51 protein-coding genes (2 of these 51 cut by a window edge) are annotated in these 55393 nt (G+C 66.9%); 27 read left to right on the forward strand and 24 right to left on the reverse strand.

What is annotated here, in order from left to right; translation table 11 throughout:
* The 4 genes from KW830_RS15685 to KW830_RS15700 all read right to left on the reverse strand — a co-directional run.
* Nucleotides 1-1041, reverse strand: the 5' portion of a protein-coding gene (locus KW830_RS15685) for an ArgE/DapE family deacylase (RefSeq protein ID WP_066537384.1). Its footprint begins 228 nt before the window's first position; 1041 of the gene's 1269 nt are visible here — the first part of the coding sequence; it begins with the start codon at nt 1039-1041; its stop codon lies off the left edge, out of view.
* A 25-nt stretch (nt 1042-1066) separates the two neighbouring features.
* Nucleotides 1067-2836, reverse strand: a complete 1770-nt coding sequence (uraD, locus tag KW830_RS15690; protein ID WP_218333668.1) for a 2-oxo-4-hydroxy-4-carboxy-5-ureidoimidazoline decarboxylase — start codon at nt 2834-2836, stop codon at nt 1067-1069.
* Nucleotides 2837-2908: 72 nt separating this feature from the next.
* Nucleotides 2909-3868 (reverse strand): allantoinase PuuE, encoded by a 960-nt coding sequence (gene puuE / locus KW830_RS15695; protein WP_192334268.1) that lies wholly within the window; start codon nt 3866-3868, stop codon nt 2909-2911.
* 18 nt (nt 3869-3886) lie between these two features.
* Nucleotides 3887-4564, reverse strand: coding sequence for a GntR family transcriptional regulator (locus KW830_RS15700; RefSeq protein WP_066537380.1), 678 nt, complete (start codon nt 4562-4564; stop codon nt 3887-3889).
* Between the two features lie 95 nt (nt 4565-4659).
* Between KW830_RS15700 and uraH the strand changes: the two genes are divergently transcribed.
* The gene (uraH, locus tag KW830_RS15705) at nt 4660-5010 is read left to right on the forward strand and encodes a hydroxyisourate hydrolase (protein WP_066536681.1); all 351 of its coding nucleotides are present in this window, start codon (nt 4660-4662) and stop codon (nt 5008-5010) included.
* A gap of 53 nt (nt 5011-5063) precedes the next feature.
* Here uraH and KW830_RS15710 read toward each other — a convergent pair whose 3' ends face one another.
* Nucleotides 5064-5552, reverse strand: a complete 489-nt coding sequence (locus KW830_RS15710) for a hypothetical protein (protein ID WP_066537377.1) — start codon at nt 5550-5552, stop codon at nt 5064-5066.
* Between the two features lie 140 nt (nt 5553-5692).
* Between KW830_RS15710 and xdhC the strand changes: the two genes are divergently transcribed.
* The 4 genes from xdhC to KW830_RS15730 all read left to right on the forward strand — a co-directional run bounded on the left by xdhC (nt 5693) and on the right by KW830_RS15730 (nt 11250).
* Nucleotides 5693-6538 carry a xanthine dehydrogenase accessory protein XdhC gene (xdhC, locus tag KW830_RS15715; protein ID WP_218333669.1) on the forward strand — a complete coding sequence of 282 codons (846 nt, stop codon included), beginning with the start codon at nt 5693-5695 and terminating at the stop codon, nt 6536-6538.
* A gap of 253 nt (nt 6539-6791) precedes the next feature.
* Complete coding sequence (locus KW830_RS15720; RefSeq protein ID WP_218333670.1) at nt 6792-8090, forward strand: urate hydroxylase PuuD; 1299 nt, start codon at nt 6792-6794, stop codon at nt 8088-8090.
* Between the two features lie 245 nt (nt 8091-8335).
* On the forward strand, nt 8336-8959 hold the full coding sequence (locus tag KW830_RS15725; RefSeq protein ID WP_066536675.1) for a Crp/Fnr family transcriptional regulator: 624 nt from the start codon (nt 8336-8338) through the stop codon (nt 8957-8959).
* 152 nt (nt 8960-9111) lie between these two features.
* Entirely contained in the window at nt 9112-11250 is a 2139-nt protein-coding gene (locus KW830_RS15730; protein ID WP_066536671.1) for a sensor domain-containing diguanylate cyclase, read from the forward strand.
* 72 nt (nt 11251-11322) lie between these two features.
* Here the strand turns inward: KW830_RS15730 and xdhB are convergent, their stop codons facing one another.
* Nucleotides 11323-13665: a xanthine dehydrogenase molybdopterin binding subunit gene (gene xdhB / locus KW830_RS15735; protein ID WP_218333671.1), complete on the reverse strand. Its 2343-nt coding sequence runs from the start codon at nt 13663-13665 to the stop codon at nt 11323-11325.
* Nucleotides 13662-15185, reverse strand: a complete 1524-nt coding sequence (gene xdhA / locus KW830_RS15740; protein WP_218333672.1) for a xanthine dehydrogenase small subunit — start codon at nt 15183-15185, stop codon at nt 13662-13664. Before xdhA ends, xdhB begins: the two co-directional genes overlap by 4 nt.
* A gap of 248 nt (nt 15186-15433) precedes the next feature.
* Between xdhA and KW830_RS15745 the strand changes: the two genes are divergently transcribed.
* The 9 genes from KW830_RS15745 to KW830_RS15785 all read left to right on the forward strand — a co-directional run bounded on the left by KW830_RS15745 (nt 15434) and on the right by KW830_RS15785 (nt 25983).
* The gene (locus KW830_RS15745; RefSeq protein WP_218333673.1) at nt 15434-16237 is read left to right on the forward strand and encodes a hypothetical protein; all 804 of its coding nucleotides are present in this window, start codon (nt 15434-15436) and stop codon (nt 16235-16237) included.
* Nucleotides 16238-16421: 184 nt separating this feature from the next.
* Nucleotides 16422-17354, forward strand: a complete 933-nt coding sequence (locus KW830_RS15750) for a LysR family transcriptional regulator (RefSeq protein ID WP_066536662.1) — start codon at nt 16422-16424, stop codon at nt 17352-17354.
* Nucleotides 17355-17430: 76 nt separating this feature from the next.
* Nucleotides 17431-19020 carry an ABC transporter ATP-binding protein gene (locus KW830_RS15755; protein WP_218333674.1) on the forward strand — a complete coding sequence of 530 codons (1590 nt, stop codon included), beginning with the start codon at nt 17431-17433 and terminating at the stop codon, nt 19018-19020.
* Entirely contained in the window at nt 19017-20102 is a 1086-nt protein-coding gene (locus KW830_RS15760; protein ID WP_066536651.1) for an ABC transporter permease, read from the forward strand. The genes KW830_RS15755 and KW830_RS15760 overlap by 4 nt, the downstream gene beginning before the upstream one ends.
* On the forward strand, nt 20102-21022 hold the full coding sequence (locus KW830_RS15765; RefSeq protein WP_066536647.1) for an ABC transporter permease: 921 nt from the start codon (nt 20102-20104) through the stop codon (nt 21020-21022). Before KW830_RS15760 ends, KW830_RS15765 begins: the two co-directional genes overlap by 1 nt.
* A 47-nt stretch (nt 21023-21069) precedes the next feature.
* Nucleotides 21070-22221, forward strand: a complete 1152-nt coding sequence (locus tag KW830_RS15770) for a BMP family ABC transporter substrate-binding protein (protein WP_218333675.1) — start codon at nt 21070-21072, stop codon at nt 22219-22221.
* 289 nt (nt 22222-22510) lie between these two features.
* Nucleotides 22511-23659 carry a BMP family ABC transporter substrate-binding protein gene (locus KW830_RS15775; protein ID WP_066536631.1) on the forward strand — a complete coding sequence of 383 codons (1149 nt, stop codon included), beginning with the start codon at nt 22511-22513 and terminating at the stop codon, nt 23657-23659.
* Between the two features lie 106 nt (nt 23660-23765).
* The gene (locus tag KW830_RS15780; RefSeq protein ID WP_218333676.1) at nt 23766-24749 is read left to right on the forward strand and encodes an aromatic ring-hydroxylating dioxygenase subunit alpha; all 984 of its coding nucleotides are present in this window, start codon (nt 23766-23768) and stop codon (nt 24747-24749) included.
* Nucleotides 24750-24933: 184 nt separating this feature from the next.
* Nucleotides 24934-25983: an adenosine deaminase gene (locus KW830_RS15785; RefSeq protein WP_066536625.1), complete on the forward strand. Its 1050-nt coding sequence runs from the start codon at nt 24934-24936 to the stop codon at nt 25981-25983.
* A 98-nt stretch (nt 25984-26081) separates the two neighbouring features.
* On the opposite strand, the gene KW830_RS15790 is transcribed toward KW830_RS15785, so the two are convergent.
* Entirely contained in the window at nt 26082-26537 is a 456-nt protein-coding gene (locus tag KW830_RS15790; RefSeq protein ID WP_218333677.1) for an HIT family protein, read from the reverse strand.
* A 259-nt stretch (nt 26538-26796) separates the two neighbouring features.
* Here KW830_RS15790 and KW830_RS15795 point away from each other — a divergent pair, with 259 nt between their 5' ends.
* From KW830_RS15795 to dcd, 3 genes are all read left to right on the forward strand, one after another.
* The gene (locus KW830_RS15795) at nt 26797-27927 is read left to right on the forward strand and encodes a BMP family ABC transporter substrate-binding protein (protein WP_066536619.1); all 1131 of its coding nucleotides are present in this window, start codon (nt 26797-26799) and stop codon (nt 27925-27927) included.
* 236 nt (nt 27928-28163) lie between these two features.
* Nucleotides 28164-29456, forward strand: a complete 1293-nt coding sequence (guaD, locus tag KW830_RS15800) for a guanine deaminase (protein ID WP_066536616.1) — start codon at nt 28164-28166, stop codon at nt 29454-29456.
* 64 nt (nt 29457-29520) lie between these two features.
* Entirely contained in the window at nt 29521-30087 is a 567-nt protein-coding gene (gene dcd, locus KW830_RS15805; RefSeq protein WP_066536613.1) for a dCTP deaminase, read from the forward strand.
* Between the two features lie 99 nt (nt 30088-30186).
* Here the strand turns inward: dcd and KW830_RS15810 are convergent, their stop codons facing one another.
* Both KW830_RS15810 and KW830_RS15815 read right to left on the reverse strand, forming a co-directional pair.
* Nucleotides 30187-32007, reverse strand: a complete 1821-nt coding sequence (locus tag KW830_RS15810; RefSeq protein ID WP_218333678.1) for a sensor domain-containing diguanylate cyclase — start codon at nt 32005-32007, stop codon at nt 30187-30189.
* Nucleotides 32008-32009: 2 nt separating this feature from the next.
* On the reverse strand, nt 32010-33002 hold the full coding sequence (locus KW830_RS15815) for a delta(1)-pyrroline-2-carboxylate reductase family protein (RefSeq protein WP_370626143.1): 993 nt from the start codon (nt 33000-33002) through the stop codon (nt 32010-32012).
* Nucleotides 33003-33172: 170 nt separating this feature from the next.
* On the opposite strand from KW830_RS15815, the gene KW830_RS15820 reads away from it, so the two are divergent.
* The 3 genes from KW830_RS15820 (at nt 33173) to KW830_RS15830 (ending at nt 36008) form a co-directional block, all read left to right on the forward strand.
* A complete protein-coding gene (locus KW830_RS15820; RefSeq protein ID WP_218333680.1) occupies nt 33173-33403 on the forward strand; it encodes a hypothetical protein in 231 nt (76 codons plus the stop codon).
* A 56-nt stretch (nt 33404-33459) separates the two neighbouring features.
* Nucleotides 33460-34341, forward strand: coding sequence for a neutral zinc metallopeptidase (locus KW830_RS15825; RefSeq protein ID WP_066536605.1), 882 nt, complete (start codon nt 33460-33462; stop codon nt 34339-34341).
* Nucleotides 34342-34523: 182 nt separating this feature from the next.
* Nucleotides 34524-36008, forward strand: coding sequence for a DEAD/DEAH box helicase (locus KW830_RS15830; RefSeq protein ID WP_218333681.1), 1485 nt, complete (start codon nt 34524-34526; stop codon nt 36006-36008).
* 140 nt (nt 36009-36148) lie between these two features.
* On the opposite strand, the gene KW830_RS15835 is transcribed toward KW830_RS15830, so the two are convergent.
* Nucleotides 36149-36994, reverse strand: coding sequence for a symmetrical bis(5'-nucleosyl)-tetraphosphatase (locus tag KW830_RS15835; RefSeq protein ID WP_066536599.1), 846 nt, complete (start codon nt 36992-36994; stop codon nt 36149-36151).
* Nucleotides 36995-37320: 326 nt separating this feature from the next.
* Between KW830_RS15835 and KW830_RS15840 the strand changes: the two genes are divergently transcribed.
* The gene (locus tag KW830_RS15840; RefSeq protein WP_066537369.1) at nt 37321-37611 is read left to right on the forward strand and encodes an H-NS family nucleoid-associated regulatory protein; all 291 of its coding nucleotides are present in this window, start codon (nt 37321-37323) and stop codon (nt 37609-37611) included.
* Nucleotides 37612-37904: 293 nt separating this feature from the next.
* On the forward strand, nt 37905-39113 hold the full coding sequence (locus KW830_RS15845) for an FAD-dependent monooxygenase (RefSeq protein WP_218333682.1): 1209 nt from the start codon (nt 37905-37907) through the stop codon (nt 39111-39113).
* Between the two features lie 196 nt (nt 39114-39309).
* On the opposite strand, the gene KW830_RS15850 is transcribed toward KW830_RS15845, so the two are convergent.
* On the reverse strand, nt 39310-40506 hold the full coding sequence (locus KW830_RS15850) for an MFS transporter (protein ID WP_218333807.1): 1197 nt from the start codon (nt 40504-40506) through the stop codon (nt 39310-39312).
* A 199-nt stretch (nt 40507-40705) separates the two neighbouring features.
* Nucleotides 40706-41590, reverse strand: a complete 885-nt coding sequence (gene kynA, locus KW830_RS15855) for a tryptophan 2,3-dioxygenase (protein WP_066536592.1) — start codon at nt 41588-41590, stop codon at nt 40706-40708.
* Between the two features lie 131 nt (nt 41591-41721).
* Here kynA and KW830_RS15860 point away from each other — a divergent pair, with 131 nt between their 5' ends.
* Nucleotides 41722-42624 (forward strand): methylated-DNA--[protein]-cysteine S-methyltransferase, encoded by a 903-nt coding sequence (locus KW830_RS15860; RefSeq protein ID WP_218333683.1) that lies wholly within the window; start codon nt 41722-41724, stop codon nt 42622-42624.
* A gap of 47 nt (nt 42625-42671) precedes the next feature.
* Complete coding sequence (locus tag KW830_RS15865; RefSeq protein ID WP_218333684.1) at nt 42672-43703, forward strand: DNA repair protein; 1032 nt, start codon at nt 42672-42674, stop codon at nt 43701-43703.
* A 23-nt stretch (nt 43704-43726) separates the two neighbouring features.
* Here KW830_RS15865 and KW830_RS15870 read toward each other — a convergent pair whose 3' ends face one another.
* The 6 genes from KW830_RS15870 to KW830_RS15895 all read right to left on the reverse strand — a co-directional run bounded on the left by KW830_RS15870 (nt 43727) and on the right by KW830_RS15895 (nt 49389).
* Nucleotides 43727-44368 carry a PolC-type DNA polymerase III gene (locus KW830_RS15870; protein ID WP_218333685.1) on the reverse strand — a complete coding sequence of 214 codons (642 nt, stop codon included), beginning with the start codon at nt 44366-44368 and terminating at the stop codon, nt 43727-43729.
* 4 nt (nt 44369-44372) lie between these two features.
* Complete coding sequence (gene kynU / locus KW830_RS15875) at nt 44373-45677, reverse strand: kynureninase (protein WP_218333686.1); 1305 nt, start codon at nt 45675-45677, stop codon at nt 44373-44375.
* An 85-nt stretch (nt 45678-45762) separates the two neighbouring features.
* The gene (kynB, locus tag KW830_RS15880) at nt 45763-46404 is read right to left on the reverse strand and encodes an arylformamidase (protein ID WP_066537366.1); all 642 of its coding nucleotides are present in this window, start codon (nt 46402-46404) and stop codon (nt 45763-45765) included.
* 79 nt (nt 46405-46483) lie between these two features.
* Complete coding sequence (locus KW830_RS15885) at nt 46484-47848, reverse strand: amino acid permease (RefSeq protein WP_218333687.1); 1365 nt, start codon at nt 47846-47848, stop codon at nt 46484-46486.
* A gap of 112 nt (nt 47849-47960) precedes the next feature.
* Nucleotides 47961-48758 carry an AraC family transcriptional regulator gene (locus KW830_RS15890; protein WP_218333688.1) on the reverse strand — a complete coding sequence of 266 codons (798 nt, stop codon included), beginning with the start codon at nt 48756-48758 and terminating at the stop codon, nt 47961-47963.
* 10 nt (nt 48759-48768) lie between these two features.
* Nucleotides 48769-49389, reverse strand: a complete 621-nt coding sequence (locus KW830_RS15895; protein WP_066537357.1) for a LysE family translocator — start codon at nt 49387-49389, stop codon at nt 48769-48771.
* A 243-nt stretch (nt 49390-49632) separates the two neighbouring features.
* Between KW830_RS15895 and KW830_RS15900 the strand changes: the two genes are divergently transcribed.
* Genes KW830_RS15900 through KW830_RS15910 form a run of 3 tightly spaced genes read left to right on the forward strand, consistent with a single transcriptional unit; the run spans nt 49633 to nt 52116 of the window.
* Complete coding sequence (locus KW830_RS15900) at nt 49633-49923, forward strand: FeoA domain-containing protein (RefSeq protein WP_066536565.1); 291 nt, start codon at nt 49633-49635, stop codon at nt 49921-49923.
* Nucleotides 49920-51905, forward strand: coding sequence for a ferrous iron transport protein B (gene feoB, locus KW830_RS15905; RefSeq protein WP_218333689.1), 1986 nt, complete (start codon nt 49920-49922; stop codon nt 51903-51905). Before KW830_RS15900 ends, feoB begins: the two co-directional genes overlap by 4 nt.
* 13 nt (nt 51906-51918) lie before the next feature.
* Nucleotides 51919-52116 (forward strand): hypothetical protein, encoded by a 198-nt coding sequence (locus KW830_RS15910; protein ID WP_218333690.1) that lies wholly within the window; start codon nt 51919-51921, stop codon nt 52114-52116.
* A gap of 66 nt (nt 52117-52182) precedes the next feature.
* On the opposite strand, the gene KW830_RS15915 is transcribed toward KW830_RS15910, so the two are convergent.
* The 5 genes from KW830_RS15915 to KW830_RS15935 form a co-directional block, all read right to left on the reverse strand.
* On the reverse strand, nt 52183-52503 hold the full coding sequence (locus KW830_RS15915; RefSeq protein WP_066536558.1) for a YkgJ family cysteine cluster protein: 321 nt from the start codon (nt 52501-52503) through the stop codon (nt 52183-52185).
* 228 nt (nt 52504-52731) lie between these two features.
* Nucleotides 52732-53097 (reverse strand): YkgJ family cysteine cluster protein, encoded by a 366-nt coding sequence (locus KW830_RS15920; RefSeq protein WP_066536555.1) that lies wholly within the window; start codon nt 53095-53097, stop codon nt 52732-52734.
* A gap of 111 nt (nt 53098-53208) precedes the next feature.
* A complete protein-coding gene (locus tag KW830_RS15925) occupies nt 53209-53469 on the reverse strand; it encodes a hypothetical protein (RefSeq protein ID WP_066536551.1) in 261 nt (86 codons plus the stop codon).
* Between the two features lie 37 nt (nt 53470-53506).
* Nucleotides 53507-54430 carry an ornithine carbamoyltransferase gene (gene argF, locus KW830_RS15930; protein ID WP_066537347.1) on the reverse strand — a complete coding sequence of 308 codons (924 nt, stop codon included), beginning with the start codon at nt 54428-54430 and terminating at the stop codon, nt 53507-53509.
* A gap of 19 nt (nt 54431-54449) precedes the next feature.
* Nucleotides 54450-55393: the 3' portion of an aspartate aminotransferase family protein gene (locus KW830_RS15935; RefSeq protein WP_218333691.1), read on the reverse strand. Its footprint extends 253 nt past the window's final position; the window shows 944 of its 1197 coding nt (coding positions 254-1197); the start codon falls outside the window, past its right edge — the gene reads right to left on this strand; it ends in the stop codon at nt 54450-54452.

Genomic DNA, 55393 nt, shown 5'->3' on the forward strand with positions numbered 1-55393 from the left:
CTGGATGGCATCCACCAGTGGCTGGTTGCCCGCCAGCGGCGTCATGGCGCGGGCCAGCAGCAGGCGCTTGATGTCCACGCGCACGGCGTCTTCACCGGCGTAGCCGCGCTGGCTGTTGAAGCCTTCCACCGCCTGTGCGATCACGGCGCGGATGCTGGCTTCCACCTCGACGGGGTTTTCCTCCGGAATCATGCGGCGGTCGAGCTTGAGCACCACCTTGCCGGGGATCACATTGGTGTTGGTGCCGCCTTCGATGCGGCCGATGTTCAGATAAGGGTGCTTGATGCCCGGCACCAGGGACGTCACATGCTGGTACTTGGTGTTCTCGGCATACAGCGCCTGCATGATGGCCACGGCGGCCTGCAGCGCGTCCACGCCGGTGTGGGGCACGGCGGCGTGGGCCATCTTGCCGTGCACAGTCACTTCCATCTGCAGGCAACCGTTGTGGGCGGTCACCACCTCATAGCTGAAGCCGGCCGCCACCATCAGATCGGGCTGGGTCAGCCCCTTCTTCAGCAGCCAGCCCGGGCCCAGTTCACCGCCAAACTCTTCGTCGTAGGTGAAGTGCAGCTCCACATTGCCCTTGGCGGGCCTGGCCACGGCTTCCAGCGCGCGCACGGCAAAGGTAAAGGTGGAGAAGTCGCTCTTGCTCACGGCCGTGGCACGGCCGTACATCTTGCCGTCTTCGATCTGGGCGCCGTAGGGGTCCTTGCTCCAGCCTTCGCCGGGCGGCACCACATCGCCGTGTGCATTCAGCGCAATGGTCTTGCCGCCGCTGCCGTAGGGACGGCGCACGATCAGGTTGGTGATGGACTCCATGCCGTAGTCCTGCACTTCCTGGGCCGGCACCACATGTTTTTCGGCGGTGAAGCCAAAGGCCTGGATCAGATCGGCCGTGCGCTCGGCGTGGGGCGCGTTGTTGCCAGGCGGCGTATCGGTGGGCACCTGCACCAGGGCCTGCAGAAACTGCACCTGCTCGTCGAAATGCTGGTCGATCCAGGCGTCCAGGGCGGCGTAGGTGGCTTGGCGGTCTTGGGTCATGGTCTTGTCTCTGTGGTCGTGGGCGTTATTCGGAGGCCAGTTGCTGCAGCACATGGCCGAAGGCATCGACGGCCAGTTGCATGTCGTCGCTGGTGGTGGATTCGCGCGGGTTGTGGCTGATGCCGCCGTTCAAGCCGCGCGTGAACAGCATGGCCTGGGGCATGATCTCGTGCAGCTTCATCGCGTCATGGCCGGCGCCGCTGGGCATGCGGAAAACCGGAACGCCCAGCGCTGCCACGGCCTGCTCCCAGCGGGCCTGCCACTCGGGGGCGCTGGGAGCGGCGGCAGCCTGCATGGCCAGCTCGGTCTTGTACTGCAGGCCGCGGCGCCGGGCAATCTCTTCCAGCTTGGCCAGCACATCCTTGGCCATGGCGTCGCGCTGCGGGTCGGTGGGGGCGCGCATGTCCATGCTGAACTGGCAGCGGCCGGGGATCACGTTGATGGAGCCGTTGGGCACCTGCAGCATGCCGATGGTGGCCACGCTGTCGCCGTCCTGCAGTGCACGCTGCTCCATGTACAGGCCCAGCTCGGCCACGCCCAGGGCCGCATCGTGGCGGCGGTCCATCGGCGTGGTGCCGGCATGGCTGGCCGTGCCATACATCTCGCAGGCATAGCGCACGCCGCCGTTGATGGAGGTGACCACGCCCAGCGGAATGTCCAGCTCGTTGAGCACCGGGCCTTGCTCGATGTGCACCTCGATGAAGCCCAGGTAGTCGGCTGCATCGCGCCGGAGCTTGGGGATGTCGTCGATGCACAGGCCGGCGTGCTGCATGGCTTCGCGCATGGTGATGCCGTCGGCATCCTTCTGGTCCAGCCACGCGGGCTGGAAGTCGCCGATCAGGGCGCCAGAGCCCAGGAAGGTGGCCTTGTAGCGCTGGCCTTCTTCCTCGGCAAAGCCCACCACCTCGATACCGAAGGGCAGGCGCTTGCCGGCGCGGTGCAGTGCACGCACGCAGGCCATGGGCACAAAGATGCCCAGGCGCCCGTCGTACTTGCCGCCGTTGCGCACGGTGTCGTAATGGCTGCCGGTGAGCAGGTATTTGCCTTCGGGGGTGGCCGGCTGGTAGCGGCCGACGACATTGCCCACGGCATCGATCTCGACCTCGTCGAACCCGCAGTCGCGCATCCAGTGGCTGATGCGCTGGGCGCAGGCCCGGTGGGCGTCGGTGAGGTAGGTGACGGTGAGCTGGCCTTTTTCGGCGTAGCCCGGCTCGCTGTGCTGGGCCAGCTTTTCCTGCCAGTCCCAGACATCGTTGCCTTCGGTGGGTTCATAGCCGAACTTGTCGTTCAGGCGGATTTCGGCAATGCGGTGGATGTTGCGGATGGCCTCGGCCCGCTCGTAGTCTGGGAGATTGAGGCTGCGGCGCGCGAAGGTGTCGATGATCTCCGTCTTGCTCAGGCCCAGGCCGCGCGGGCCGCGCACGGCCAGAATGAAGGGGAAGCCGAAACGCGCGTTGTAGTCGGCATTGAGCTGCTGGATGCGTGCAAACTCTTCGGGCGTGCAGGCGGTCAGGCCCGCCTTGTTCTGTTCGTTGGTGGATTCGGCGGTGAGCGACTTGGCCACCATGGCCTTGCCGGCCAGCTCCGGGTGGGCGCGGATCAGGTCCAGCTGGGGCTGCACGCCGGCCTGCGCCAGCACCTGCACCATGGCGTGCTTGAGGTGGGCCAGCGAGGTGAAGGGGCGCTGGGCCAGGGCAGCTTCGGCAATCCAGGGCGAATGCTCGTACAGCCCGTCCAGCAGGGCGACGGCTTCGGCAACCGAAGCGGTGTTGAGTTGTTCCAGTGTCAGAGCCATGGTGCTTCTTTCAAAAAAGTGCGCAGCCCGACGCGGGCAGGGCGTTCGGGCGGCAGGACGGCTGCGATCCTCTTACAGGGCGGGCGCGGGAAAGCGCTGCGCCCAGTGGCGGGCCAGGTCGATGCGGCGGCAGACCCAGACGTCGCTGTGGCTCTGGACATGGTCCAGAAAGCGCTGCAGCGCCGTGATGCGGCCGGGGCGGCCGAGCAGGCGGCAGTGCATGCCGATGCTCATCATCTTGGGTGCGTTCTCGCCGGCCGGATCGCCCTCGGCGTACAGGGTGTCGAAGCTGTCTTTCATGTACTGGAAGAACGGATCGGCGTGCGAGTAGCCCTGGGGCAGGGCAAAGCGCATATCGTTCACGTCCAGCGTATAGGGCACGATCAGCTGGTTGTGCTTGGCACCATCGGTCTTCTCGACCGTCATCCAGAACGGCAGGTCGTCGCCGTAGTAGTCGCTGTCGTAGCTGAAGCGGCCGGCGTCGGCCACCAGGCGGTGGCTGTTGGGGCTGTCGCGGCCGGTGTACCAGCCCAGGCCGTGGTCGCCGTCGTGGCCGTAGAGCTCCTCGAAAATCTCCAGGCACTGCACCATGTGGGCGCGCTCGACCTCGTCGGGAACGTTCTGGTAGTGGATCCACTTCAGGCCGTGGCAGGCCACTTCATGGCCCAGATCGGCAAAGGCCTGGGCCAGTTCGCGGTGCTTTTGCAATGCGGTGGCCACGCCGAACACGGTCAGCGGCAGTCCGCGCTTTTCGAACTCGCGCAGGATGCGCCAGACACCGGCACGCGAGCCGTATTCATAGATGCCATCCATGCTCATGTGGCGTGCCGGGTAGGCGGCCGGGTTGAACATCTCGGACAGAAACTGCTCGCTGGCCGGGTCGCCATGCAGCACGTGGTTCTCGCCACCTTCCTCGTAGTTCAGCACGAACTGCACGGCCACGCGCGCCTTGCCGGGCCACTGGGGCTGGGGCAGGTGGCGGCCGTAGCCGACCAGGTCGCGAGGATAGGGGGTGGTGGCGTCGTAAGTCATGGAAGGTTCCTGGATCAATCAGAGGGCAACGGAGGACAGTGCCATCGACAGGTCGCTGGTGGGCAGCTCGCGGTCAAAGGTCAGACCGGCTTCCACGTGCAAAAGATGTTCCTGCATCAGCCGCACGGCCGTGGTTTCGTCTTTTTCAGCCAGGGCGGCGACGATGGCGGCATGCTCCTCGTGCGAATGTTCGGCGGCGCTGGTGCTCTGGTACATCAGCGTGATCAGCGCGCAGCGCGAGATCAAGTCGCCCAGCAGCTGGGCCAGCACCTGGTTGCCCATCAGCTCGGCCATGACCACGTGAAAGTCGCCCAGCAGCTCGGTGCGCTGGCCCACATCGTTGCGGTCCATGGCTTTTTTCTCGGCGCTGATATGGGCTCGCAGCGACTGGATCTGGGCGGGCGTGACCTGCTGCACAAAGGCGCGGGTCATCTCGCTCTCCAGCATGGCGCGCACGGCGAAGACCTGCTTGGCTTCGTCCACCGAAGGGGTGGCCACAAAGGCGCCGCGTGCCGGCTCCAGCGTGACCAGGCGGTTTTGCGACAGCTGGAACAGAGCCTGGCGCACCAGCGTGCGCGAGACGCCGAAGTGGTCGGCCAGCTTCTGCTCGGCCAGCTTGGTGCCTGGCAGCAGCTTGTGTTCGACGATGGCGCGGGTCAGCGCGTCGGCAATGGTGCTGGTGGAAGAGGATTGCATGGGGTTCATCTCGATGCGATCTGGTGCAAAAATTGTATACACTTTTGGTGGACAGGAGATGGCGCGTTGCCACCCGTTTTTAAGGAGTTATCCCTATGGGCCTGAGTACCCACGTTCTGGACACCATGCATGGCGGCCCGGCTGCCGGCATGCAGGTCAAGCTGTTTGCCACGCAGGGCGACAGCGCCACCTTGCTCAAGACGCTGACGCTGAACCACGATGGCCGCACGGATGCGCCGCTGTTCGACAACGCCAGCCTGCAGGTCGGGACCTACCGCCTGACGTTCGATGTGGCCGGCTACTTCAAGGCCAGGGGCGTGCAGCTGCCCGAGCCCAATTTCCTGAACCAGGTCAGCCTGGACTTTGGTGTGGCCCATGCCGACCAGCACTACCACGTGCCGCTGCTGGTCAGCCCCTGGAGCTATTCCACCTACCGCGGCTCCTGATCCGGAGCCTGCGGGGCCTGCACCCGGGGTGGGGGCATGCCACCTTCGGGGAATTATTCTCCCCGCTGGCCTTCACTGAGCGTGTCCAGCTGGAAGCGCCCGGACTTGTCCCACAGCCAGGTGTCGGTGTAGCTGAGCTTGCCGCGCATGCCGGAGGGGTTGGGGAAGGGGGCTGCAGCGCGCACGGTGCGCTCGATCTCGGCCACCACCTCGGGCGCATGGGTGGGCGCACGCAGCCAGTGCAGGCGGCGCACGCCGCCATTGCGGTCCAGCTCGACCTCCAGCACGCCAATCGCATACAGCATCGGGGGCAGCTTGCCCTGGTAGATGCGGTGCTGGTTGCGGGCATAGATATGCCGGGCCGCGTCCTGGCGGTATTCGCGCACCGCCGCAGGGCTGGAGGCCCCCGCGCCCGAAGGCGTGGATGGTGGGGTGGAGCCGCAGGCGGCCAGCAGCGCCGTCACGGCGGCGGCCATGCCGCGCCACAGCCAGTGGCGGCCGGGGCGGGCAGAAGAGGGGTTGGAGGAAGAGGGTTCAGCCATGGTGCCAAGCGTATCCTGAAACCGCAGCCCCTGCTGGCAAGCAATGTGCATGGGTGCAGGGCGCACGAATGGCGCACACGGTGCCGATTCGCTGGCACCATGGCATTCCCATCACACAGGCAGACAAGGGCAGATTCTCTATGACGGTGCGCGATGCATGGACACAGCTGCAGGCCGCAGTGGCCCACGGCCCGGTGTGCCTGGTGCAGGTGCAGCAGGTGCAGGGTTCCGCCCCGCGCGAGGTGGGGGCCTGGATGGCCGTGTCCGTCGGACTGGCGCCGGGCAGTCTGCACGGTCTGGTGGGCAGCATTGGCGGCGGCCACCTGGAATACCAGGCCATGGCCCATGCCCAGCAGGTGCTGGCCGGCCGGCAGCCGCACGGCGTGCAGCGCTATGCGCTGGGCCCCAGCCTGGGCCAGTGCTGTGGGGGTGTGGTGCACCTGGCGTACCGGGTGGTCGGGGTGCAGGATCTGCCGTCGCTGGAGCTGCGCCAGGCCCGGCGCCTGCCGGTGGCGGTGTTCGGTGCCGGCCATGTGGGCCAGGCGCTGGTGGCGGCGCTGCAGCGCCTGCCCTGCAGCATCGTCTGGGTGGACAGCCGTCCCGGTCTGTGGCCAGACAGTGCGGTGGCCGATGCCTGCACCACGCTGGTGCAATCCGACCCGGTGCAGGATGCCGTGGCCGACCTGCCCGCTGGCAGCCGGGTGGTCATTCTCACCCACAGCCATGTGGAAGACTGGGACATCTCTGCCGCCTGCCTGGCACGCCAGCGCGAGGCGGGCGACCTGCCTTTTGTGGGCCTCATCGGCAGTGCCAGCAAATGGGCCAGTTTCCGCCGCCGGCTGCTGGAGCGCGGCTTCGATGCCGCGGCCGTGGACGCCGTGCAGTGCCCGGTGGGCATTCCCGGCATCGCCGGCAAGGAGCCCGAAGTGATTGCCGTGGCGATTGCCGCGCAGCTGATGCAGACCCGCGCCCTGGAGCCGAGCTGAGGCGCGGGCGGGCCGGGCATGGACTGTGCATCGGCAGTGCCGTGCTGCATTCAGGGTATGCACGGGGGGCTGCGGCGGTGTTTTTTCGCAAGGCGGCGCAGAAATTGCATACACTTTGTGTTCACAAAAACTGGTCGCAGCGGTGCTCCGGCGTTCTGCCATGGTGCGCGACCATTTCTTCTGCCCAGAGCCTCCGCAGTGGTGGGCAGGTTGATCACACAAGGCGGCCCCCACGCCGCCAGGGTTGAGAGCTATGGAAAGCTACATTCTCGACTGGGCCAACCTGCTGCTGCGGTGGCTGCACGTCATCACCGCAATTGCCTGGGTCGGTTCCTCGTTTTACTTTGTCTTCCTCGACAGCAGCCTGACGCCGCCGGTCGATGAGGACCTGAAGAAGCAGGGCGTCAGCGGCGAACTCTGGGCCGTGCACGGCGGGGGCTTCTACCACCCGGTGAAGTTCGCGGTGTCCCCGCCCAAGCTGCCCGACCACCTGCACTGGTTCTTCTGGGAAAGCTACACCACCTGGCTTTCGGGCTTTGCCCTGCTGACGGTGTCCTATCTGTGGAACGCCAACATCTACCTGGTGAACCCGGCCAACCCCATCATGTCCAGCAACATGGCCATCGTGGCGGCGCTGGCCTTCCTGGTGGTGTTCTGGCTGCTGTATGACGGCATCTGCCGCATCTTCGGCCAGAAGCCCAACGGCGATGCCATCGTGGGCGGTCTGGTGCTGGTGCTGGTGTGCATCGCGGCCTATCTGGCCTGCCACATCTTCCCCGGCCAGGCGGCCTTCCTGCTGATGGGGGCGATGATTGCCACCTCGATGAGCGCCAACGTGTTCTTCTGGATCATTCCCGGCCAGCGCACCGTGGTGGCCGACCTGAAGGCCGGCAAGTCCGTGGACCCCATCCACGGCAAGCGCGGCAAGCAGCGCAGCGTGCACAACACCTATTTCACGCTGCCGGTGCTGTTTGCCATGCTGTCCAACCACTATGGCTGGCTGCACAGCCACCCGCAGAACTGGCTGGTGCTGATTCTGATGATGTTCGCCGGCGCGGCCATCCGCCAGTTCTTCGTGATGCGCCATGGCTACAAGCTGGGCCGCAACCCCCATCCCTGGAAGTACGCGGCCGTGGGCGTAGCGGTGCTGATCGGCACCGCCATCTGGCTCCAGCCCGCACCGCAGCCTGCGCCCGCCGCCGCCAACATTGCGCCGGTCGGTCAGGTGGTGATGCAGGGCGAGCAGGCGGCGGCCCCCGCCGCAGCGGAGCCGGCCCCGGCGGCCAGCGCCGCGCCCCAGGCCCCGGTGGGCAGCTATGAGAACGTGCACGCCATCATGCAAAAGCACTGCATGGTCTGCCACAGCGTCAACACCATCGCACAGAAGAACGTGAAGTTCGACACGGCCGAAGAGATCAGGAGCCACGCCCAGCAGATCTACACCCAGGTGGTGCAGCTGCGCAAAATGCCGTTCGGCAACCCGGGCGCTCTGAGCGATGAAGAGCGCAGCAGCTTCAAGCAGTGGTTTGAAAGCGGCGCCGCCGTCCGCTGAGCCCCTCGCTTGCCCGCCCAACCCGCAGCCCGCAAGGCCTGCGGGTTTTTTCATGCACCGGCGCTCTGGCACGCGCGGGGCAGTGGAAATGGCCGCAGGATGGTGGCTGGCACCTGCCGGACAGGGACGGGACGCCCAGGCGGGGATAGGGCCGGAATGCCGCCGGGCCGGCATTCCATGCAGGCGCACACATCATTTGACTTTCCTCAACACCCGCAGCAGCCGGCCACGGCACAGTCCGTGCCATGTTCCACATTCCGACTTTCGACCCGTTCGCCCAGGCCGAGGTGGTCTCTGCCGGGCAGCTGCTGCGCCAGCGGCACGAACACCCCAATGAGGTCCTGTACATCGACAGCGGCCGGGTCCTGCTGGGCGTGCGCGATGAGGGACAGATGCGCCACCAGCTCGGTGTGGTCGAAGGCCCGGCCTGGCTGGATGCCGCCTTCGTGCTGACCGGACAACCCTGCTGTGTGGACATGGTGGCCGACTCCCGGGTGCGGCTGCGGCGCGTTTCGTTGCTGGAGTTCCGCCAGGGGATCTCGGCGCTGCCCGGCTCGGTGCAGTCGCTGGTGCGGGACATGGCCCAGGGCTATTGCCAACAGACGGAAACCGCGGTCAGCCGTCTGGCCCAGGATGCCGAAGCCCGCTGCGCCCAGTGGCTGCTGCGCCATGCCCAGCATGCCGACAACGGCACCATGCGCGTCACCTTGCACCAGCGCAAGCGCCTGATCGCCGCACAGCTGGGCATTGCACCCGAGACCTTCTCGCGCGTGCTGCGCCACCTGCGTGAGCATGGCCTGATTGCCGGCACCGGCAATGTGCTGAACCTGCCCCATCCCACGGCCTTGCAGGTGGTGGCGGGCGGCTGAGGTCTGACCCTCTCAGGGTAAACCGATCGCATACCAAGGGTTCCTCCTGCAATCGGGGGCGCCGTGGCTTTCCTATAGTGGGTGCTCTGTTGCAGCGAACGCCCATGTCTACATTGCCACCATCTTCTGGCGGCGGTTGGCGCTGGCCAACTATGCGCCGTACGACAGCGACCGAGCCTCTGGCCTGGTGGCCGGGCCCGCTGGTGCGCTCCTGGGGGCTGGTGGCGGTGGCCAGTCTGCTGCTGGCCTGCATGCTGTGCCTGGGTCTGCTGGCCCATTATTCCGATGCCCAGACCCTGCGCGACGAGCGCCGCCAGCAGGAAATGGTGGCCGGCTTCACCGCGCGCACGCTGGGGGTACGCATCGAGTCCTACCAACGCGTTCTGCAGTCCATGGGCCAGGGCATCCATTCCAGCATGCTCGACACCCCCTATCTGCTGGAGCTGCTGCTGCGGGAAGACGCAGGCTATGCCGGCATTTTCGACACCCTGGTGATGACGGCCAGCGACGGCAGCATGGTGTCCTATGCCCCCTCGGGCGGTACGCCGGCGGGCGGCAGTGCGCTGCGCGATGCGCTGCGCCGGACGCTGTCGGACGGCAAGCCCCAGGTCACCCACATCACCGTGGAAGCGGCGGTCGAAGGCGCCACGCCCCAGCTGGGCCTGGTGCTGACCGTGCCGCTGCGCCAGGCCGGCGGTGCCGTGCGGGGCGCACTGGCCGGCCTGGTGCGCATGGGCCTGCCCAGTCTGCTGCCCCAGCCCGGGGAAGACGCGCCGACGCAGCGCTGGCTGCTGGTGGACCAGGACGGGCTGCTGCTGGCCGATTCCCGGATAGCGCCACCGCAGCGGTCCGAGACTGTGGCTTCCCCGGACGCTGCGGCCGCGCCGGCCGCCGAGCGTGTGCAGACGGCGCTGGGGGTGAGCGACGCACAATGGGCGGCCTTGTCCTCCAGCAGCACCGCCAATGCCGACAGCCAGCAGTGGGGCCACCTGATGGTCACGCGGGTAGGCCTGCCGCTGCCGCGCTGGCAGGTGGTGGCGGTGCGCGACCTGTCCACGCGCCTACTGGGCCTGCAGCGGCTCACGCCGTGGCAGTGGCTGGCGCTGGTGGCCACGGCCGTGGCCGTGGCGCTGGCCTTGCTGGGTGCACTGTGGTGGCTCAGCCGCCCGCTGGTGGGGCTGCTGCGCCAGGGCACGCGCCGGCGGGCCGAGGCACAGGCCCTGCGCCCCCTGGCCGCACCGGTCCAGCCCGGCGGGCGCATGCCGGACAGCGTGGTACCGGTGCCGCCCCTTGCTGTACCGGAAGGGCTGTCACCGCTGGTGCTGGATGAGGCCTCGCACCTGCGGGAACACTGGCAGGCACTGGAGCAGGAGCTGCACCGCAGCCAGCAGCAGGCCGGCAGCCTGGAGGCTGCCGTGGTCCAGTTGCTGGAAGCCATGCCCGGCGGCGCGGTGTGGGAGCAGGGCGAAGTGCTGCTCTATGTCTCGCGCCGTGCGGCGGCGCTGCTGGGGCGCGACGCCAAATCGCTGCAAGGCGTGCACCTGCACCAGCTGCTGCACAACCAGTCGGGGCTGCGGCAGTGGATTGCGCGGGCGACCGGCAGCCTGGCCAGCTTCGGCCATGTGCGGGGGGAGGTTCCGTGGAAGCTCCAGCCCGGCCTCACGCGCTGGCTGCAGGTGCAAGGCCAGGCCATGCAGCTGCCCGCCCTGGGCAATCTGTGGCTGCTGGACGATGCCGAAGTGCTGCGCCAGCAGCGCCGGCTGGCACGCTGGCAGGATGCGCACGACGCGGGCACCGGCCTGCCCAACCAGTACACGCTGCAGATGCAGCTGCAGTCCTGGTGTGCTGCGCCGCCCACCGAGCCGCAGGGCCAGGGGCTGCTGTGGCTGGATGTGGACTATTTCACGGCCCTCAATGCCACGGCCGGGCGGGCGGCAGGCGATGAGGTGCTGCGCCAGGTGGCGTGGCTGCTGCAGCGCGAGCAGGGGGCCCACGGCCTGGCGGCGCGGGTGGGGGCGGATGCCTTTGTGCTGTGGCTGCACGCTGCCGACACCGAAGCGGCCGTGCAGACCCTGGCCTGGCGCCTGTGTGCGGCCGTGCAGGAATGGGCCCCCCACTATGCCGGCCAGCGTTTTGTGCTGGGGCTGAGCGTGGGCTGGCTGTGGACCGATGCCGCCGATCTGGATGCCGACCAGCTGCTGCGCACTGCGGAAGCCGCCTGCCGTGAGGCCAAGCGCAGCGGCCAGGGGCGGGCAGTGCAGGCCCGCCTGCCGGATGTCCTCCGGCAGTGAGGGCGCCGCAGCCCAGCGCTGGACCACCGGCCCGTGCGCGCCAGCAGCGCACAGGCAGTGATCGGGCGGTGATCAGCTGGGGAGTGCCTGCAGGGCGTTCAGCACATGCTCTGCCGTGGCCGGGGCTTCCAGCTGCACCGGCGCATGGGCATGGCCCTGCTTGGCATGGTGGCTGCCGATGGCGTGGCGCAGCGCCTCGTACACGCTGATGGCCAGCATGAAGGGCGGCTCGCCCACGGCCTTGCTGCCGCCCACGTTGTCCTCGTGGTTGGGTTCCTCGAACAGTTCCACCTTGAAATGGGCCGGCACATCGCCGGTGGCCGGAATCTTGTAGGTGCTGGGCGCATGGGTGGTCAGCAGGCCCTTGTCGTTCCACACCAGCTGCTCGGTGGTCAGCCAGCCCATGCCCTGGATGAAGCCGCCTTCCACCTGTCCGATGTCGATGGCCGGGTTGATGCTGCGACCGGCGTCGTACAGCACGTCGATGGCCAGTACCTTGGATTCACCGGTCAGCGTGTCGATGGCCACTTCGGTGCAGGCCGCACCGTAGGCAAAGTAGTAGAAGGGCCGGCCGGTCAGCGTGGTCTTGTCGTAGTGGATCTTGGGTGTGCGGTAGAAGCCGTCGCTCCACAGCTGGATGCGGTTGGCATAGGCGGCCTGCACCACGTCGGTGAAAACGCGCTCGCCCTTGGGCGTGCGGACCACACCGCCGGCAAAGCCGACGGCACCGGCGCCGCAGTGGTCCAGCCCGGCCACAAAGGCGGCCAGGTTGTCGCGCACGCTGCGTGCGGCGTACTGGGCGGCGCGGCCGTTCAGGTCGGTGCCGCTGCTGGCGGCGGTGGCGCTGGCATTGGGCACCTTGCTGGTGTCGCTGGCCGTCACCTTGACCTGGGCCAGCGGCACCCCCAGCTCGTCGGCCACGATCTGGGCGACCTTGGTGTGCAGGCCCTGTCCCATTTCGGTGCCACCATGGTTCACCTGCACCGTGCCGTCGGTGTAGACATGGACCAGGGCGCCGGCCTGGTTGAACAGCGTGGCGGTGAAGCTGATGCCGAACTTGACCGGGGTGATGGCAATGCCGCGCTGGATCACGTCATTGCGGGCATTCCAGTCCGCAATCGCCTTTAGCCTCTGCGGGTAGTTCGCAGACTGTTCCAGCTTCTGCGTGATGGGCAGCAGGATGTTGTCCTCCACGCGCATCTGGTAGTGCGTCACATCGCGGCCGGCAGCGGGGTCGGCTTCGTAGTAATTGCGGCGGCGCACGGCCAGGGCGTCCAGGCCCAGGGTGCGGGCAATGTCGCCGAGGATGGTTTCGATGACGATCACCCCCTGCGGTCCGCCAAACCCGCGAAATGCCGTATGGCTTTGCGTATGGAGCTTGCAGCGGTAGGAGCTGATGGACACGTCCGACAGGAAATAGGCGTTGTCCGCGTGGAAGATGGCGCGGTCGGCCACGGGGCCGGACAGATCGGCGGAAAAGCCGCAGTTTGCCAGCATCTCCAGTTGCAGGCCGGTGATGCGGCCGGTGTCGTCAAAGCCCACATCCCAGTGGTAGGCAAACGGGTGGCGCTTGCCGGTCACCATGAAGTCGTCGTCCCGGTCCAGCCGCAGCTTGACCGGGGCGTTGAACTTGCGTGCCGCCAGCGTGGCCCACACGGCCAGGTGGCCGGACTGGGTTTCCTTGCCGCCAAAGCCGCCGCCCATGCGCCGGCACTGCACGGTGACGGCGTGGTTGCCGATGTCCAGGGCATGGGCCACCCAGTGCTGCACCTCGCCCGGGTGTTGGGTGCTGGAGTAGATCCACCACTGGTCCTGCTCCATCGGCAGGGCGTAGGCAATCTGGCCTTCCAGGTAGAAATGTTCCTGTCCCCCCACTTCCAGCGTACCTTGCAGCCGGTGGCCGGCACGGGCCAGACCGGCCGCCGCATCGCCGCGCTTCACATGCACGGGCGGCAGCACATAGCTTTGGACCCGGTGGGCGTCGTGCACATTCAGCAGGGCGGGCAGGGGCGTGATGTCGCACTGCACCTTGCGCGCGGCGCGGCGGGCGGCCATCACGCTGTCGGCCACGACCAGGCCGATCACCTGGCCGATGTGCTGCACCGTGTCCTGGGCAAAGATGGGCTCGTCGTGCCCAAAGGCCGCCAGGATGGGGTCGCCGGGAATGTCGGCGGCCAGCACCACGCCGCGCACCCCGGGCAGAGCCAGGGCGGCGCTGGCATCCACCCCGTGCAGCTGGCCGTGGGCGACCTGGCTGAGGATGGGGGCGGCGTAGAGCGTGCCGCGCACTTCGGGCACATCGTCCACATACTGGGCTTCGCCCTTGAGCTGGGCGACGGCACTTTCGTGAAAGGCGGACTGGCCCACGGCCTGGGCGGTGGCAGCCGTCAGTGCGGCTTCATGGGGGGCGTTCATGGCAGAACCTCCACGGCAATCTGTTCCAGGGTGGTGGCGCGGTGGCCTTGGCTTTCGTTCCAGAAGCGCGTGGCCAGGCTGGCCAGCAGCTGGCGGCGGTAGGCGCCGCTGGCGCGCATGTCGGAAATCGGGCTGAACTGGGCCTGCAGCGCAGCGGCCGCAGCCTGCGCCGTGGCGGCGTTCCAGGGCTGGCCGCGCAGTGCGGCTTCTGCCTGGGTGGCACGCACCGGGGTGGCGGCCACCCCGCCGGCGCCGATCGTGGCTTCAGTGACGATGCCGCCTTGCACGGCCACACGCAGCACCAGGCAGACCGCGGAAATGTCATCGTCCTGGCGTTTGCTGACCTTGTAGGCGCGCAGCAGGTGTAGATCACCCGCCTGTGCCGTGGCCTGGGTGGCGTGCAGGGGCACGTCAATGCGCACCAGCAGCTCGTCCGCTGCCATCACGTTCTGACGGTAGCCGGTGTAGAGGTTTTCCAGCGGCAGGCGGCGTTCGCCCCGCACGCTGGCCAGCACGATCTGGGCGTTCAGCGCGATCAGCAGCGGCATGGAGTCGCCAATGGGCGAGCCATTGGCCACATTGCCGCCCAGCGTGCCGCTGTTGCGCACCGGCAGGCCGGCAAAGCGGGCCGCAAAGCGGTGCAGCTCGGGGTAGTGCTGTTCCAGGGCGGCAAAGGCCTCGGTCAGCGTGGCGGCGGCGCCAATCTGCAACTGGCCGTCCTGCCGTGTGATCTTGCGCAGGGCGGTCACCCGGGTCAGGTCCAGCACGGCGGGAAAGCGCTTGTGCTGCTTGGTCACCCACAGGCCCACATCGGTACAGCCCGCCACCACCTGGGCGTGCGGCTGGTCTGCGCGCAGCCGCAGCAGTTCCTGCAGATCGGTCGGGGATTGGTAGGCGGACTCACTGTCCACGGACTTTCGCTCGCGCTGCAGCTGTTCCAGCTTTTGCAGCACCGCGGACTGGTTCAGCGGTGCGGGGGGCAGATCCCCCATCTGCTGGGCGGCATCCAGAATGGGGCGGTAGCCGGTGCAGCGGCACAGATTGCCGGACAGCGCCTCCTGCGCCTGGGTGCGGTCCACCGGGACGCCTTGCAGCGTGTGGTTCTCGTACAGGCCAAACAGGCTCATCACGAAGCCGGGGGTGCAAAAGCCGCATTGCGAGCCGTGGCACTGCACCATGGCCTCTTGCGCCGGGTGCAGCGGGTGGCCGGCGGCATGGGCGATCAGCGGGTCGCGGGCCAGGTCTTCCACCGTCCACAGGGCCAGGCCGTCCACGGAGTGCGCCAGGCGGATGCAGCTGTTGATGGCGCGCAGCTGCAGCACCGGGTCTTCTCCGGCCTGCTGCATGCGCTCGCCCAGCACCACGGTGCAGGCACCGCAGTCGCCTTCGCCACAGCCTTCCTTGGTGCCGGTGCAGTGCAGGTCTTCGCGCAGCACTTCCAGCAGCGTGCGGTCGGGCGGGACGTCGTGCAAGGTGACCGGCTGGCCCCTGCGCAGGAATTGGATGGTGCGGGTGGTCATTTTTTGGTGGTCCTCGTGGGCATAGGCCGCATGGAGAAGCAGGGTACGCCAGTGCCAGGGCGCTTGCATATGTCAGAACGTATGTGCGGCATCCAGGCGTACAGATAGCTGCGGCTTCAAACTTGGGAGCAATGCAAGCAATCCTTATGCCGTTTTGGATGCGGCGGCAGGGGATATACGCGAACCGTAGGCCGGCCGCACTTGGTAGACTTGGGTGTGATCACCTGTCTGCGCGTGTCTGCTGCCCCATGAAGCTGCCCTCCTTTTTCCGACGAGCCAAGAACGCCCTGAAGTTCTGGTCCGCCGCTCCTGCTGTGGAGGCTGCAACGTCCCCCATGCCCACATTCGATGTGGAGGAAGCGAAGGAGAGAGTGGCCAAGCTCAAGCTGCCTGAATCCAACACCCCGCTGCGCATGCATGCGGTGGTCAAGCTCGCGCCGATTCCGCTGCCGCGCGCGGTCCGCTATGAAAGTCAGGTCATCTACACCTTGGCGCTGGTGGGTACGGCGCTGCTGGTGTGGGGCGGTTTCCAGGTGCCGGTGGACTGGCTGCTGTGGTACGGCATGGCGGCACTGCTGGTGTTTGCCGGGCTGTTTCGCATCGAAGGGCCGCTGACCCGGGCCGAACACAAGGCCCGCAGCATGGAGGTGCGGCTGCGCCATGAAGACTACCTGCAGGCGGAGTCCCGCCTCAAGCAGGTGCTGAGCGAGCGCTTCAACGAGCGCATGACCGAGTTCCAGACCATGCAGAACCTGTATGAACAGGCCAAGAAGGCGGTCACGGCCATCGAGCAGAACAAGGGCAACAGTTTCCTGAGTGCACTGTCCAACCCTTTTCGCACCGAAAAGACCGAGGCCGAGCTGCTGGCCGACGAGGTGGAGCGGCTGGAGCAGCGCATGGCCGCCCTGGTGTCGGAGCTGGAAGACTTCTCCGACATCCACAAGGAAGAGATCGACGCCGCCATCATGGCCCGCCACAATGCGCGCCTGGCGTACTGGCAGGCCAAGCTGGACGAGGCCGTCATGACCGGGGAGGCGGTGCAGCAGCACTGAGGACCCGGCACAGGCCGCCGCCCCGCGGCGGCCTGGCATTGCAATTGCATGGTGTACTTCCCCGCCAGGGGTAGCGGCCCGTGGGCGGGACTTCCCCGGGGCTGCCGGCCTGCGCGGCCCATGCATACTGCGCAGCAGCTTTTACACATCCGTAACCCATTCCCTTTTCGCCTTTTCTGCTTCCATGCGCGAGCAAACCCTGTTTGACAAGATTGACCTGCACCTGATCCGTGTGCTGCACACGGTGCTGGTGGAGCGCAATGTCTCGCGGGCGGCAGTGCGCCTGGGCATGTCGCAGCCGGCGGTGTCCACCGCGCTGCGCCGGCTGCGGGAGCTGGCGGGCGATCCGCTGCTGGTGCGTTCCGGCGCGGCCATGCAGCCCACCGACGCGGCGCTGCACATGATCGAGCCTGCGGCCGCCATCCTGCGTGCGGCCGAAGGGCTGTTTTCCCAGGCCCGCAGCTTTGACCCGGCCCAGGCCAGCCGCACGTTCCGCATCGCGGCCAGCGACTACCTGGATCCGCTGTTCCTGCCCCAGCTGGTGGCCTATCTGAAGGCCCACGCCCCCGGCTGCCCGGTGGAGGTGATGGCGCTCAGCCACGAGGTGCACTACCAGGCCCAGCTGGCCCAGGGCGAGGTGGATGTGGTGATCGGCAACTGGCCGGCCCCCCCGATGGAGCTGCACCAGAGCCCCCTGTTCGACGACGAGGTGGTGTGCCTGGTCAGCAACCGCCACCCGGCCGTGCGCCGGGGTTGGGACGAGTCGGCCTGGCTGGAGGCCGAGCACATCGCCCCCATGCCCACCTACCCGGGCGCGCGGGGCGTGATCGATCTGCAGCTCGAACAGCTGGGCCTTCAGCGCAACATCACGGCGCGCTGCGCCCATTTCAGCCTGATGCCCGACATCGTGGCCGGCAGCCTGCTGGTGCTGACCACCGGCCGCCAGTTCTGTGAACGCTTTGTGCAGCGGCTGCCGCTGCAGATACTGCCGTGTCCGGTGCCCCTACCACGACTGACGTACTACCAGCTGTGGCATGCCCGCACCCACCATTCGGCAGCGGCCATCTGGCTGCGAGAGGCGGTGAAAGACGTGGCTTTGATGCTCTCTAAACAGTAGCGTATAGCCCAGTAGCAGTCAGCGGTTAACCCCAATTCATCCCAGTGACAGAAACAATCTGAGAGAAAATCCCGGCATGAATCCCCCCGATACAACCCCCACGCCCGGTGTCGCACCACCGCGTTTGCAGCTGGTGGGCATTACCAAACGATACCCGGCCGTGGTGGCCAACAGTGGGGTGTCGCTGACGGTGCAGCCAGGCGAAGTGCATGCTGTGCTGGGTGAAAACGGCGCTGGCAAGTCCACGCTGATGAAGATCATCTATGGCACGGTCAAGCCTGACGAGGGTGCGGTGCACTTCGATGGCAAGCCCGTGTCCATCCGCAACCCGCAGGAAGCGCGGCAGCTGGGCATCGCCATGGTGTTCCAGCATTTCAGCCTGTTCGACACGCTCACCGTGGCCGAAAACGTCTGGCTGGGCCTGGACAAGGGCATGCCGCTGGCCGACGTGACGCGCCGCATCACCGAAGTGGGCAGCGAATACGGCATGGACATCGATCCGCTGCGCCCGGTCCACACCCTGTCGGTGGGCGAGATGCAGCGCGTGGAAATCATCCGCGCCCTGCTGACCAACCCGCGCCTGCTGATTCTGGACGAGCCGACTTCGGTGCTGACGCCCCAGGCGGTGGAAAAGCTGTTTGTGGTGCTGAAAAAACTGGCATCCGAAGGCTGCTCCATTCTCTACATCAGCCACAAGCTGCACGAAATCCGCGAGCTGTGCTCGGCCTGCACGGTGCTGCGCGGTGGTGTGGTCACCGGCGTGTGCAACCCGCAGAACGAGAGCAATGCCTCGCTGTCGCGCCTGATGATCGGCTCGGAGCCGCCGGCGCTGCAACGCCAGGCGCCGAAGACCGGCGACGTGGTGCTGAAGGTGCAAGGGCTGAGCCTGGGCAAGACCGACCAGTTCGGCGTGGACCTGATCGACATCGGGCTGCAGGTGCGCGCCGGTGAAGTGGTGGGCATTGCCGGCGTGTCCGGCAACGGCCAGAAAGAGCTGCTCTACGCGCTGTCCGGCGAAGACACCCGCGCCGCGCCGGCCATGGTGCAGGTGCTGGGCCAGGACGCAGGCCGCATGGGCCCGCGCCAGCGCCGTGCGCTGGGCCTGCATTTCGTGCCGGAAGAACGCCTGGGCCGGGGCGCTGTCCCCACCATGGGGCTGGCGCACAACCTGCTGCTGACCCGCAGTGACGCCGTGGGCTCTGGCGGCTGGTTGCGCATGGGCCAGTTGCAGGCGCATGCGGCCGACATCATCCGCCGTTTCGGCGTGAAGGCCGGCGGCCCGAATGCCGCGGCCAAGTCGCTGTCGGGCGGCAATCTGCAGAAATTCATCGTGGGCCGCGAGATCGATGCCAAGCCCAGGCTGCTCATCGTCTCCCAGCCCACCTGGGGGGTGGACGTGGGCGCGGCAGCGCAGATCCGGGGGGCGATGCTGGCGCTGCGGGACGCGGGCTGCGCCGTGCTGGTGCTCAGCGAGGAGTTGGACGAATTGTTTGAAATCAGCGACCGCCTGCATGTGGTGGCCAAGGGGCGCCTGAGCCCTTCCGTGGACCGGGCCGATGCCTCGGTGCAGAAGATTGGCGAATGGATGAGCGGCCTGTGGCATGCCGAGGTGCAGCAGCACCTGGCGCGCAGCGAGCGCCAGGCCGGGGCAGGGGGGCAGGCATGATCAAGCTGGAACAACGTCCCCAGGCTTCGCGCTGGTGGACCTATGGATCGCCCTTGCTGGCGCTGGCCATCACGGTGCTGATCGGCATCGTCCTGTTCATGCTGCTGGGCAAGGACCCGGTCAAGGGGCTGCAGGCCTTCTTCTGGGAGCCGCTGAAGACCACCTACGCCATGGGCGAGGTGGCCATGAAAGCCACGCCGCTGCTGCTGATCGCACTGGGCCTGGCCGTGTGCTTTCGCTCCAATGTGTGGAACATCGGCGCCGAAGGGCAGTTCGTGATCGGTGCCGTGGCGGCCGGTGGTGTGGCCCTGCTGGCCGACAAGACCACCGGTCCCTGGATCGTGCCGGTGATCCTGCTGGCGGGTGTGCTCGGCGGCATGGTGTGGGCGGGCATCGTGGCTTTGCTGCGCGACAAGTTCAACGCCAACGAGATCCTGGTCAGCCTGATGTTGGTCTATGTCGGCACCCTGGTGCTGGGCTATCTGGTCTATGGTCCCTGGAAGGACCCCATGGGCTACAACTTCCCGCAGAGCAAGATGTTCGAGCGGGTCACGCAGATTCCCAAGCTGATCGAAGGCACGCGCCTGCACATCGGCACGCTGCTGGCCTTGCTCGGCTCGGCCCTGCTGTGGGTCTTCCTGTTCCGCACCAAGCTGGGTTTTGCCCAGCAGGTGGGCGGTCTGGCCCCGGCGGCGGCGCGCTACGCCGGTTTCTCCTCGCGCCGCGCGCTGTGGACGGCGCTGCTGATCTCGGGCGGCTGCGCCGGCCTGGCGGGTGCGCTGGAAGTGGCGGGCCCCATCGGCCAGCTCACCCCCTATGTGCCGGCCGGTTACGGCTTTGCCGCCATCATCGTGGCCTTCGTGGGGCGCCTGCACCCGGTGGGCATGATCTTCTCCGCCATTCTCATGAGCATGTTCTATATCGGTGGTGAGCTGGCGCAGTCGCGTCTGGGCCTGCCCAAGTCTTTGACCGGCGTCTTCCAGGGTCTGCTGCTGTTCACGCTGCTGGCATGCGACACCCTGATCGCCTACCGCCTGCGCTGGGTCTCCGCTCCCAAGGGCGCAGCGAAAGGAGGCCAGTGATGGACGCTTACGCACTGCTACTGGGTTCCACCCTGAGCGCCGGCACCGTGCTGGCGCTGGCGGCCCTGGGTCTGCTGATCAATGAAAAAGCCGGCATCGTCAACCTGGGGGCCGAAGGCATGATGCTGTGCGCCGCCCTGGCGGGCTTTGCCGCGGTGGTACACACCGGCAGCACCTGGATCGGCTTTGCCGCCGGCATGGCGGCGGGCGCGTTGCTGGCCGGCCTGTTCGGGGTGCTGGTGATCTGGTTGAACACCAACCAGTACGCCACCGGTCTGGCGCTGAGCCTGTTCGGCACCGGCTTCTCGGCCTTTGCCGGCCAGGCCTATGTGCAGGCCAAGCTGCCCGAGCTGCCCAAGTACGCCATTCCGCTGCTGTCGGACATCCCGGTCATCGGCCCGGCACTGTTCAAGCTGCATCCGCTGGTCTACATCACCGTGCTGCTGGCGCTGGCGCTGATCGCTTTCCTGTACCGCTCGCGCGCCGGGCTGGTGCTGCGTGCCGTGGGCGAATCGCCCGAATCGGCCCACGCCATTGGCTATGCCGTGCGTCCCATCCGTCTGGCGGCCGTGATGGCCGGCGGCGCGCTGTGCGGTCTGGCAGGGGCCTACATCTCCACGGTCTACACCCCGCTGTGGGTCGAAGGCATGGTGGCGGGCCGTGGCTGGATTGCCCTGGCGCTGACCACCTTCGCCACCTGGCGACCGGCCCGCGTGCTGCTGGGCGCCTACCTGTTCGGCGGCGTGACCATGCTGCAGTTCCACCTGCAGGCCACGGGCGTGCAGGTGGCCAGCCAGCTGCTGTCCATGCTGCCTTACCTGGCCACCATCGTGGTGCTGGTTATCATCTCGCGCAATCCGGCCTGGATCCGCGCGAACATGCCGGCTTCCCTCGGCAAGCCGTTCTATCCCGGCTCCTGAGGCCAGATTCCCCTTTTTCACAGAACTCCCACCAGAGGAACACTCGCATGAACGCACTGCGCAAGCGCACTTTGCTCAAGATGATCGGCCTGTCGGCCGTGTCCGTGGCGGCCCTGACGGCCTGCGGCAAGAAGGAAGAAGCACCGGCTCCGGCCGCTGCCCCTGCTGCCCAGGCACCGGCGGCCGACAAGCTGAAGGTCGGTTTCATGTACGTCAGCCCCATCGGCGATGGCGGCTGGACCTTCCAGCACGAGCTGGCGCGCAAGGCGATTCAGGAGAAGTTCGGCGACAAGATCGAAACCTCCATGGTGGAAAGCGTGCCCGAGTCGGCCGACGCCGAGCGCGTGATGCGTGACATGGCCGGCCAGGGCAACAAGCTGGTCTTCGCGACCAGCTTCGGCTACCAGGAATTCGTGCAGAAGGCCGCCGCCGATCTGAAGGACGTGAAGTTCGAGCACGCCACCGGCTACAAGCAGGCCGACAACGTGGCCGTGTACGACAGCAAGACCTTCGAAGGTGCCTACCTGGCCGGTCTGGTGGCCGGTGCCATGACCAAGACCAAGACCGTGGGTGTGGTGGCTTCGGTGCCCATCCCCGAAGTGGTGCGCAACATCAACAGCTTTGTGCTGGGTGCCCAGGCCATCGATCCCTCGATCAAGGCCAAGGTGGTGTGGGTGAACGAATGGTTCAGCCCCCCCAAGGAATCGGAAGCCGCCACCAGCCTGCTCAACGGCGGTGTGGACGTGATGTACCAGAACACCAATTCGCCCGCCGTGCTCAAGACCGCCGAAGAGCGCGGTGCCTATGCCTTCGGCAAGGACGGCGACATGAGCGCCTTCGCACCCAAGGCCCACCTGGGCTCGGCCGTGATCAACTGGACGCCCTACTACACCAAGGTGGTGGAAGACACGCTGGCCGGCAACTGGCAGGGTGGCAACTACTGGTGGGGTGTCAAGGAAGGCGCCATGGATCTGGTGAAGATCGCCGACCAGGTGCCCCAGGACATCAAGGACAAGGTCGAGAAGGCCAAGGCCGGCATGAAGGACGGCAGCTTCGCCGTCTGGACCGGTCCCATCAAGGACAACACCGGCAAGGAAGTGCTGGCCGCTGGCCAGGTGGCCGATGACGGCTTCCTGCGTAGCATCAACTTCTACGTCAATGGCGTGGAAGGCAAGGTGCCGGGCGCAGGCGGCAAATAAGCACGGACCCGCAAGCCCCTGATGCAGGCCTCCTTCGGGAGGCCTTTTGCATGCGGTGCGCGGTCGCCGCCGCCCGGCACCGCGCCATGGTGCGGTTTTTGCATGTGTAACATGCCCGCCGGACGAACGTCGCCTGCAGCGTTGTGCCACAGGCACAGTGCGGCAAGGCGATGGATCGCAGGCAGAATCTGCGCCGGAACTGTGCAAACATAGTGCACCCCGCCGACCGGCACGGGCACTGTGCGTGCGTGTCGCAAATCACCTCTTTTTTCCTCCAGAAGGAATATCCATGACAGACCTGAAGAAACGCTCTTTGTTCAAGATGGCGGCCATGTCCGCTGTGGCAGCGGCCGTGTTGGCTGGCTGCGGCAAGAAGGAAGAGCCGGCACCGGCCGCTCCCGCAGCCGAACCCGCACCTGCCGCCAAGGCCGAGCCGCTGAAGATCGGCTTCGCCTACGTCGGCCCGGTGGGTGACGGCGGCTGGACGTTCGCGCACGACCAGGCCCGTAAGAAGCTGGAAGCCGAATTCGGCGACAAGATCCAGACCTCCTTCGTGGAAAGCGTGCCCGAAGGTCCGGACGCCGAACGCGTGCTGCGCGACCTGGCTTCCCAGGGCAACAAGGTGGTCTTCGGCACCACCTTCGGCTACATGGACAGCATCCAGAAGCTGGCCGGCGACTTCAAGGACGTGAAGTGGGAACACGCCACCGGCTACAAGACCGCCGAGAACGTGCGCACCTATGACAGCCGCACCTATGAAGGCGCCTACCTGGCCGGCATCATCGCTGGCTCGATGACCAAGTCCAACACCCTGGGCATCGTGGGCTCGGTGCCCATCCCCGAAGTGATCCGCAACATCAACAGCTTCACGCTGGGCGCGCAGAGCGTGAACCCCAAGGTCAAGACCAAGGTGGTCTGGGTCAATGAATGGTTCAGCCCCCCCAAGGAAACCGAAGCTGCCACCAGCCTGATCAACGGCGGCGCCGACATCCTGTTCCAGAACACCGATTCGCCTGCCGTGCTGAAGACCGCCGAAGAAAAGGGCATCCGTGCCTTCGGCTGGGATTCGGACATGACCGCCTACGGTCCCAAGGCCCACCTGGGTTCGTCCATCATCAACTGGGCGCCTTACTACTCCAAGGCCGTCAACGATGTGCTGAACAACACCTGGGCCACGGGCAGCAGCTGGTGGGGAGTGAAGGAAGGCGCCATCGATCTGGTGTCCATCGCCGAAGACGTGCCTGCCGAAGCCAAGGCCAAGGTGGAAGAGGTCAAGAAGGGCCTGAAGGAAGGCACGTACGTGATCTGGAAGGGCCCGATCGCCTCCAACGACGGCAAGGAAGTGCTGGCAGCCGACAAGGCCGCCGACGACGCTTTCCTGCAAGGCGTCAACTTCTACGTCAAGGGCGTGGAAGGCAAGGTGCCCGGCGCCAAGTAAGGCGGTATACGCCTGGCGTTATGACGGGTATCAAGCCCGTCAATACTGCTCGGTTATGCAAAGGCTGCCCTCCGGGCAGCCTTTTTGTTTGGAATGATCGCGCCCCATGATGGAAAAAAACCAGTGGCACCCGCTTGCCCTCTCCCACGATGTGATTGATGCTCCCCTGGCCGTGCGGCTGCTGGAGCAAGACCTGGTGCTCTGGCGCGACACCAGCGGTCGCGCCCAGGCCTTTGTCGACCGCTGCCCGCACCGCGGCGCACGCCTGTCGCTGGGCCGGGTCAACGAAGGCAATCTGGAGTGCCCCTACCATGGCTGGCAGTTCGCAGACAACGGTCAGTGCGTGAAGGTGCCGGCGGTGCCCGGTTTCACGCCGCCGCCGCAGCACTGCGTCAAGTCCTTCAACGTGCAGGAAGCCTATGGCCTGGTCTGGGTGCAGCTGCAAGCACCGGAAGGCGCCGACGTGCCGCTGCCGGTGTTTGAGGCGGAGGCCAACGACCAGCTGCGCAAGCTCAACTGCGGCCCGTACGACGTGGCCGCCAGCGCACCACGCATCATCGAGAACTTCCTGGACATGTCGCACTTCGGCTTTGTGCACGAAGGCTGGCTGGGCAGCCGCGATGCCACGGCCATGGCGCCTTACCAGGTGGAGCCCACGCCCACCGGCGTCAAGGCCACCGGCTGCAAGGCCGTGCAGCCCCAGTCGAACCTGCATTCCACCAAGCCGGCCGAAGTGGAATACACCTACGAAGTGACGGCACCCTACACCGCGCTGCTGACCAAGATCCCGGAAGAGGGCAGCAGCAAGCAGGGCTGGCACGAAGCCATCGGCCTGTTCATCTGCCCGGTCACGCCGGACACCAGCCGCGTCTGGTTCCGCCTGGCGGTGGCCGACTTCGAGTCCACCGACGCCCAGTTGCAGCAGTTCCAGCACACCATCTTCACGCAGGACCAGCCGGTGCTGGAGTCGCAACTGCCCAAGCCGCTGCCGCTGGACCCGCGCGCCGAGCTGCATTCGGCTGCCGACCGCATGTCGTCCGCCTACCGCCGCTATCTGAAAGCCAGTGGCGCCAGTTTTGGCGTGTGCTGACCTCCACCAGGTCCCGGGCCGCTATCGCGGCCTGTGCCATTTCGGGGAGTGAAGGCCAGGATACAGGGCGGCTCCCGGGCATGGCCCGGTGGCGTACGGTTTTTTGCGCACGGTTCTTGCACCTGGGCCTGGGCGTGCCATATTCGCAGTCTGAGAGCGGCGCGCAGCGCCATAGAGGATTGAAATGCATACTGTGCCCGTCGTGGAAACTTCCCGTCTGCCCCTGTTGCTGCGCGCCATGCCCAAGGCGGAGCTGCACATCCACATCGAGGGCTCGCTCGAGCCCGAGCTGATCTTTGCCCTGGCCGAACGCAATGGCGTGGATCTGCCCTATGCCGACGTGGAGGCGCTGCGTGCCGCCTACGCCTTCACCGATCTGCAGAGCTTTCTGGACATCTACTACGCCGGCGCCAGCGTGCTGCTGCAGGAAGAAGACTTCTACGACATGACCATGGCCTACCTGCGCCGCGCGGTGCAGGACAACGTGGTGCGGGCCGAGATCTTCTTTGACCCGCAGACCCACACCGAGCGTGGCGTGGCCATGGGCACCATCATCCACGGCCTGACGCGGGCCTGCCGCGATGCGCATGCGCAATGGGGCATCAGCGCCGAGCTGATCCTCAGTTTCCTGCGCCATCTGAGCGAGGAAGACGCCATTGCCACGCTGGAAGCGGCCCTGCCGTTCCGCGACCAGTTCATCGGCGTCGGCCTGGACAGCAGCGAGCTGGGCCACCCGCCCGAAAAGTTCACCCGCGTGTTCGCCCGTGCCAAGCAGCTGGGTCTGCGGCTGGTGGCCCATGCCGGTGAAGAAGGGCCGCCCGCCTATGTGTGGGGCGCGCTCAATGCGCTGGCGGTGGAGCGTATCGACCACGGCGTGCAATCCGAAAAAGATGCCGCGTTGATGCAGCACCTGGTCGAACGTGGCATTCCACTGACTGTGTGCCCGCTGTCCAACCTGAAGCTGTGCGTGGTGGATGACCTGACCCAGCACAATCTGCCGCGCATGCTGGATGCGGGGCTGAAGGTGATGGTCAACTCCGACGATCCGGCCTATTTCGGCGGCTACGTCAACGACAACTATGTGCAGCTGTTTGCCGCCACCGGCATGGGGGCCGAGCACGCCTACCAGCTGGCGCGCAACAGCCTGGAAGCCACGTTCGCCAGCCCGCAGCAGCAGGCCGCCTGGGTGCAGCAGCTCGATGCCTGCTTTGCCCGCTTTGCGAACCGCAACTGACCGCCTCTGAGGCGCTGCGCAGCGCTTGCGGCGGGCGGCCCCAGCCGCCGCTGCGGGTGCCTGCCGGAAAGGCCAGGGGCGGTCGGCGCCCCGTGTGATCAGCCCGCCTTCTGCGCCGCCAAGGCCGTGCGCAGTTTGTCGGCATAGGCTTGCAGCACGGCCATGCCGGGCTCCTTGCGCGGCCAGGTCAGGTGCATGCCGTCGTCCACATGGCGCGGCAGCATGTGCAGGTGGAAGTGGAACACCGTCTGCCCTCCGGCCGCGCCATTGGCCTGGAACAGGGTGATGCCGTCCGGCCCGAAGGCCTGCTCGGCCGCCTGGGCGACGCGCTGAGCGGTCTGCATCACGGCGGCGCATTCGGCGGGCGTCAGCTCCAGCAAGGTGACCGCGTGGCGCTTGGTGGCCACCAGCACATGGCCGGGGTTGACCTGGCCGATGTCCATGAAGGCAATGGTCAGCGCGTCCTCATAGATGGTGGCTGCGGGAATCTCGCCCGCCACCAGCTTGCAGAAGATGCATTGGCCGGGCGGGGAGGTGTCGACAAACATGGGCATGGAACCGTCTCCGAAGACATGACAGCGGGGCGCCGCGCGGCACCGGTGCAGGCCAGTGTGCGCTGCGGTCTATGCGCCCCATGCTACGCATGAGTGGTGCATTGCACCATCGGGGTGAACCGGGCTTGCCAAGCGCCTGCTTCGGGCAATAGCTGTGCTGCGGCAAGGCTTGGGCGATTGGGCCTACAATCCGCGCCTTCGCCCGCTGGACTGCCCCACCGGCTGGCGTTTTCAACTCCGGGCCATGTAGAGGACTACCATGTATAAAAACCTCGCAGCCGCACTCGCGGCCGCTTGCTGTTTGGCCCCTGTCTGGGCTGCATCCCCCCCGAACCCCGCTTCCACTGCCAGCGCGCCTGCCAAGGCGGTGCCGCTGCAACGCCCGGTCAAGGCCGCCTTTGTCTATGTGACGCCCGTGCTGGATGCCGGCTGGACCACCCAGCACGACGCTGGCCGCCGCCAGCTGCAGACCCAACTGGGCGACCAGGTGCAGACCACGGTGGTGGCCGATGTGGCAGAGGGCCCGGATGCCGAGCGTGTCATCCGCGATCTGGCGGCCAATGGCAACGACATCATCTTCACCACCAGCTTCGGCTATATGGAGCCCACGATGCGCGTGGCGCGCGACTTCCCGCAGGTGAAGTTCGAATCCATCACCGGCTACCAGCGTGCAGCCAATGTGGCCACGGCCAATGCGCGCTATTACGAAGGGCGCTATCTGTCGGGCATTGCCGCGGCGCGCCTGAGCCAGACCGGCGTGGCTGGCTTTGTGGCGGGCTTCCCCATTCCCGAAGTGATCCAGGGCATCAACGCCTTTGTGCTGGGCATGCGCAGCGTCAACCCCAAGGCCCAGGTCAAGGTGGTGTGGCTCAATGCCTGGTTCGACCCACCACGCGAGCGTGAAGCCGCCATGGCACTGATGAACGAAGGCGCCGATGTGCTGTCCTTCCAGGTGGCATCGACCGCGGTGATGGGCGCCGCCCAGGAGCGCGGCAAGATGGCCATCGCTTTCCACAGCGACATGCGCAAGGCCGGGCCCCAGGCCCAGTTGCTGGCCGTGACCCACCAGTGGGGCGGCTACGACACGGCCCGCGTGCGTGCCCTGCAGAAGGGCGAATGGAAAAGCCAGGACACCTGGGGCGGTGTGCGCGAAGGCATGATCCGCGTGGACAGCTTCGGTCCGCGCGTGCCCAAGGACGTGCGCATGGAAGTGCAGCAGCGCCAGGACGAAATGGCCCACGGCAAGCTGCATGCCTTCCGCGCCGGTGCCGCGCCCATTCGCGACAACCTGGGCCAGGTGCGCATTCCGGCCGGCAGCACGCTGCCGGACGCGGACATTCTGCAGATGAACTGGCTGGCCGAAGGCGTGGTCGGACAGCTGCCGCGCTGAGCCCTGCTGCCCCGCACCGCAGGCCCTGCCATCGCAGGGGGCGCGGGGTGACGGCCTGCCAGCAGGCATGGCATATGCTTGGAGCCACTCCCAAACCGGAGCGTGTGCGGCGTGCGCAGCAGGGTCGGCATGGCTGATGGGACCTGCACGGATTGCTGCGTGTGCACCACAGGCTCCGGTGTGGTGATGGGCGACCCGCTGCACAGGGCGGCGGGAGCCCGTTAAGCTCCCAGCCTATGAAGATCTACCGCAGCGCCTTGCTCCGCTTTGCCCCCGACGGCAGCCCCTTGTACGACAGCGATGGCCTGCTGGCCACCGCCCCCGATGCCCAGGGGCAGGAACGTGTGGTGGCTGCCGGCAGCTGGCAGGCACTGCAGGCGCAGTACACCCAGCAAGCCGGCGCGCAGGTGCAGCATCTGCCCGGCCGGCTGATCGCCCCGGGCTTTGTGGACATGCACATCCACTACCCGCAGACCGATGTGATCGGCGCCCCGGCCGATGGTCTGCTGCCCTGGCTGGAACATTACACCTTTCCCCACGAGGCGCGTTTTCACGACCGCGCCTATGCCGACGGCGTGGCGGAATTCTTTCTGGACGAGCTGCTGCGCAACGGCGTGACCACGGCGCTGACGTTTGCCACCTCCCACCCCAACTCGGTGGATGCCATCATGACCGCCGCACAGCAGCGCGGCATGCGCATGATTGCCGGCAAGGTGCTGCAGGACCGTCACAGCCCGGACGGCGTGCGCGACGATACCGAGCAGGGGCTGATCGATACCGAAACGCTGATCCAGCGCTGGCATGGCGTGGACCGGCTGGGCTATGCCATTACCCCGCGCTTCGCCCCCACCAGCACGCCCGCCCAGCTGCGGGGCGCAGGGGAGCTGGCGGCCCGATACCGCGATGTGTGGATCCAGTCCCATGTGTCCGAGAACCTGGACGAGATCCGTTGGGTGCGCGAGCTCTTTCCTGCCGCGCGCAGCTACCTGGGGGTGTACGACGACTTCGGCCTGATGCGCGAACGCGCGGTCTACGCCCACTGCATCTGGCTGGACGACGAAGACCGCGCGCTGCTGCGCGAAAAGCACACGGCGGCGGCCATCAGCCCCACCAGCAATCTGTTCCTGTCCAGCGGTTACTTCGACTACCAGAAGGCCGATGCGGCGGATTTTCGCTACGGCCTGGCCAGCGATGTGGGCGGCGGCATGAGCTTTTCACCGTTTCGCACCATGCAGGCGGCCTATGTGGTGGGGCGCGAAGGCCATGCCAAGCAGGGCTTCAGCCTCAAGCCCGGTGCCCTGTGGTGGCAGCACACGGCCGGTGCCGCGCAGGCGCTGGGCCTGGGCGGGGTGATCGGCAATCTGCAGCCGGGCTGCGAGGCGGACTTTGTGGTCCTCAACCCGGCCTGCACACCGCTGCTGGCGCGCAAGACGGCCCAGGCCGAGACGCTGGACGAGCTGCTGTTTGCCATGATCGTGCTGGGTGATGACCGCCTGATTGAGCAAACCATTGTTTCTCAAGCAAAATAGCGCAATTGCGCTGGTTGTATAGCCGCATGGCGCTATCAAAAAACAAGCGAACAGGATTTTCCCAATGAGCATCAAGAGCGACAAATGGATCCGCACCATGGCGGAGCAGCACGGCATGATCGAGCCCTTCGAGCCCGGCCAAGTGCGCCAGGTCGACGGCAAGAAGATCATCAGCTACGGCACCAGCAGCTACGGTTACGACATCCGCTGCGCGCGTGAATTCAAGGTCTTCACCAACATCCACAGCACCGTGGTGGACCCCAAAAACTTCGACGAAAAGAGCTTTGTCGATTTTGAAGGCGACTACTGCATCATTCCGCCCAACAGCTTTGCGCTGGCCCGCACGGTGGAGTATTTCCGCATTCCCCGTGATGTGCTGACGGTGTGCCTGGGCAAGAGCACGTACGCGCGCTGCGGCATCATCGTCAACGTGACGCCGTTCGAGCCGGAGTGGGAAGGCTATGTGACGCTGGAGTTCTCCAACACCACACCGCTGCCGGCCAAGATCTACGCCGGTGAAGGCTGCGCCCAGGTGCTGTTCTTCCAGGGGGATGAGCAGTGCGAGACCAGCTACAAGGACCGCAACGGCAAGTACCAGGGTCAGCATGGCGTGACCCTGCCCAAGGCCTGAAGCAGCGGCTGCTGCCCCCATCAATAAAGCGCGGACCTCCGCGCTTTTTTTATTTTTCGGAATGCTGCGGTGTGTGCAGCAGGGTGACCCGGCTTCGTATCAGGGGATGTAGTGCACCAGGTTGCGCCCGGCATTCTTGGACTGGTAGAGCGCATCGTCGCTGCGGCGCAGCAAGGCGGTGTCGTTGTCCTCGGTGCCGTTCTGCAGCGTGGGGCGCAGCGCGGTGATGCCGGCGCTCAAGGTGAGCCGGCCCACCAGCGGCCACTGGTGCTGTTCGATGGCCGCCAGGATCTCGCGCGCAATGCGCTGGGCGGCTTCGGGCGGGGTGTCGGGCAGCAGCACCACAAACTCCTCGCCCCCAAAGCGGGCGATCACGTCCGAATCGCGCAGCCGGCTGCGCAGCTGGTTGGCCACGCTTTTGAGCACCAGATCGCCCACTTCGTGGCCGTAGTTGTCGTTGACCTGCTTGAAATGGTCGATATCCAGCGTCGCCAGGCACAGCGGGCGGCCGCTGCGGCGGGCCAGCGCCATCGCAAACTGCACCTGGGCATCGAAGCCGCGGCGGTTGAGCAGGCCGGTCAGGGGGTCGGTGCTGGCCTGGCGGTCCAGCTCGCGGTTGGCGTCATACAGTTCCTGCGTACGCATTTGCACCTCATGCTCCATGGATTCGTTCGCGGCCAGCAGACGCTGTGTCATGGCGTTGAAGGACTGCGACAGCAGCTGGACTTCGCGGTTGCTCTGCAGCTCGGGAATGGGCACCTGGCGTTCCCCGGCGTCGATGCGGCGGGCGGTCTGGGCCAGGGTGTTGAGCTCGCGCACCATGCGGCGGGCCAGCCACCACACCAGCCAGGTGGCCGTGATGGCTGCCAGCAGACCGGCTCCCATCACGTACAGCATCTGCTGCTGGGCATCGGCGTAGGCGCTGGCCACGGGCTGGCGTGCCACCACGTACCAGCCCAGGTCGCTGGGGGCATTGCGGGCGGGCAACTGGGCCACAGCGGTCAGAAAATCGTCGCTCTGGTCGTTCCAGCGCACCACGCCGGCCTGGACGCGGGGGTGGCGGTGGTCCGCCTGCAACTGTTCCGGGCGCAGGGGCAGGGTCTGGTCGACGGCGATGAAAGGCGACAGCTTGCCGCCCGGGGCAAAGATCAGCTTGCCCTGGCGGTCAAAGATGAACAGCGAGATCTGGTCCTCGCGCGAGAAGGTGGGCAGCAGCTCCTGCACCATCTCGCGCGCCCAGTCCCAGCTGGTGTGCATGCCCAGCACGCCGATCAACTGGCCGTCCACCCGGATGGGGGCCGAGAAATCCACCAGCCGCAGCGGCTCGCCCGAGGCGCTGGGGGGCAGCAGCGGCGCCAGCAGCTTGGCGGGCACCACGTCGGACACATAAGGGCCGGAAGCCCCGGCGGTGAACCAGGTGTTGTCGCTGATGTTGCGGCCCACCAACTGGTTGCCGGTGGCATGCACCACCGTGCCCTTGGGGTCGGCAACGCCCACCCAGACGCAGTAGGGGCGGGTCAGGCGGATGCGGGCGAACAGGGCATTCACCTCGGCGGAGGTCAGGCCGTTGCGCCACAGGTCGGGGGAGTGGGCCAGTGCCTGCACCAGCCGGCTGTGGTCGAACAAGGCATCGGAGAGTTGCTTGGCGGCACTGCTGGACACCACCTGCAAGGCCGCGCCGGCTTCCCGCTGCATGCGGCTTTTGAGCAGCTCGCCAAAGGCGAAGGACAGCATCAGCACCAGGGCTGCCGTCAGACCGCCAAACACCCAGGCCAGCTGCGTTCGCAGGCTGCGCTTGCGCGAGGCCGGTGCCTTGGCGGGCGGGGCCGGCGGCTGCGAACGCGGCGCAAACGGCCCGGCGGGCGGTGCCGTGCCTGCCGGAGGGGTGGTGACCGGAGGTGCCCAATCCGTCTCTTGCATGGTCATGGCTCCTGGAGGGGAGGATCATCGTTGGCGTGCAATGGCTGGCGGTGCATGCGGGCTGCCAGGCGCGCTGCAGCCAGGTCCCAGCCACCCCAGCCGCAGCTCTTGAACAGCACCGGGCCGGCGGGGCGGGGCCGATGCCGTGCCAGGCTCTGGGCCAATGTGGGAAAGCTTTGCACATCCAGGCCCGCCTGCAGCAGGTCGCCGGCTTCGTGCACGGCTTCGGCGGTGTCGACGATCACCAGGCCTTGCCGGGCGATGTGCTGGCACAGGCTGGGGGCCAGCTCCACCATCTGCGGTGTGAAGGCGCCCACGGCAGCAATGAAGGCGTCGGCCCGGGGGGCATGCTGCAGCACCACCGCCTGGGCACTGGTGCAGGTGACGATATTGGGGCAGTGGGCTGCCGCCTGGGCCAGGTCGGTGGCGGCATAGGCCTGCAGGCCCAGTGCATGGGCATGGTCCAGCAGGTGGCGCACGCTGTCCAGGCTGCGCGATGCCACCCAGACTTCGCGCGTGCCGGCGCCGGCCGCAAAGGCCTCCAGATGGGACTTGCCCTGCACGCCCGCACCGATGATGAGCAGCGGACCGCTGGGGTTGGGGGCATGGTGCAGGGCGGCCAGCAGCGACACGGCAGCGGTGCGCCGTGCGGTGACGGTGGGCCCGTCGATGATCAGCTGGCGCTGGCCGGTGGCAACGTCAAAAATCGTCACATCGCCCTGGATGGTGGGGCGCGCCGTTGCAGCATTGCCAGGGGTGAAGGTGATGAGCTTGGTCATTGCCACCTGGGCATCACTGGCGGGCATGCAAAACAGGCTGCCGCCCTGCGGCAAAGGCATCACAATGCGGGGCGGCACCTGCACACTGCCGTCCTGCAGCACGGCTTCCAGTTCGGCAGCCAGGGCTTTCCAGGGCAGCAGTGCCTCGGTGGCCTGCGGGGTGAACAGTCCTTGCATGGCGTGCACGGCAGAGGGGGCGGTAGGGGGCACAGACATCACTTGCATGTGGCTTTATACCGTGGGCGTTTGCGATGGGCTAGGTGGTCTGTCCGGGCCTTGTGTCAAGGTGTGGCGTGTTCTCCTACAAAGCCTGGCGCTAAAGTGAGTTCGCACTCTCGCGGTGGCTGCGTAGCATCCAGCGCTTATGGTTTTGTGGGCATGTACATATGGAATCTGGTCAGGAAAAAGGAAGCGCTCACCGTACGGCGGCACGCTGGCAATGGGCGGTGGTGGGGGTGGGCATCGCCACCATTGCGCTCCTGCTGTGGACCTTTGTCGGGACGCTGGACGATCACATGAGCCAGTCCCGGGAAATGAGCCGCAATGCCCAGTGGCATGTGCACGCCCCGGTCGAAGGCGCCCAGGCGGCCGTGTTGCTGCAAGGCGGCGAACCCTGAGCAGGCGTGCTGGCGCGACTTCATAATGGCGCCCCACAGCGCATCAGGAGCAGACCATGAAGTGGGAAGGTAACCGCGAGTCGGACAACGTCGAAGATCGCCGCTCGGACGGCGGCGGTGGGGGTGGCCCCATCTTCGGTGGCCGCAGCATCGGCATTGGCACCATTGTGGTGGCCCTGGTGGGCGGCTGGGTGCTGGGCGTCAACCCGCTGACGATTCTGAGCCTGCTCAGCGGCGGAGGTGGTGGCGGGCAGGTCGTGCAGCAGCAGTCGCCTGCGCAGGCACCACCGGCCCATGACACCATGGCCCGTTTCGTCTCGACCGTGCTGGCCGACACCGAAGACGTGTGGACCGACATCTTCCGCCAGGGCGGCAGCCAGTACCGGGACCCCAAGCTGGTGCTGTTCCGGGGCGCCGTGGGCACGGCCTGCGGCACCGGCCAGTCGGCCATGGGCCCGTTCTACTGCCCGGGCGACCAGAAGGTCTATATCGATCTGTCGTTCTACGACCAGCTCAAGAACCAACTGGGCGCTCCCGGTGACTTTGCCCAGGCCTATGTGATCGCCCATGAGGTCGGTCACCACGTGCAGAACCTGCTGGGGATCAGCGGCAAGGTCGACGAGATGCGCGGCCGTGTCAGCAAGGTGGAATACAACCGGCTGTCCGTGAAGCTGGAGCTGCAGGCCGATTGCCTGGCCGGCGTCTGGGCCCACCATGCCCAGAATGCACGCCAGATCCTGGAGCAGGGCGATGTGGAAGAAGCCATGAATGCCGCGGCCAAGATCGGTGACGACGCGCTGCAGCGTGCCCAGACCGGTCAGGTGGTGCCGGACAGCTTCACCCACGGCACCAGTGCCCAGCGCCAGCGCTGGTTCATGACTGGGCTCAAGAGCGGCAGCGTCAATTCCTGCGATACCTTCTCGGCGGCATCGCTGTAACTGGGGCGCAGCAGGCGCAGGTGTTGGCATGGCGCCACATCTGTGCTATCAAATTCTGCATGGGGCGTACGCCCTCCCGGTGTTCCCGGCGTAAGAGGGCCGGGCGGGTGACCGCTGTCGCTGTCCGGATTTGTAGAGCGCCAACAGCTGTCAATGCGGGCAGTGCGACAATAGCGGTATCCATGACAAGTTCTTTTTCCTCTCTCCTCTTGGCGGAGCCTCTGGCACGCGCTGTGGCCGAAATGGGCTACGAGTCGATGACCCCCATCCAGGCGCAGGCGATCCCCGTGGTCCTGACCGGCAAGGATGTGATGGGTGCAGCCCAGACCGGCACCGGCAAGACAGCGGCTTTTTCGCTGCCCCTGCTGCAGCGGCTGATGCGCCATGAGAACAGCTCGGCATCGCCTGCGCGCCATCCGGTGCGGGCGCTGGTGTTGCTGCCCACGCGCGAGCTGGCCGACCAGGTGGCCCAGCAGATCGCGCTGTACGCCAAGCACACCAAGCTGCGCAGCACCGTGGTGTTCGGCGGCATGGACATGAAGCCCCAGACCCTGGAGCTGAAGAAGGGCGTGGAAGTGCTGGTGGCCACCCCCGGCCGCCTGCTGGACCACATCGAAGCCAAGAATGCCGTGCTCAACCAGGTGGAATACGTGGTGCTGGACGAGGCCGACCGCATGCTCGACATCGGTTTCCTGCCCGATCTGCAGCGCATCCTGTCGCACCTGCCCAAGAACCGCACCACCTTGCTGTTCTCCGCCACGTTCTCGCCCGAGATCAAGCGCCTGGCCGGCAGCTACCTGCAAGACCCGGTGACCATCGAAGTGGCCCGCCCCAACGAGACCGCTTCCACCGTGGAGCAGCGTTTCTACAGCGCCAACGACGACGACAAGCGCCGCACCATCTGTGCCGTGCTCAAGGACCGCGGCATCCGCCAGGCCTTTGTGTTTTCCAACAGCAAGCTGGGCTGTGCCCGCCTGACCCGTGCGCTGGAACGCGACGGTCTGCGCGCCGCCGCCCTGCACGGTGACAAGAGCCAGGACGAACGGCTCAAGGCGCTGGAAGCCTTCAAGGCCGGCGAAGTGGACCTGCTGGTGTGCACCGACGTGGCGGCACGCGGTCTGGACATCAAGGATGTGCCGGCCGTGTTCAACTACGACGTGCCGTTCAATGCTGAAGACTATGTACACCGTATCGGTCGCACCGGCCGTGCCGGCGCCTCCGGCCTGGCGGTGACCCTGGTGTCCAATTCGGACGGCAAGCTGGTGAGCGATATCGAGAAGCTCATCAAGAAGAAGATCGACGTGGAGAACTATCCACTGCCGTCGTTCCAGCGCCGCGACCGCAGCGAGCGCGACCACGGCAGCCGTGAAGGCCGGTCGGAGCACAGCCGTGACCATGGTCGCAGCCGCCGTGGCCACGACGAGGGCGATACCGATTACGGCTCGGCCCATTCCGCCGGCTACCGCCCGGTGGGCCGTGGCATGGCACGCCCGTTGCGCGCCGGCTCTTCCGATCCCTTCTTCGACAAGCCCTACGAGGCCCCGGCCGGGACGGCCGCACCGGCGGCCTGGGATGCGGCTTCCGCACCCGTGGCGCCGGGCCGCAGCCCCAGTATCCGTACCAAGCGCAAGGTGGCGGCGCTGTTCAAGCCCGCAGGCAGTTTCTGATACCGCAGGGCGTTGGAGGCCTCTCCAGCGCCTTCGCTCTGCGGATACACCTGCAGAGCCCTTCGCACCACTGTGCCAAGCCAGCAATCCTGCTGGCTTTTTTCATGGTGGCTGGCTGTCTGTGGGGTCTGTACAGCCGCTCAGCCGGGACGCTGGGCCTGCTCGCAGTCGATCTGGATCAGCTCGCGCACCTGCAGATCATTCTCCACGCGCACAGCGGTCAGCTGCCCGCCCCAGACACAGCCGGTGTCCAGTGCCATCAGCTGCGGCTGGTTGATCAGGCCCAGCGTGGACCAGTGGCCAAAGGCCACCACATGCTGCGCCGTCTGGCGGGCAGGGCAGGTGAACCAGGGCATCAGGCCTTCGGGAGCCTGTGCGGCCGATTCGGTGCTCTCAAAGTCCATGCGGCCTTCGGGCGTGCAAAAGCGGATGCGCGTCAGGGTGTTGACGATGGCGCGCAGGCGGTCGGCGCCGGTCAGGGCCTCATTCCACTGATCGGGCAGGTTGCCATACATCTGCTGCAGAAAGTCCGGCAGCGCCGGGCTGGTCAGCACCTGCTGCACTTCGGCGGACAGGGCCAGTGTCTGCTCCAGCGTCCAGCTGGGCTGCACACCGGCGTGCACCATCAGCACCTGCCGGCCTTGTGCATCGGTCCAGCTGCGGGCCAGCGGCTGCTGGCACAGCCAGTCCAGCAGGGCCGCGCGGTCGGGCGCCTCCAGCACGCTGGCCAGCGTGTCGCGGCGCGATGATTTGCGCATGCCGTGTGCGGCGGCCAGCAGGTGCAGGTCGTGGTTGCCCAGCACGGGCTGTACGGCGTCGCCCCAGGCCATGCACTGGCGCAGCACGCCGGCGGAGTCGGGACCCCGGTTGACCAGGTCCCCCAGCAGGTACAGGGTATCGCGGCTGGGCGAGAACTCCACCTGCTGCAGCAGGTTCAGGAAGGCGCTGTGACATCCCTGGATGTCACCAATGAAATAACGGGCCAATGCAAACTCCGAAAAAATCGATTCCCTGGGTGCCGGCAGGCGTGGCAGTCGCCCGGTGCAAGACATATGGCTGCGATTATCGGTCCACAGCCCATACCCGTGGATAGGGCATTGCGGTGGCGGCGAAGATATGCAGGCAACGGAAATGAACTTGCAAGGCGCTTTGTCGGTACCTTTTCTCGGAAAATCCGGGTGTTACATTTCTCCTGCAATATGGCTGCACAGAATTTTTATAATATGCACTTGTGGATACTGCGTACCCACAAAAAAACCCAGATTGCGTATTTGTTTTTATAATCCTCCCAATTATTGAAAGGATGCAATCCATGACCTCTTACAAAGAGCTACTGCAGCAGCGCGAACAGCTGGAACAGAAGATTCAAGAAGCACGCAAGAGCGAACTGAGCGACGCTGTTGCCAAGGTGCGCGCCCTGGTGGCCGAATATGGCCTGAGCGCTGACGACGTGTTTCCGCCTGCCAAAGCCACCCGTGGCGCAGGTCAAGGTGGCAAAGTTGCTCCGAAGTACCGCAATCCCGAAACCGGCCAGACCTGGACCGGCCGTGGCAAGGCGCCCAAGTGGATTGAAAACCAGGATCGCGAAAAGTTCGCTATCTAAGGCTTTATGGCAGACAACAGCCCGCTTTCAGCGGGCTTTGTTTTTTGTGGCTTGAATCTGCTGCGTCGCCGCGGTATTGCGGCTGAACGCTGCTGCGGATAAGCCTGTCCGGTATGCAAGCGGCTTATGCCAGGCCCGCAAAGTGCGGACACAACATATTCCATTTCGGCCAGTGGTAATGCCAGGGTTTCGCCGTATGGCGATTTCAGGGACAGAATCAACAGACTGCGTTGCATCAATTTCTGCGCAGTTCCAACCAATCACCGCCCCAGTCCGGCGGACAATAGCCAGCCATGAGAAAACAGGTCTTGATTGCGGGGGGCGGTATTGGCGGCTTGGCGGCTGCACTGGCCAGCTCCCATGCCGGTTGGGATGTGCGCCTGTTCGAGCGCGCGCCTTTGTTCAGTGAAGTCGGTGCCGGCGTGCAGCTGGGGCCCAATGTGGTGCGCCGGCTCCAAGCCTGGGGCCTGCAGCGCGCTCTGGTGGACGTCGCGGCCATTCCTGCCCGATTGCGTGTGCGCAGTGCCCTGAGCGGTGCCGAGCTGGCCTGCATGCCGCTGGGCGCCACCATGGTGGAGCGCTACGGCGCCAACTACCTGTCCATCCACCGCGCCGATCTGCACGGGCTGCTGCTGCAGGCCGTGGGGGAGCGGGCGGAGATGCACATCAACGCCGGCCAGGCGGTGGAGTCCGTGGTGCAGACCCCCCAGGTGGTGACCATCACCACCTCCGCCCGCAAGACCGTGGAGGGCGATGCACTGATCGCGGCCGATGGTGTCTGGAGCCGGCTGCGCGCCCAGTTGCTCAACGACGGCAAGGCCCAGCCTACCGGCCACCTGGCCTACCGTGCGGTGGTGCCCCAGGCCCAGTTGCCGGCCGCCATGCGCAGCGACGGCGTGACCACCTGGCTGGGCCCGCACATGCACGTGGTGCAGTACCCGCTGCGCCGTGGCGAGCTGATGAACATCGTGGCCATCATCGAAGGCCCGGCACCGGCCGACATGGAAACCTGGGACCATGCTGCCAATGCGGTCGATCTGGAAGCCGCGCTGGCCCGCTATTGCACGCCGCTGCAGGACCTGATCCGTGCCGTGCCTGCTGCGGGCACGCAGTGGCGGCTGTGGCCGCTGTCCGACCGCGATCCGCTGTCCAGCGCCGACCAGATGGCCCAGGGCCTGGTGGGCCTGCTGGGCGACGCCGCCCATCCCATGCGCCCCTATCTGGCCCAGGGGGCTGGCATGGCCATCGAGGACGCGGCCGAGCTGCAGCGTGCCCTGGCCATGGACGATCTGGATGTGCGCTTGCGCCTGCGCCGTTACGCCCTCAACCGCTGGCAGCGTGCTGCGCGGGTCCAGGCCCGTTCGCGCCGCAATGGCCGCATCTTCCACGCCAGCGGGCCCATGCGCTGGGGGCGCGATCTATCACTCAAGCTGCTGGGCGCACGCATCATGGACCTGCCCTGGCTGTACCGCGGGGATGGCTCCAGCGCCACCACGCTGTAGCGGAACGCGTCACCCAGCTAACCAGCCCATCCGCTGCAGGGAACACCGCTGCTGCGCAGCCGCGGCCCCCAGCGCCACACGGTGGGGGCGCGAACTGCTCTGCGGCGATGGTGCGGAAACCGTCACCAGTGCGTTCCATCTAGCCCGGAGGCGCTGTCTGCAGGGCACGTGGGCGCCCGGTGTGTACGGCCCCGGCTCAGGCCTTGCTGGTCTGCAGCAGCGGCGAGCTGGGCAGAAAACGGAAGGCCGTGGATGCCGTGGCCAGCATGGCGGCAATGCTGAACATGACCGCCTGGTAGGGCTCGATGCCGCGCCCCTCGGCCCAGGCCGCGACGATGCCGGTGAGCCACTGCATCAGCGCCACGCCCAGAAACATGGCCATGGTGAACAGCGACAGTGCGCGACCGGTCAGCTCCGGAGGGTAGGAAGAGCGCACATCCGCGTACTGCAGGATGCTGTAGCCCGACACCAGCCCCATCAGCAGAATCAGCGCCACATTGGCGGCGGCGTGGTGCAAAAAGGCCATCAGCAGAAACAGCGCCGCCATCAGCAGCGAGAAATTGTTCAGCCAGCGGCGGCGGCGGGCCGGCCCTGGGTCCATGCGGCCGAACATGGCCGGGGTGAATAGCGAGATCAGCGACACCAGCAACGCCACGTTGCCGCTTTCCACCAAAGAGAACTGGTAGCGCCCGATGAGCATGGGCCCCAGCCACAGCCCGCGCAAGGTCAGAAAAGCCGCATAGCAGCTCATGCCCAGAATCAGGATGCCCACGGTGTGCGGCAGCTGGAACAGTGCACCCATGCGGCGGAAGGCCTGGCCCCAGTTTTCGCGCGTCTGCTGCGTGGTGTGGGCGGACACCGGTTCATGCACGCGCCAGGCAATCAGCAGCCACGACAGCAGCGACAGCACGGCCAGCAGCCCGAAGCCGGTGCGCCAGCCCCAGTGCTGCACCACCCAGGCCAGCGGTGTGCCGGTGAACAGCAGGCCCAGGCCTCCCACGCCCATGCCCAGGCCGGAGAAGAAGGCAAAGCGCTCGCTGGGAAAGTGGCGCGAGATGAACACCGTGCTGGCCAGAAACACCGGCGCGCAGCCCACGCCGATCAGCAACTGTCCCAGCATCAGCCAGCCATAGCTGGGGGCCAGCGCCGACAGCGCTGCACCGACTACGGCCAGCGGAAAGGACAGCAGCACCGTGCGGCGCAGGCCGTACACATCCATGCCGATGCCCATCAGCAGCTGGGCCACCCCGAAGGACAGGCCAAACAGCCCGGCGAAGGCGCCCAGCGACTGGGAAGAAATGCCGAAATCCGCCTGCAGTCCCGTGGCGATGATGGCGGTGACGGTGCGGTAGGCCTGGCTCAGCGCAAAGGCCGACAGCAGGGACACCAGCATCACCCACAGGCGCTGGTCGGGGGCAGGGCGGGGAGCGGGCGAGGGCGCAGGGGATGCGCTAGAGGCGGTATCGGCAGGCACGGGTGGGGAGTCTCCTGGGACGCAAGCCTAGCGAAATCCGCACCTGCGTGCTGTCGCGCACAGGCGAAAAACGGGGGCGGGAGGCCGCGTGCGCCGCGGCGCCACCGGCCCGCCCGGCTCACAGCTCGGTGCGCAGGCTCCAGATTTCCGGGAACAGCACCACATCCAGCATCTTTTTCAGATAACTCACGCCGCCGGTACCGCCCGTACCGCGCTTGAAGCCGATCACGCGTTCCACTGTGGTCAGGTGGCGAAAACGCCACAGACGGAAGGCGTCTTCGATATCGGCCAGCTTTTCGCCCAGCTGGTACAGGTCCCAGTGCTGTTGCGGGTTGCGGTAGACGGTCAGCCAGGCCTGCTTCACGCCTTCGCTGGCTTCGTAGGGCTGGGTCCAGTCGCGCTGCAGCCGGTCGGCCGGCACCTCCAGGCCTTCGCGTGCCAGCAGTTGCAGCGCCACGTCGTACAGCGAAGGTGCCTGGTAGGCGGCCTGCACCTGTTCCAGCAGATCGCTGCGGTGGGCGTGGGGCTGCAGCATGGCGGCATTCTTGTTGCCCAGCGAAAACTCGATGCTGCGGTACTGGTAGCTTTGAAAGCCGCTGGAATTGGCCAGGTAGGGGCGCATGGCCGTGTATTCCGGCGGCGTCATGGTCGAGAGCACGGTCCAGGCGTTGACCAGCTGCTCCATGATGCGGCTCACGCGGGCCAGCATCTTGAAGGCCTCGGGCCGGGTGTCGGCCTGTGGGCTGGCCAGCGCGGCGATGGCGGCCCGCAGCTCGTGCAGCATCAGCTTCATCCACAGCTCGCTGGTCTGGTGCTGGACGATGAACAGCATTTCATCATGGGCGGGCGACAGCGGTTTCTGTGCCGTGAGGATCTGGTCCAGCTGCAGGTAGTCGCCGTAGCTCATGTCCCGGCTGAAATCCAGCTGGGCTTTTTCTTCGTGGACGATGGAGGCCGGGCGGCCGCTGCCGTGCATCGGGCAGCCGGAGGATTCGGTGGTCATGGGGCAGTCGCAGTCGTGGGCAATCGGCAAAACAGCGCGCAGGGTAACCGAAAGCGCAGCCTGCAAGAATGTGGAGGCGCGATGGCGCGCCACGCTTTAGAGTGCAGCCATCCCCCGGAAAACCTGTTGCCATGTCTGCCATCCGCCCTGCCACCGTCCCTTCCGCTGCTGCCAGCGACACCGCTGCCCTGGTGGCGCGCTGCTGCCGCTGGCTGGAGGGCGAGGCCCCGCCCGCGCTGTCCGCACTCGCCCAGCGCGTGGGGCTGAGCCCCTGGCAGCTGCACCGGCTGTTCAAGCAGGCCACGGGGTTGACGCCCAAGGCCTATGCCAAGGCCTACCGTACCCAGGCCGTGCAGGCCGCGCTGCAGCCCGGCCAGTCCAGCTCGGTCACCGATGCGCTCTACGGCAGCGGCTACGCTGCCAGCAGCAGCTTCTACAAAGACGCGCCGCGCATGCTGGGCATGGCGCCGGGGGCTTTCCGCGCCGGTGGCGCGCGCCAGACCATCCGTTTTGCCGTGGGCGAATGTTCGCTGGGCAGCCTGCTGGTGGCGGCCACCGAGCGCGGCGTGTGCTGCGTGCAGCTGGGCAACGATGCCGAGGCCCTGGTGCGTGTGCTGCAGGACCGTTTTCCCCAGGCCGAACTGGTCGGGGGGGATGCTGCTTTTGAAGCCACCATGGCCCGGGTGGCGGCGCTGGTGGAGCGGCCGGCGCAGGGGCTGGATCTGCCGCTGGACGTGCAGGGTACGGCCTTCCAGCAGCGCGTGTGGCAGGCGCTGCGCGCCATTCCGGCGGGCGACACCGTCAGCTACACCGAGCTGGCCCGGCGCATCGGTCAACCCACAGCCAGCCGCGCCGTGGCCGGGGCCTGCGCTGCCAATCCGGTGGCGGTGGCCATTCCCTGCCACCGCGTGGTGCGCAATGATGGCAGCATCTCCGGCTACCGCTGGGGCGTGGAGCGCAAGCGCGCGCTGCTGCTGCGCGAAGCGGCCCAGGCCGGGCACGACGTGCGTGTCGCCTTGCCCGGATTGTTCTGAACCTTTTCCAGCAACGCAGCCGCCTGCGGGCCGGGCTGCCACACAAGATGCCTTCCTTATCTGCCCAGAAAATCCCGGCGGCACTGCACCATGTGCAGCCGCTGCCTGCGGGGTACCGGCTGCAGGAAGTGCTGTCCTTCCACCAGCGCGATGCCGAGCAGCTGGCGGAGCAGATCACGCAGGGGGCCGACGGCCTGCCGCGCCTGCGCAAAGGGCTGGACTGGGAAGGCCAGGCGGCCTGGATGGAGCTGGTGTGGGAGGCCACAGCCCCGTCTGTGGCCCCGTCCGCGGACGGCCCGCTGCAGGTGCGCGCCACCTTGTACCTGCCTGCGCACCAGCACGCCGATGCCGGCACCCAGGCCCGCTGGGCGGCCACCGTGCGTCGCATGCTGGGCCTGGCCTATCCGCCCGAGGCGCTGGAAACCGCCCATGCCGATCACCCGCTGCTGGGCCCGCTGCTGCGTTCCCAGCAGGGCCTGCATGTCCCGGCGGCCCCCACGGCCTGGGAGGCGCTTACCTGGGCCATCACCGGCCAGCAGATCAGTGTGGCGGCGGCAGTGGCGCTGCGCCGCCGCTTGATCCGCGCCGCAGGCCCGCCGCTGGCGCCGGATGGCCATGGCGATGCGGGAGCGCCCGGGCTGTGGACCTATCCCAGCGCGGCCCAGGTGGCGCAACTGGGGCCGGATGGGCTGCGCGCTGCCGGCTATTCCCAGTCCAAGACCCGGGCGTTGCTGGCACTGGCCGCCGAGGTGGACCGCGGGGCGCTGCCGCTGGAAGACTGGGTGCAGGCCAGCGATGCCGGCGCGATGCGTGCGGCGGACGTGGACGCGGCCATGCAGCAGCTGCTGGCCGTGCCCGGCGTCGGTCCCTGGACCGTGCACTACACGCTGCTGCGCGGTCTGGGTTGGCCCGATGGCAGCCTGCACGGCGATGTGGCCGTGCGCAAAGCCCTGGCCCGGCTGCAGGGCGTGGAGCGCATCACCGAGGCCCAGGCGCGTGACTGGCTGGCGCCGTTTGCTCCCTGGCGCGCGCTGGTGGCTGCGCACCTGTGGGCTTCTCTGTCGTCCCAGGCGTATTAGGGCAGACGGACAGCCCGGGCCGCTTACAGGCCGGGCAGCTGCGGTTGCGTCTGTGCCTGCGACAGCCGCTGCAGCAGCAGTGCCAGGTGTTTCTTCTGGCAGACCTGCAACTGCTGCAGCAGGGCGTGGTGCGCATCGGGGATGTGCCAGCGCTGCTGCAGATCGGCCTGCATGCGCAGCAGCAGGTGGGCGGTCATCTCGGCATCGGCCAGCGCGCGGTGGGCCTTGTCGGCAGGCGGCAGCTGCAGGTGGCGCACGATGCGGCCCAGCGAATGGCTTGGCGCGTCGGGGTAGAGGCGGCGCGACAGCAGCACGGTGCAGGCGAAAGGCTGTTGCGGAGGGATACCCAGGCGCTGCAGCTCATCCGCCCAGAACTTGCTGTCGAACGAGGCGTTGTGCGCGACCATGGGGGCGTCACCCACAAAGGCTGCAGCTTCGCGCATCACGGTGTCGGCCGCAGGGGCGTCCTTCAGCATGGCGTTGGTGATGCCGGTGAGCTGGGTGATGCTCCAGGGCATGCGCTGCCCGGTGTTCATCAGGCTCTGGTAGCGGTCCACGATGCGCCCGCCCTCGATCAGCACAATCCCCACCTCGGCAGCCCGCGCGCCGTGCGCCGGGCTCATGCCGGTGGTTTCAAAGTCGATGATGGCAATGCGTTGGGCCATGGGTTCAGGTCACCGCATGCACCTGGTTGAATTGCGGCTGGCGCCATTCCCCCGATTCCAGCACCTGATGCAGGTGCTCCACGGCGTGCCACACGTCTTCAAAACCCACATACAGCGGGGTGAAACCAAAGCGCAGAATGTCCAGGTGCTTGCCGCCGTCGCCCTTGCGGAAGTCGCCGATCACGCCGCGCGCGATCAGGGCCTGAACGATGGCGTAGGCGCCGCTGTCCTTGCCGTCGACCCCCAGGCCTTCGCTGCGGGTCAGGCAGACCTGGGAGCCGCGCAGGGCGTGGTCACCTGGGGTGGCAAAGCCAAGGCCGTGGCCCTGGCAGCGTTCCTGGATCAGCTGCATGAACAGATCGGTCAGCGCCAGCGACTTGCGGCGCAGCGCGGCCATGCCGCCATACGGCTCGGCTTCGGTGAACACGTCCAGCCCGCATTGCAGCACGCTCAGGGACAGGGCCGACTGCGTGCCGCACAGATAGCGGTCGATGCCGGCGGCCGGCTGGTAGTCGGGTGTGAACTGGAAGGGCGCGGCATGGCCGAACCAGCCCGACAGCGGCTGCCAGAAGCGGTTGATCAGCCGTGGATGGGCCCAGACAAAGGCCGGCGCACCGGGGCCGCCGTTCAGGTATTTGTAGCTGCAGCCCACGGCAAAGTCGGCGTTGGCGTCGTGCAGGTCCACCGGGACGGCGCCGGCGCTGTGGCACAGGTCCCAGATGCACAGAATCCCCTGGGCGTGTGCGGCGGCGGTGACCTCCTGCATGGCGTGCATGGCGCCGGTGCGGTAGTTGACATGGGTGAGCATGCAAATCGCCACATCGGGCTGCAGGGCCGCGGCAATCTCTTCGGGCTCCAGCAGCACCAGCTCCAGTCCATATTCCTGGCAGACCGACTGGGCGATGTACAGATCGGTGGGGAAGTTGCTGCGTTCGCTGATGAGCTTCTTGCGCTCCGGTGCGTCTTCCTGGGCGATGCGGGCGGCAGCCGTCAGCACCTTGTACAGATTGATGGAGGTGGTGTCGGTGAACACCAGCTCGCCCGGGCCGACGCCGACCCAGGGGGCAAACTGGTCGCCCAGGCGCCGGGGCAGGTCGATCCAGCCGGCGCTGTTCCACGAACGGATCAGGCCCTGGCCCCATTCCTGTTCCACCACCCGTGCGGCGCAGGCGGCGGCGGCCTTGGGCTGGGCGCCCAGGGAATTGCCGTCCAGGTAGATCACCCCTTCGGGCAGGGCAAAGCGCGCGCGCAGCGGGCGCAGCACATCGTTGGCATCCAGGGTGCGGCAGTCTTGCAGGGTCAGGGGCATGGAAAGTTGTCTCGTTTCGGATGGCAGCTTGCGCGCAGGGGCATGGCGCAAACCGCCGATTTTCGCCGGAATGTGCCGCAGCGGGTCACAGGGCGCGCAGCACGGCGCGCACCGGGGAGGCATCGGCCTCGGTGAGCTTGAGCGGCAGGGCAATCAGCTCGTAATCGCCTGCGGGAACCGCGTCGAGCACCAGGTTCTCCAGCACGCGCAGATTGCGCTGGCGGATGACCTGGTGGCTGTCCAGGGTCTTGCTGCTGGCCGGGTCGATGCTGGCGGTGTCGATACCGATCAGCTGCACGCCGAGGTCGGCCAGGCGCTGCACCGTCTCGGGTGCATAGGCGGCCAGCGCGCCATCCCAGGTGGCAGGGGCCTGCTGGTAGGTGCGCACCAGCACGCGCGCAGGCAGGTCGGGCGTGATGGCGTGCGCGATGTGCCGCCATTCGATCAGCGGCCCGCAATCGATGGCGTGGATCACGCGGCAGCGGCCCAGGAACGGGGCCAGATCGACCGCACCGATGGCAGCGCCCTGCGGGTCGTAGTGCAGCGGCGCATCAGCGTGGGCACCCACATGGGGACTCAGCGTGATGGCGCTGACATTCACCGGGCAGCCCGGGCCGATGGTGGCGCACCATTGCTGGCTGTACGGCGTGTCCCCCGGGAAGACCGGTGCAGCGGCGTGGATGGCGGGGGAGATGTCCCACAGGGTGCGTTGGGTGTCAGCGGTCATGGCAGCAAACAAAAAAGCCTGCGACCGGAGGCGGACGCAGGCTGGGCAGTATGGTCGGTTTTGGGCCGGGCTGCAGCGTTCAGCCCTTGTTGCGGCGCAGCAGGTACAGACCGGCCAGCACCGCCAGCCAGGGCAGACCAAAGGCCAGCGTCAGGCGGAACGCGGGGGTGAAGGCCGTGGTCAGCAGCACGGCGCCCATCAGCACGGCCCCCAGCAGCGTCAGCCACGGAAAGCCCCACATGCGAAAGGCAATGGCTGGTGCGCCTTCGCGCATGCGGCGGCGGCGGAACGCCAGGTGGGTGACAAACACCATGAACCAGGCAAACATGGCGCCGAACATGGCAATCGACATCATCCAGACGAACGATTCCTTGGGCCAGAAGGCATTGATGAACATGGCCACGGCCGCGCCCAGGCTGGACACCAGAATGGCGGCCACCGGCACGCCGTTGGCATTGGTCACGCCGAACACGCGCGGCGCCTGCCGGGCGCGGGCCAGGCTGAACATCATGCGCGAAGTGGTGTAGAGCTGGCTGTTCATGGCCGACAGCGCGGCCACCAGTACCACAAAGTTCAGCACGCCGGCGGCGAACGGAATGTCCAGCACCTGCATCACCCGCACAAAGGGGCTGGTCTGGGTGGCGGCATCGGTCCAGGGCACGATGGCCAGCATCAGGGCCAGCGTCAGCAGATAGAACAGCACCAGGCGCAGCACCGTGGTCTTCATGGCAGTCTGCACCGCCTGCTGCGGGTGCTGGGCCTCGCCGGCCGCCACGGCAATGGCTTCCACGCCCAGGTAGCTGAACATGGCCACGATCACCCCCAGCCACATGCCCCAGGCCCCCTTGGCCCAGAAGCCGCCGCCCAACTGGTAGTTGGCCAAGCCGATGCCGGGTGTGGACGTGCCGAACACCACATAGGCACCGATCAGCACAAAGGCCACGATGGCCGCCACCTTGATGGCCGAGAAGCCGTATTCCACCGCGCCGTAGACCTTGACGCTGCGCAGGTTCACGCCGATCAGCACGGCCGAGAAGATGCCCACCCAGACCCACTGGGGCACCTCCTTGAACCAATAGGCCATGTACATGCCCACGGCCGTCACCTCCATGCCCACGGCCAGCACCAGGGCGGCCCAGTAGGCATAGCGCACCACAAAGCCCGCCATCGGGCCCAGGTAGTACTCGGCGTAGGCCCCGAACGAGCCGGAGGTGGGGTGGGCCACTGTCATCTCGCCCAGGCAGCCGATCAGCAGCAGGGCAATGAAGGCGCCAATCGCGTAGCTGACCAGCACCGCCGGCCCGGCAAAGCCGATGGCAAAGGCGCTGCCCATGAACAGGCCAGTGCCCACGGCGCCGCCGATGGCGATCATCACCATCTGGGCGCTGGTCAGGTGTTGCTGCAAGCCGGTTTCGCGTTGCTGGATCTGCTGAAAATCGGCCATGCGTCGATTCCGTTCAAAACCCTCAAGTATCGGTGTGTTCGCGCCTGGCGATGGTGGGGCTCGCGGATTGCCGGGGTCTGCTGCGGTGGTTTAGCGCCGCCGCCAGCCGGCTTCAGGGCCGGGCGCCCTGGGCATAGCGCCCGGGTGTCAGCGCATGGTGGGCCTTGAAGGCGCGCTGCAGATGGGCCTGGTCGGCAAAGCCCATGGCATGGGCCGCATCGGCCAGCGCCGCCCCCTCGGCCAGCAGCCGGCGCGCACCGTTCAGGCGCAGATTCAAGCGGTAGGCACCAGGCGTGACGCCGGTGGCGGCCTTGAAGTGGCGGATAAAGCGCGAGGCGCTCATGCCTTCGGCCCGGGCCAGATCCTGCACACTGGGCGTCGCATCCGGCTGGCGGTGCAGCCGCTGCAGGGCGTGGTGCACCGCCGCATCGCTGGCCGGGAGGGCCGGCGGTGCTGCCAGCGGGTGGGCGATGGCGGGCTGGCGCAGCAGGGCGGTCAGTGCCTGCGTCCAGGCCGCGGCATCGCCTTCCAGCAAGGTTTGGCACAGCCGCTGCACCGCCGCTGTGGTTGCCGCGTCGTGCCGGGCGCGTTGCACAAAGCGCAGGCCCGCCACCCCCAGCTGGGCATGCAGCCAGTCGGCCTGCACATAGAGCATGCGGTAAGACCAGGCTGCCACCTGCGCCGGGTTGCAGGCATGCCAGACGCCGGGCTCGATCAGCACCACACTGCCGGCCGCCATGGGCTGCGCACCATCGGCGTGCTGGAACACGGCGCTGCCGGCATCCACGATGCCCAGCGAATACTCCACATGCGTGTGCAGCCGGTAGCAGTGGGGGGACTGGCGGCTCACGCGCAGTTCGGCCCAGGGCAGGGCCGGGTGGCGGTGGAACTGGTGGGGCTGGGCCGTCATGTCCGGCACATCATGCCAGCATGCCCAGTACGCTGGCCACCAGCAGGGCTGCCAGGGCATAGTGCAGTGCCTGCTGGCGCCGGGGCGTGGACAGCCAGCTGGTCAGCACCCGCCCCAGCAGCGCCCAGCAACCCACGCCCAGCAGGCAGGCCAGCAGCGAGATGGCACACAGCAGGTACAGCGCTGCGGGGCTGCCCCTTGCGCTGGGCAGGGCAAACACGCCCACCGCCGACAGGGCAAACAGCCAGGCCTTGGGGTTGAGCGTCTGCACCGCCACACCCTGGACAAAGGCCTGGGCGGCCGGGGTGGGCTGGTGGGGCAGGGTGGTGCCATCGGCAGCAGCGGGGTGGGCGGCGGAGCGGGCAAGGCGCCAGGCCAGCCACAGCAAATAGGCTGCGCACAGCCATTGCGCGGTGCCTGCCAGGCGCGGCAACCCGTCCACCAGCTGCCGGGCGCCCTGGCCCATGCACCAGACCACGGCGGCGTAGCTGACACTGGCGCCCAGCACATACAGCAGCGCAATATGGCGCGGCGCCTGGCTGCCATGGCGCAGGGCCAGCACATTCACCGGGCCTGGCGTGATGGCGCCCACCAGGGCGAAACTGGCCATGGCCAGCAGCGAAGACAGCAGGGAGGGGGAGGGGAGTTCGGTCACAGCGGCGCACTGTGCGCGGCGGCGCTGGATCTGTATTGAACGCAATTGCGCACGGCCGGCCACGGCGACTCGGGAGCACACGCCACCGGGACGGGGCGCTTCCGCCCCTATGGCCCTGTTCACAGGGTGGCCGCTGACACTCCAGTTCTGTCCTGGCGCAAGACAGACCAGGCTGTTTGGAGTGAAAATGAGAATAAGTAGCGATTGATTGCGTGTTTCATGAATAGTTTTGCTTTGCCCTCCGGCGCAGCGGCCACCATTGGCCTGGACCAACTCGCGCGGCAGGTGCCGGCACGGGTGGTGGATTTGCTGGCCAGCGACGAACCTGCCAGCCAGGAAGCGCTGCTGCGCTTGATGGAAATCGGTTTTCTGCCGGGCGAGCCGGTGCGCATCATCGCCACCGGTTTTCCGCAGGGAGACCCGCTGGCCGTGCGCATTGGCCAGGCCACGTTTGCGCTGCGGCGCCAGGAAGCCGCTCTGGTGCGGGTGAGCGTGGAGGCCGCAGCATGAACGCGCGCGACGACCGCACACCGCAAGGCGCCACGGTGCAGCCCATTGCCATCACCTCCATCACCTCCATCATCCCCAGCGCCGCGCCGTCCACCGATGCACAGCCCCTGCGGGCAGCGTTGCTGGGCAACCCGAACTGCGGCAAGACCGCCTTGTTCAACCTGCTGACGGGTGCCCGCCAGAAGGTGGCCAACTACGCCGGCGTGACGGTGGAGCGCAAGGAAGGCTGGCTGCACACTCCCGCTGGCCGGCGGGTGCGGGTGCTGGATTTGCCCGGCACCTACAGCCTGCATGCGCACAGCGAAGACGAGCGCATCACCCGCGACATCGTCACCGGCGAACATGCGCGCGAGGCGCCGCCCGAACTGCTGGTCTGCGTGACCGATGCCACCCACCTGCGCCTGAACCTGCGCCTGGTGCTGGAAGCCCGCGCCCTGGGTCTGCCCATGGTAGTGGTGCTCAACATGAGCGATATGGCCCGTCGCCAGGGCATTGTGGTGGACAAGGCCCGCCTCAGTGCCGCGCTGGGCGTGCCGGTGCTCGAAAGCGTGGGCGTGCGCCAGGACGGCGCCCAGGAACTGCTGGCCTGGCTGGACAGCGATGCCGCCCACCAGCTCCAGGCTCCCGCGCTGGACGGCCGTTCGCAGGCCCAAGCCGGTCACAACACCCGTGCCGGTCTGCTGGCTTTGCACCAGGAGGTGACCGCCATCCTGCAGGCGGCCGTGCAGGTGCCGCCGGTGGACAACCAGCGGGACGACCGCATCGACGCCGTGGTGCTGCACCCGGTATGGGGCACGCTGCTGCTGCTGGCCACCCTGTTCCTGATGTTCCAGGCCGTGTTCAGCTGGGCCGAGCCCTTGATGGACGGCATCGAAGGCTCCGTGGGCTTTGTCGGCGAATGGGTGGGCAGCGTGATGCCCGAAGGCGTGCTGCGCAGCCTGCTGGTCGAGGGCGTGATCGCCGGCACCGGCGCGGTGCTGGTGTTCCTGCCGCAGATCCTGATCCTGTTCTTCTTCATCCTGGTGCTGGAAGACTCGGGCTATCTGCCGCGTGCCGCCTTTCTGCTGGACCGCATCATGGGCACGGTGGGCCTGTCGGGGCGTTCCTTCATTCCGCTGCTGTCCAGCTTTGCCTGTGCCGTGCCGGGCATCATGGCCACGCGCTCCATCCCCAGCTGGCGCGACCGCCTGCTGACCATCATGATCGCCCCGCTGATGACCTGCTCGGCCCGTCTGCCGGTGTACGCACTGCTGATCGCGGCCTTCATCCCGGAGCAGAGCGTGGGCGGCATCTTCAATCTGCAAGGCCTGGTGCTGTTTGCGCTGTACATCGGCGGTATCGCCAGTGCCATGGCGGTGGCCTGGGTGGCCAAGCTGGCCCGCACCGACAAATCCCGCACGCCGCTGATGCTGGAGCTGCCGGCCTACCGCTGGCCCAGCCTGCGCAGCCTGGTGCTGGGGCTGTATGAACGCGCGCTGATCTTCTTGCGCCGCGTGGGCGGCATCATCCTGACGGTGAGCATCGTGCTGTGGTTTCTGGCCAGCTACCCGTCGGCGCCGGACGGGGTGACCGAGGCGGCCATCCGCTACAGCTTTGCCGGCCAGATCGGCGGCTGGCTGGAAGTGGTGCTGACGCCCATCGGTTTCAACTGGCAGATCGCCATCGCCCTGGTGCCCGGCATGGCCGCGCGCGAAGTGGCCGTGGGTGCACTGGGTACGGTGTATGCCTTGTCGGCCGCAGGCGACGACGCCATGGCCCAGCAGCTGGGCCCGCTGATTGCCAGCAGCTGGTCGCTGGCCACGGCCCTGTCGCTGCTGGTCTGGTTCGTGTTCGCGCCCCAGTGCATTTCCACGCTGGCCATGGTCAAGCGGGAAACCAATGGCTGGCGCTATCCCTTGATCATGACGGCGTATTTGTTCGGCCTGGCCTATGCCGCCAGCTTCGTCACCTACCGGGTGGCGGTGGCGCTGGGCTGGGGTTAAAGGAGGTCAGGCCATGTGGCAGGAAATCATTGTGGGCATCGTCGTCGCCGTGGCAGCTGCCTCGCTGCTGTGGCGCTATCTGCCGGCCCGCTGGCGCCAACGTGCCGGGCGCGTGCACCCGGCACTCGCGCCGTCCACGTCCAGCGGCAGCTGCGGTGGCTGCAGCGCCTGCGGCGGCGACAGCTGCTCGGATACGCGCAAGTCCTTGTAACCCTCGCCCCCCAGGGGCTTGCCGCCCCTGCCGTCCACCCTGCGGTGCAGCAGGGTGAGCGGCGGCCTACAGCAGGCCGCTTTCCAGCGCCGGCAGGCCGATGCGCAGCCGCACGCGGTTGCAGGCATCGGAGCCGGCTGCAAATTCCCGGCAGGGCGAAGGGCGCCACTCGTAGATCCCGCAGTGGGCTTTTTCGCCCACCGTGCCCACCAGTGCGGCGCAGCGCGGGCGGGCGTAGTCCGTGCCGCGCATGCGGCAGCTGTGCTCGGTGATCTCGTCGGCCAGCCCGGCCGGCACGCGTCCGCCATGGGCTTCGGATTCATAGACCGAAAAATCCACACGGAAGGCGGCGCAGCAGGCGCCGCAGGCAAGGCAGGGGTGGGTCATGGCAGGCGGGCGGCTACAAAAAGTGGGTGGCGGATTGTGCCTGCAGCGTGCCGCCGGCGCAGCCTACGGGCACGCCGGCAAAGCGGCGTGGCAGGTTTCTCAAAAACAGGAGCTGTCTGTGCCCTGCGGCACCTGCTTGCGGTGCAGAAAAGCACGGAAGTCACGGGAAAGCGGCCTCGGCAGCCTCCTGCACCAACCGGGATGTCGGGCAGTGCAGCGGCGGCGCACTCAGGCGGTTTCCAGCCAGGGGGCCACGTCTTCCTCGCTCAGTGCGGGCAGGCCGAACTTGGCGCGGGTGTCGTGGCAGCCGTAGGAGGCAAACGGAAAGTCGCGGCAGGGGCGTGAGCGCTGCTCGTAAATGCCGCAGCCCACGCAGTTCTCGCCCAGGTGGGGCAGGGCGGTCAGGGCCACGCAGCGCACCGGGTGCTTTTCGGTGCCGTTCATGCGGGCCCGGTTGCCTTTTCCGGGCACTTCATGGGCCAGGTGGTCGGGCACGGTGCCGCCCATGGATTGCAGCTCGTAGACGGAAAATTCCACGCGGTAATTGGTGCAGCACACGCCGCAGGTCACGCAGGGGTGGAGGGATTGGCTCATCGTGTTTCTTCAGGATCGGGGCACAGGCAACCGGCAGCCTTTCCGCGCCGGAAAGCCGCCTGTCACAGGGAAAGCAAAAGCCACGCCGGGGGCGTGACCGCTTGCGGCCCACTAGGTGTGGCCTTGGAGAAACTTCAGATAGAAGGTGTGGATGCGCACATAGAGCGCGCGCACCCGGGCCGCAAAACGCTTGCGCGGCCCGTAGACGGAGGGCACGCGGCTGTGGCGTGCGATGTGCGGCTGGCGCAGGGCCTGTGCACCGCCGCACTGGCCGTAGCGTGCGTCCCCCAGGCTGGGGCGCAGCGGCCAAAAAAATACCGCCAGCCGGCGCAAGGCCTGCAGGCGGTGTGGTGTGCCGGGGCTCGGATGCATGGTGTGGGTGTATGCAGGTGAGCCCGGGCGTGCTGGATCAGCCGGGTTGGCGGCCCAGCAGCAGGTATTCCATCAGTGCTTTTTGCACGTGCATGCGGTTCTCTGCTTCGTCCCAGACGACGGATTGCGGGCCGTCGATGACGTCGGCCTCCACTTCCTCGCCGCGGTGGGCGGGCAGGCAGTGCATGAACAGGGCATCGGCCTTGGCGGCGGCCATCATCTCGGCGTCCACGCACCAGTCGGCAAAGGCCTTCTTGCGCGCTTCGTTCTCGGCCTCGTAGCCCATGCTGGTCCACACATCGGTGGTGACCAGGTCGGCGCCCTTGCAGGCGTCCAGCGGGTTCTGGAAGACTTCGTAGCAGCCGGGGTGCACGGGCTTGCCGTTGAAGGCCAGCTGCTCGTCCACTTCATAGCCGCCGGGGGTCGACAGGTGCACCTTGAAGCCCAGCAGATCGGCCGCCTGCAGCCAGGTGTTGGCCATGTTGTTGCCATCGCCCACCCAGGCCACCACCTTGCCCTTGATGGAGCCGCGGTGCTCGATGAAGGTGAAGATGTCGGCCAGGATCTGGCAGGGGTGGAACTCGTTGGTCAGACCGTTGATGACGGGCACGCGCGAGTATTCGGCAAAGCGCTCGATCTTGTCCTGGCCGAAGGTGCGGATCATCACCAGATCGGTCATGCGGCTGATCACGCGGGCGCTGTCCTCGATCGGCTCGGCGCGGCCCAGCTGGCTGTCGCCCGTGGTCAGGTGCACCACGGAGCCGCCCAGCTGGTACATGCCGGCTTCAAAGCTCACGCGGGTGCGGGTGCTGGCCTTCTCGAAGATCATGGCCAGCGTACGGTCGCTCAGCGTGTGGTGCTTCTCGTAGCCCTTGAACTTTTTCTTGATCAGGGCGGCGCGGGCCAGCAGGTAGTCGTACTCGTCGGCGGTGAAGTCGCTAAATTGCAGGTAATGCTTCATGCAGTCCATCCTAACGCGTTCAAGCTGCCAGCACGGCTTGCACCAGCGGCTTGAGGCGGGTGACGAGCTCGTCGGCTTCGGCGGTGGTCAGAATCAGCGGCGGCACCAGACGGATCACGGTGTCGGCGGTCACGCTGATCAGCAGGCCGGCTTCGGCCGCCTGGCCGATCAGCTGGCCGCAGGACTTGGACAGCTCCACGCCGATCATCAGACCCTGGCCGCGCACTTCCACAAAGCCCGGGATGCTGCCCAGTTCGGACTGCAGCTTGGCCTTCAGGTGTTCGCCCACGGCGGCCACATGGTCCAGCAGCTTGTCTTCTTCCATGATGCGGATGGTTTCCACACCGGCGCGCATGGCCAGCGGGTTGCCACCGAAGGTGGAGCCATGGTTGCCCGGCTGCAGCACGGTGGCGGCCTTGCCATGGGTGACCACGGCGCCCACGGGCACGCCCGAGCCCAGGCCCTTGGCCAGGGTCATCACGTCGGGGACGATGCCGGACCACTGGTGGGCAAACCACTTGCCGGTGCGGCCCATGCCGGCCTGCACTTCGTCCAGCATCAGCAGCCATTCGTTGGCGTCGCACAGGGCGCGCACTTCCTTCAGGTAGTCGGCGCGCATGGGGTGCAGGCCGCCTTCGCCCTGGATGGGCTCCATCATCACGGCCACGATGTTGAGGTTGCCGGCGGTGGCCGCCTTCAGGGCTTCGATGTCGTTGGGGGCCACGCGGATGAAGCCATCGAGCAGCGGGCCGAAGCCGTTGCGCACCTTGGGGTTGCCGGTGGCGGTCATGGTGGCGATGGAGCGGCCATGGAAAGCATGGTCATAGACCACGATCACCGGCTTTTCGATGCCCTTGTCCACGCCGTACTTGCGGGCGATCTTGATGGCGGCTTCATTGGCTTCCAGACCGGTGTTGCAGAAGAACACATTGGTCATCTGGGCGCGCTCGGTCAGCATCTGGG

Source organism: Comamonas sp. CMM03 (assembly GCF_019218715.1).
GTDB classification, from domain to species: domain Bacteria; phylum Pseudomonadota; class Gammaproteobacteria; order Burkholderiales; family Burkholderiaceae_C; genus Comamonas; species Comamonas terrigena.

What these genes read in the sequence shown, in the direction of transcription:
- uraD (WP_218333668.1), bottom strand. Translation starts at nt 2,836, where the DNA reads ATGGCTCTGACACTGGAACAACTCAACACCGCTTCGGTTGCCGAAGCC.
- puuE (WP_192334268.1), bottom strand. Translation starts at nt 3,868, where the DNA reads ATGACTTACGACGCCACCACCCCCTATCCTCGCGACCTGGTCGGCTAC.
- KW830_RS15700 (WP_066537380.1), bottom strand. Translation starts at nt 4,564, where the DNA reads ATGCAATCCTCTTCCACCAGCACCATTGCCGACGCGCTGACCCGCGCC.
- uraH (WP_066536681.1), top strand. Translation starts at nt 4,660, where the DNA reads ATGGGCCTGAGTACCCACGTTCTGGACACCATGCATGGCGGCCCGGCT.
- KW830_RS15710 (WP_066537377.1), bottom strand. Translation starts at nt 5,552, where the DNA reads ATGGCTGAACCCTCTTCCTCCAACCCCTCTTCTGCCCGCCCCGGCCGC.
- xdhC (WP_218333669.1), top strand. Translation starts at nt 5,693, where the DNA reads ATGACGGTGCGCGATGCATGGACACAGCTGCAGGCCGCAGTGGCCCAC.
- KW830_RS15720 (WP_218333670.1), top strand. Translation starts at nt 6,792, where the DNA reads ATGGAAAGCTACATTCTCGACTGGGCCAACCTGCTGCTGCGGTGGCTG.
- KW830_RS15725 (WP_066536675.1), top strand. Translation starts at nt 8,336, where the DNA reads ATGTTCCACATTCCGACTTTCGACCCGTTCGCCCAGGCCGAGGTGGTC.
- KW830_RS15730 (WP_066536671.1), top strand. Translation starts at nt 9,112, where the DNA reads ATGCGCCGTACGACAGCGACCGAGCCTCTGGCCTGGTGGCCGGGCCCG.
- xdhB (WP_218333671.1), bottom strand. Translation starts at nt 13,665, where the DNA reads ATGAACGCCCCCCATGAAGCCGCACTGACGGCTGCCACCGCCCAGGCC.
- xdhA (WP_218333672.1), bottom strand. Translation starts at nt 15,185, where the DNA reads ATGACCACCCGCACCATCCAATTCCTGCGCAGGGGCCAGCCGGTCACC.
- KW830_RS15745 (WP_218333673.1), top strand. Translation starts at nt 15,434, where the DNA reads ATGAAGCTGCCCTCCTTTTTCCGACGAGCCAAGAACGCCCTGAAGTTC.
- KW830_RS15750 (WP_066536662.1), top strand. Translation starts at nt 16,422, where the DNA reads ATGCGCGAGCAAACCCTGTTTGACAAGATTGACCTGCACCTGATCCGT.
- KW830_RS15755 (WP_218333674.1), top strand. Translation starts at nt 17,431, where the DNA reads ATGAATCCCCCCGATACAACCCCCACGCCCGGTGTCGCACCACCGCGT.
- KW830_RS15760 (WP_066536651.1), top strand. Translation starts at nt 19,017, where the DNA reads ATGATCAAGCTGGAACAACGTCCCCAGGCTTCGCGCTGGTGGACCTAT.
- KW830_RS15765 (WP_066536647.1), top strand. Translation starts at nt 20,102, where the DNA reads ATGGACGCTTACGCACTGCTACTGGGTTCCACCCTGAGCGCCGGCACC.
- KW830_RS15770 (WP_218333675.1), top strand. Translation starts at nt 21,070, where the DNA reads ATGAACGCACTGCGCAAGCGCACTTTGCTCAAGATGATCGGCCTGTCG.
- KW830_RS15775 (WP_066536631.1), top strand. Translation starts at nt 22,511, where the DNA reads ATGACAGACCTGAAGAAACGCTCTTTGTTCAAGATGGCGGCCATGTCC.
- KW830_RS15780 (WP_218333676.1), top strand. Translation starts at nt 23,766, where the DNA reads ATGATGGAAAAAAACCAGTGGCACCCGCTTGCCCTCTCCCACGATGTG.
- KW830_RS15785 (WP_066536625.1), top strand. Translation starts at nt 24,934, where the DNA reads ATGCATACTGTGCCCGTCGTGGAAACTTCCCGTCTGCCCCTGTTGCTG.
- KW830_RS15790 (WP_218333677.1), bottom strand. Translation starts at nt 26,537, where the DNA reads ATGCCCATGTTTGTCGACACCTCCCCGCCCGGCCAATGCATCTTCTGC.
- KW830_RS15795 (WP_066536619.1), top strand. Translation starts at nt 26,797, where the DNA reads ATGTATAAAAACCTCGCAGCCGCACTCGCGGCCGCTTGCTGTTTGGCC.
- guaD (WP_066536616.1), top strand. Translation starts at nt 28,164, where the DNA reads ATGAAGATCTACCGCAGCGCCTTGCTCCGCTTTGCCCCCGACGGCAGC.
- dcd (WP_066536613.1), top strand. Translation starts at nt 29,521, where the DNA reads ATGAGCATCAAGAGCGACAAATGGATCCGCACCATGGCGGAGCAGCAC.
- KW830_RS15810 (WP_218333678.1), bottom strand. Translation starts at nt 32,007, where the DNA reads ATGCAAGAGACGGATTGGGCACCTCCGGTCACCACCCCTCCGGCAGGC.
- KW830_RS15815 (WP_370626143.1), bottom strand. Translation starts at nt 33,002, where the DNA reads ATGTCTGTGCCCCCTACCGCCCCCTCTGCCGTGCACGCCATGCAAGGA.
- KW830_RS15820 (WP_218333680.1), top strand. Translation starts at nt 33,173, where the DNA reads ATGGAATCTGGTCAGGAAAAAGGAAGCGCTCACCGTACGGCGGCACGC.
- KW830_RS15825 (WP_066536605.1), top strand. Translation starts at nt 33,460, where the DNA reads ATGAAGTGGGAAGGTAACCGCGAGTCGGACAACGTCGAAGATCGCCGC.
- KW830_RS15830 (WP_218333681.1), top strand. Translation starts at nt 34,524, where the DNA reads ATGACAAGTTCTTTTTCCTCTCTCCTCTTGGCGGAGCCTCTGGCACGC.
- KW830_RS15840 (WP_066537369.1), top strand. Translation starts at nt 37,321, where the DNA reads ATGACCTCTTACAAAGAGCTACTGCAGCAGCGCGAACAGCTGGAACAG.
- KW830_RS15845 (WP_218333682.1), top strand. Translation starts at nt 37,905, where the DNA reads ATGAGAAAACAGGTCTTGATTGCGGGGGGCGGTATTGGCGGCTTGGCG.
- KW830_RS15850 (WP_218333807.1), bottom strand. Translation starts at nt 40,506, where the DNA reads ATGCTGGTGTCCCTGCTGTCGGCCTTTGCGCTGAGCCAGGCCTACCGC.
- kynA (WP_066536592.1), bottom strand. Translation starts at nt 41,590, where the DNA reads ATGACCACCGAATCCTCCGGCTGCCCGATGCACGGCAGCGGCCGCCCG.
- KW830_RS15860 (WP_218333683.1), top strand. Translation starts at nt 41,722, where the DNA reads ATGTCTGCCATCCGCCCTGCCACCGTCCCTTCCGCTGCTGCCAGCGAC.
- KW830_RS15865 (WP_218333684.1), top strand. Translation starts at nt 42,672, where the DNA reads ATGCCTTCCTTATCTGCCCAGAAAATCCCGGCGGCACTGCACCATGTG.
- KW830_RS15870 (WP_218333685.1), bottom strand. Translation starts at nt 44,368, where the DNA reads ATGGCCCAACGCATTGCCATCATCGACTTTGAAACCACCGGCATGAGC.
- kynU (WP_218333686.1), bottom strand. Translation starts at nt 45,677, where the DNA reads ATGCCCCTGACCCTGCAAGACTGCCGCACCCTGGATGCCAACGATGTG.
- kynB (WP_066537366.1), bottom strand. Translation starts at nt 46,404, where the DNA reads ATGACCGCTGACACCCAACGCACCCTGTGGGACATCTCCCCCGCCATC.
- KW830_RS15885 (WP_218333687.1), bottom strand. Translation starts at nt 47,848, where the DNA reads ATGGCCGATTTTCAGCAGATCCAGCAACGCGAAACCGGCTTGCAGCAA.
- KW830_RS15890 (WP_218333688.1), bottom strand. Translation starts at nt 48,758, where the DNA reads ATGACGGCCCAGCCCCACCAGTTCCACCGCCACCCGGCCCTGCCCTGG.
- KW830_RS15900 (WP_066536565.1), top strand. Translation starts at nt 49,633, where the DNA reads ATGAATAGTTTTGCTTTGCCCTCCGGCGCAGCGGCCACCATTGGCCTG.
- feoB (WP_218333689.1), top strand. Translation starts at nt 49,920, where the DNA reads ATGAACGCGCGCGACGACCGCACACCGCAAGGCGCCACGGTGCAGCCC.
- KW830_RS15910 (WP_218333690.1), top strand. Translation starts at nt 51,919, where the DNA reads ATGTGGCAGGAAATCATTGTGGGCATCGTCGTCGCCGTGGCAGCTGCC.
- KW830_RS15915 (WP_066536558.1), bottom strand. Translation starts at nt 52,503, where the DNA reads ATGACCCACCCCTGCCTTGCCTGCGGCGCCTGCTGCGCCGCCTTCCGT.
- KW830_RS15920 (WP_066536555.1), bottom strand. Translation starts at nt 53,097, where the DNA reads ATGAGCCAATCCCTCCACCCCTGCGTGACCTGCGGCGTGTGCTGCACC.
- KW830_RS15925 (WP_066536551.1), bottom strand. Translation starts at nt 53,469, where the DNA reads ATGCATCCGAGCCCCGGCACACCACACCGCCTGCAGGCCTTGCGCCGG.
- argF (WP_066537347.1), bottom strand. Translation starts at nt 54,430, where the DNA reads ATGAAGCATTACCTGCAATTTAGCGACTTCACCGCCGACGAGTACGAC.